General features: G+C 70.7%; 51 protein-coding genes and 1 tRNA gene (2 of these 52 only partly in view). 21 read left to right on the top strand and 31 right to left on the bottom strand.

From position 1 onward, the window contains the following. Positions 1-62 carry the start of a metal-dependent transcriptional regulator gene (locus EDF47_RS06935; protein ID WP_111085212.1) on the bottom strand. 634 nt of this gene lie to the left of the window's left edge, so the window shows 62 of its 696 coding nt (coding positions 1-62); its start codon is at positions 60-62; its stop codon lies off the left edge, out of view. Positions 63-236: 174 nt separating this feature from the next. Between EDF47_RS06935 and serC the strand changes: the two genes are divergently transcribed. Continuing rightward, a complete protein-coding gene (gene serC, locus EDF47_RS06930; RefSeq protein ID WP_133938846.1) occupies positions 237-1,352 on the top strand; it encodes a phosphoserine transaminase in 1,116 nt (371 codons plus the stop codon). Positions 1,353-1,448: 96 nt separating this feature from the next. Here serC and EDF47_RS06925 read toward each other — a convergent pair whose 3' ends face one another. Together EDF47_RS06925 and EDF47_RS06920 are read right to left on the bottom strand one after the other, a co-directional pair. Then, positions 1,449-2,159 (bottom strand): DUF3027 domain-containing protein, encoded by a 711-nt coding sequence (locus tag EDF47_RS06925; RefSeq protein WP_133938844.1) that lies wholly within the window; start codon positions 2,157-2,159, stop codon positions 1,449-1,451. A gap of 4 nt (positions 2,160-2,163) precedes the next feature. Beyond that, the gene (locus tag EDF47_RS06920) at positions 2,164-2,541 is read right to left on the bottom strand and encodes a cold shock domain-containing protein (RefSeq protein WP_111085215.1); all 378 of its coding nucleotides are present in this window, start codon (positions 2,539-2,541) and stop codon (positions 2,164-2,166) included. A gap of 109 nt (positions 2,542-2,650) precedes the next feature. Here EDF47_RS06920 and EDF47_RS06915 point away from each other — a divergent pair, with 109 nt between their 5' ends. The 5 genes from EDF47_RS06915 to EDF47_RS06895 all read left to right on the top strand — a co-directional run bounded on the left by EDF47_RS06915 (position 2,651) and on the right by EDF47_RS06895 (position 8,971). Next, entirely contained in the window at positions 2,651-2,896 is a 246-nt protein-coding gene (locus tag EDF47_RS06915) for a multidrug ABC transporter ATPase (protein WP_111085216.1), read from the top strand. A 28-nt stretch (positions 2,897-2,924) separates the two neighbouring features. Beyond that, entirely contained in the window at positions 2,925-4,688 is a 1,764-nt protein-coding gene (locus EDF47_RS06910) for a helicase-associated domain-containing protein (protein WP_133938842.1), read from the top strand. A 48-nt stretch (positions 4,689-4,736) separates the two neighbouring features. Beyond that, positions 4,737-6,434: a DNA repair helicase XPB gene (locus tag EDF47_RS06905; protein ID WP_133938840.1), complete on the top strand. Its 1,698-nt coding sequence runs from the start codon at positions 4,737-4,739 to the stop codon at positions 6,432-6,434. A gap of 51 nt (positions 6,435-6,485) precedes the next feature. Beyond that, positions 6,486-7,181, top strand: a complete 696-nt coding sequence (locus EDF47_RS06900; protein ID WP_017888045.1) for a response regulator transcription factor — start codon at positions 6,486-6,488, stop codon at positions 7,179-7,181. Between the two features lie 65 nt (positions 7,182-7,246). Beyond that, complete coding sequence (locus EDF47_RS06895) at positions 7,247-8,971, top strand: HAMP domain-containing sensor histidine kinase (RefSeq protein ID WP_123671511.1); 1,725 nt, start codon at positions 7,247-7,249, stop codon at positions 8,969-8,971. A gap of 179 nt (positions 8,972-9,150) precedes the next feature. On the opposite strand, the gene EDF47_RS06890 is transcribed toward EDF47_RS06895, so the two are convergent. The 7 genes from EDF47_RS06890 to EDF47_RS06860 form a co-directional block, all read right to left on the bottom strand. Continuing rightward, complete coding sequence (locus EDF47_RS06890; protein WP_131877459.1) at positions 9,151-10,047, bottom strand: hypothetical protein; 897 nt, start codon at positions 10,045-10,047, stop codon at positions 9,151-9,153. A gap of 314 nt (positions 10,048-10,361) precedes the next feature. Further along, positions 10,362-11,984 carry a chaperonin GroEL gene (groL, locus tag EDF47_RS06885; RefSeq protein ID WP_111085221.1) on the bottom strand — a complete coding sequence of 541 codons (1,623 nt, stop codon included), beginning with the start codon at positions 11,982-11,984 and terminating at the stop codon, positions 10,362-10,364. Between the two features lie 261 nt (positions 11,985-12,245). Then, complete coding sequence (locus EDF47_RS06880) at positions 12,246-12,449, bottom strand: cold-shock protein (protein WP_111085222.1); 204 nt, start codon at positions 12,447-12,449, stop codon at positions 12,246-12,248. Positions 12,450-12,630: 181 nt separating this feature from the next. Continuing rightward, positions 12,631-13,236, bottom strand: coding sequence for a LytR C-terminal domain-containing protein (locus tag EDF47_RS06875; protein ID WP_131877461.1), 606 nt, complete (start codon positions 13,234-13,236; stop codon positions 12,631-12,633). Beyond that, positions 13,233-13,574, bottom strand: a complete 342-nt coding sequence (locus EDF47_RS06870) for a DUF3263 domain-containing protein (protein WP_243834021.1) — start codon at positions 13,572-13,574, stop codon at positions 13,233-13,235. The genes EDF47_RS06875 and EDF47_RS06870 overlap by 4 nt, the downstream gene beginning before the upstream one ends. 96 nt (positions 13,575-13,670) lie before the next feature. Then, positions 13,671-14,750: a DUF2332 family protein gene (locus EDF47_RS06865; RefSeq protein WP_133985699.1), complete on the bottom strand. Its 1,080-nt coding sequence runs from the start codon at positions 14,748-14,750 to the stop codon at positions 13,671-13,673. Then, the gene (locus EDF47_RS06860; RefSeq protein WP_165901127.1) at positions 14,750-15,223 is read right to left on the bottom strand and encodes a GNAT family N-acetyltransferase; all 474 of its coding nucleotides are present in this window, start codon (positions 15,221-15,223) and stop codon (positions 14,750-14,752) included. The genes EDF47_RS06865 and EDF47_RS06860 overlap by 1 nt, the downstream gene beginning before the upstream one ends. A gap of 65 nt (positions 15,224-15,288) precedes the next feature. On the opposite strand from EDF47_RS06860, the gene msrB reads away from it, so the two are divergent. Then, the gene (gene msrB, locus EDF47_RS06855; RefSeq protein WP_123293306.1) at positions 15,289-15,696 is read left to right on the top strand and encodes a peptide-methionine (R)-S-oxide reductase MsrB; all 408 of its coding nucleotides are present in this window, start codon (positions 15,289-15,291) and stop codon (positions 15,694-15,696) included. A 37-nt stretch (positions 15,697-15,733) separates the two neighbouring features. Beyond that, positions 15,734-15,809, top strand: a tRNA-Thr gene (locus EDF47_RS06850). Between the two features lie 104 nt (positions 15,810-15,913). Here the strand turns inward: EDF47_RS06850 and EDF47_RS06845 are convergent. The 3 genes from EDF47_RS06845 to EDF47_RS06835 form a co-directional block, all read right to left on the bottom strand. Continuing rightward, complete coding sequence (locus EDF47_RS06845; protein WP_166673196.1) at positions 15,914-16,621, bottom strand: DUF3800 domain-containing protein; 708 nt, start codon at positions 16,619-16,621, stop codon at positions 15,914-15,916. Between the two features lie 240 nt (positions 16,622-16,861). Next, positions 16,862-17,893 (bottom strand): aldo/keto reductase, encoded by a 1,032-nt coding sequence (locus EDF47_RS06840; protein ID WP_133937214.1) that lies wholly within the window; start codon positions 17,891-17,893, stop codon positions 16,862-16,864. Positions 17,894-17,974: 81 nt separating this feature from the next. Beyond that, positions 17,975-18,754, bottom strand: a complete 780-nt coding sequence (locus tag EDF47_RS06835) for an alpha/beta hydrolase (protein ID WP_111085229.1) — start codon at positions 18,752-18,754, stop codon at positions 17,975-17,977. Between EDF47_RS06835 and EDF47_RS06830 the strand changes: the two genes are divergently transcribed. After that, positions 18,753-19,487 carry an NAD(P)H-hydrate epimerase gene (locus tag EDF47_RS06830; protein ID WP_243834020.1) on the top strand — a complete coding sequence of 245 codons (735 nt, stop codon included), beginning with the start codon at positions 18,753-18,755 and terminating at the stop codon, positions 19,485-19,487. The genes EDF47_RS06835 and EDF47_RS06830 overlap by 2 nt on opposite strands. 26 nt (positions 19,488-19,513) lie before the next feature. Here EDF47_RS06830 and EDF47_RS06825 read toward each other — a convergent pair whose 3' ends face one another. After that, positions 19,514-20,656, bottom strand: coding sequence for a glycerol dehydrogenase (locus EDF47_RS06825; RefSeq protein WP_133937216.1), 1,143 nt, complete (start codon positions 20,654-20,656; stop codon positions 19,514-19,516). 112 nt (positions 20,657-20,768) lie between these two features. Here EDF47_RS06825 and EDF47_RS06820 point away from each other — a divergent pair, with 112 nt between their 5' ends. After that, positions 20,769-21,662: a neutral zinc metallopeptidase gene (locus tag EDF47_RS06820; protein ID WP_133937218.1), complete on the top strand. Its 894-nt coding sequence runs from the start codon at positions 20,769-20,771 to the stop codon at positions 21,660-21,662. Positions 21,663-21,665: 3 nt separating this feature from the next. Here the strand turns inward: EDF47_RS06820 and EDF47_RS06815 are convergent, their stop codons facing one another. Further along, positions 21,666-22,616 carry a thioredoxin domain-containing protein gene (locus tag EDF47_RS06815; RefSeq protein ID WP_133937220.1) on the bottom strand — a complete coding sequence of 317 codons (951 nt, stop codon included), beginning with the start codon at positions 22,614-22,616 and terminating at the stop codon, positions 21,666-21,668. A 264-nt stretch (positions 22,617-22,880) separates the two neighbouring features. Between EDF47_RS06815 and ugpC the strand changes: the two genes are divergently transcribed. Both ugpC and EDF47_RS06805 read left to right on the top strand, forming a co-directional pair. Then, positions 22,881-23,981 carry a sn-glycerol-3-phosphate ABC transporter ATP-binding protein UgpC gene (gene ugpC, locus EDF47_RS06810; protein ID WP_123293301.1) on the top strand — a complete coding sequence of 367 codons (1,101 nt, stop codon included), beginning with the start codon at positions 22,881-22,883 and terminating at the stop codon, positions 23,979-23,981. A gap of 88 nt (positions 23,982-24,069) precedes the next feature. Next, the gene (locus EDF47_RS06805) at positions 24,070-25,380 is read left to right on the top strand and encodes a DUF4032 domain-containing protein (protein ID WP_123671506.1); all 1,311 of its coding nucleotides are present in this window, start codon (positions 24,070-24,072) and stop codon (positions 25,378-25,380) included. Between the two features lie 441 nt (positions 25,381-25,821). On the opposite strand, the gene rlmB is transcribed toward EDF47_RS06805, so the two are convergent. The 4 genes from rlmB to EDF47_RS06785 are packed head-to-tail and all read right to left on the bottom strand — an operon-like array spanning position 25,822 to position 30,003. Further along, positions 25,822-26,832: a 23S rRNA (guanosine(2251)-2'-O)-methyltransferase RlmB gene (gene rlmB / locus EDF47_RS06800; protein WP_123936859.1), complete on the bottom strand. Its 1,011-nt coding sequence runs from the start codon at positions 26,830-26,832 to the stop codon at positions 25,822-25,824. A gap of 28 nt (positions 26,833-26,860) precedes the next feature. Further along, positions 26,861-28,270, bottom strand: coding sequence for a cysteine--tRNA ligase (gene cysS, locus EDF47_RS06795; RefSeq protein ID WP_133937222.1), 1,410 nt, complete (start codon positions 28,268-28,270; stop codon positions 26,861-26,863). 18 nt (positions 28,271-28,288) lie between these two features. Beyond that, the gene (gene ispD, locus EDF47_RS06790) at positions 28,289-29,479 is read right to left on the bottom strand and encodes a 2-C-methyl-D-erythritol 4-phosphate cytidylyltransferase (RefSeq protein ID WP_133937224.1); all 1,191 of its coding nucleotides are present in this window, start codon (positions 29,477-29,479) and stop codon (positions 28,289-28,291) included. 41 nt (positions 29,480-29,520) lie between these two features. Beyond that, positions 29,521-30,003 (bottom strand): CarD family transcriptional regulator, encoded by a 483-nt coding sequence (locus tag EDF47_RS06785; protein WP_017888066.1) that lies wholly within the window; start codon positions 30,001-30,003, stop codon positions 29,521-29,523. A 155-nt stretch (positions 30,004-30,158) separates the two neighbouring features. Between EDF47_RS06785 and EDF47_RS06780 the strand changes: the two genes are divergently transcribed. Next, positions 30,159-30,677, top strand: a complete 519-nt coding sequence (locus EDF47_RS06780; RefSeq protein WP_133937226.1) for a hypothetical protein — start codon at positions 30,159-30,161, stop codon at positions 30,675-30,677. A gap of 84 nt (positions 30,678-30,761) precedes the next feature. Here the strand turns inward: EDF47_RS06780 and EDF47_RS06775 are convergent, their stop codons facing one another. Further along, positions 30,762-31,442, bottom strand: a complete 681-nt coding sequence (locus EDF47_RS06775; RefSeq protein WP_111085241.1) for a response regulator transcription factor — start codon at positions 31,440-31,442, stop codon at positions 30,762-30,764. Next, positions 31,439-32,605, bottom strand: coding sequence for an ATP-binding protein (locus EDF47_RS06770; RefSeq protein WP_133937228.1), 1,167 nt, complete (start codon positions 32,603-32,605; stop codon positions 31,439-31,441). The genes EDF47_RS06775 and EDF47_RS06770 overlap by 4 nt, the downstream gene beginning before the upstream one ends. 146 nt (positions 32,606-32,751) lie before the next feature. Here EDF47_RS06770 and phoU point away from each other — a divergent pair, with 146 nt between their 5' ends. Both phoU and EDF47_RS06760 read left to right on the top strand, forming a co-directional pair. Further along, positions 32,752-33,420, top strand: a complete 669-nt coding sequence (phoU, locus tag EDF47_RS06765) for a phosphate signaling complex protein PhoU (protein ID WP_123293296.1) — start codon at positions 32,752-32,754, stop codon at positions 33,418-33,420. Positions 33,421-33,465: 45 nt separating this feature from the next. Then, positions 33,466-34,014, top strand: coding sequence for an AAA family ATPase (locus EDF47_RS06760; RefSeq protein WP_131921923.1), 549 nt, complete (start codon positions 33,466-33,468; stop codon positions 34,012-34,014). 188 nt (positions 34,015-34,202) lie between these two features. Here EDF47_RS06760 and EDF47_RS06755 read toward each other — a convergent pair whose 3' ends face one another. Beyond that, positions 34,203-34,949: a phosphoglyceromutase gene (locus EDF47_RS06755; RefSeq protein WP_123293294.1), complete on the bottom strand. Its 747-nt coding sequence runs from the start codon at positions 34,947-34,949 to the stop codon at positions 34,203-34,205. A 45-nt stretch (positions 34,950-34,994) separates the two neighbouring features. Here EDF47_RS06755 and EDF47_RS06750 point away from each other — a divergent pair, with 45 nt between their 5' ends. Then, complete coding sequence (locus tag EDF47_RS06750) at positions 34,995-35,768, top strand: class I SAM-dependent methyltransferase (RefSeq protein ID WP_133937230.1); 774 nt, start codon at positions 34,995-34,997, stop codon at positions 35,766-35,768. Positions 35,769-35,975: 207 nt separating this feature from the next. On the opposite strand, the gene EDF47_RS06745 is transcribed toward EDF47_RS06750, so the two are convergent. The 3 genes from EDF47_RS06745 to EDF47_RS06735 all read right to left on the bottom strand — a co-directional run bounded on the left by EDF47_RS06745 (position 35,976) and on the right by EDF47_RS06735 (position 38,091). Further along, positions 35,976-37,070 (bottom strand): folate-binding protein YgfZ, encoded by a 1,095-nt coding sequence (locus EDF47_RS06745; protein WP_133937232.1) that lies wholly within the window; start codon positions 37,068-37,070, stop codon positions 35,976-35,978. Continuing rightward, positions 37,070-37,672 carry an FABP family protein gene (locus tag EDF47_RS06740; RefSeq protein WP_123293291.1) on the bottom strand — a complete coding sequence of 201 codons (603 nt, stop codon included), beginning with the start codon at positions 37,670-37,672 and terminating at the stop codon, positions 37,070-37,072. The genes EDF47_RS06745 and EDF47_RS06740 overlap by 1 nt, the downstream gene beginning before the upstream one ends. Positions 37,673-37,809: 137 nt before the next feature. Then, positions 37,810-38,091, bottom strand: a complete 282-nt coding sequence (locus EDF47_RS06735; RefSeq protein WP_131877491.1) for a hypothetical protein — start codon at positions 38,089-38,091, stop codon at positions 37,810-37,812. Between the two features lie 178 nt (positions 38,092-38,269). On the opposite strand from EDF47_RS06735, the gene EDF47_RS06730 reads away from it, so the two are divergent. Genes EDF47_RS06730 through EDF47_RS06720 form a run of 3 tightly spaced genes read left to right on the top strand, consistent with a single transcriptional unit; the run spans position 38,270 to position 41,852 of the window. Then, positions 38,270-38,953, top strand: a complete 684-nt coding sequence (locus tag EDF47_RS06730) for a response regulator transcription factor (RefSeq protein ID WP_123293289.1) — start codon at positions 38,270-38,272, stop codon at positions 38,951-38,953. Continuing rightward, the gene (mshD, locus tag EDF47_RS06725; RefSeq protein ID WP_133937234.1) at positions 38,953-39,792 is read left to right on the top strand and encodes a mycothiol synthase; all 840 of its coding nucleotides are present in this window, start codon (positions 38,953-38,955) and stop codon (positions 39,790-39,792) included. The genes EDF47_RS06730 and mshD overlap by 1 nt, the downstream gene beginning before the upstream one ends. 56 nt (positions 39,793-39,848) lie before the next feature. Next, positions 39,849-41,852, top strand: a complete 2,004-nt coding sequence (locus tag EDF47_RS06720) for a serine/threonine-protein kinase (RefSeq protein WP_133937236.1) — start codon at positions 39,849-39,851, stop codon at positions 41,850-41,852. An 88-nt stretch (positions 41,853-41,940) separates the two neighbouring features. Here the strand turns inward: EDF47_RS06720 and EDF47_RS06715 are convergent, their stop codons facing one another. Genes EDF47_RS06715 through EDF47_RS06705 form a run of 3 tightly spaced genes read right to left on the bottom strand, consistent with a single transcriptional unit; the run spans position 41,941 to position 50,363 of the window. Further along, on the bottom strand, positions 41,941-46,158 hold the full coding sequence (locus EDF47_RS06715; protein ID WP_133937238.1) for an FtsK/SpoIIIE domain-containing protein: 4,218 nt from the start codon (positions 46,156-46,158) through the stop codon (positions 41,941-41,943). 36 nt (positions 46,159-46,194) lie between these two features. Next, complete coding sequence (locus tag EDF47_RS06710) at positions 46,195-47,607, bottom strand: hypothetical protein (protein WP_133937240.1); 1,413 nt, start codon at positions 47,605-47,607, stop codon at positions 46,195-46,197. Next, entirely contained in the window at positions 47,604-50,363 is a 2,760-nt protein-coding gene (locus EDF47_RS06705) for a hypothetical protein (RefSeq protein WP_131877501.1), read from the bottom strand. The genes EDF47_RS06710 and EDF47_RS06705 overlap by 4 nt, the downstream gene beginning before the upstream one ends. Before the next feature lie 252 nt (positions 50,364-50,615). On the opposite strand from EDF47_RS06705, the gene EDF47_RS06700 reads away from it, so the two are divergent. Beyond that, complete coding sequence (locus tag EDF47_RS06700; protein ID WP_131877503.1) at positions 50,616-51,209, top strand: hypothetical protein; 594 nt, start codon at positions 50,616-50,618, stop codon at positions 51,207-51,209. Between the two features lie 18 nt (positions 51,210-51,227). Here EDF47_RS06700 and EDF47_RS06695 read toward each other — a convergent pair whose 3' ends face one another. Beyond that, the gene (locus tag EDF47_RS06695; RefSeq protein ID WP_131877505.1) at positions 51,228-51,653 is read right to left on the bottom strand and encodes a hypothetical protein; all 426 of its coding nucleotides are present in this window, start codon (positions 51,651-51,653) and stop codon (positions 51,228-51,230) included. A 258-nt stretch (positions 51,654-51,911) separates the two neighbouring features. Between EDF47_RS06695 and EDF47_RS06690 the strand changes: the two genes are divergently transcribed. Beyond that, complete coding sequence (locus EDF47_RS06690) at positions 51,912-52,325, top strand: hypothetical protein (RefSeq protein ID WP_123293281.1); 414 nt, start codon at positions 51,912-51,914, stop codon at positions 52,323-52,325. Positions 52,326-52,391: 66 nt separating this feature from the next. On the opposite strand, the gene EDF47_RS06685 is transcribed toward EDF47_RS06690, so the two are convergent. Then, the gene (locus EDF47_RS06685; protein WP_133937242.1) at positions 52,392-52,760 is read right to left on the bottom strand and encodes a hypothetical protein; all 369 of its coding nucleotides are present in this window, start codon (positions 52,758-52,760) and stop codon (positions 52,392-52,394) included. 20 nt (positions 52,761-52,780) lie between these two features. Then, positions 52,781-57,164, bottom strand: the 3' portion of a protein-coding gene (locus tag EDF47_RS06680; RefSeq protein WP_133937244.1) for a DUF6531 domain-containing protein. It continues 1,010 nt past the right edge of the window; only the last 4,384 of its 5,394 coding nucleotides appear in the window; its start codon lies beyond the right edge, outside the window; its stop codon occupies positions 52,781-52,783.

Raw genomic sequence — 57,164 nt, 5'->3', positions numbered from 1 at the left:
TCCTCCTCCAAGTCGAGGATGGTGCGAAGGTACATCTCCGTGGTGTCGACGAGATCGGTCACGGTCCGCCTCTCATGTCTGGGCCCAGCGGCCACCACCCTACTTGTTCGGACCGACGAACTCCGACCGACACTTGCACGGGGCAAGAAGAGGGCCGTGGCCGCAGCGGTCCAGGCCTCCCCGTCCGGCCGGTACAGGCGCACCAGCACTGGGATCGCGCTCGGTAGGATCGGTGCATGGCAGACATCGTCATCCCCGCCGAACTCCTCCCCACCGACGGCCGCTTCGGCTGCGGACCGTCCAAGATCCGCGGCGCGCAGCTCGAGTCCCTCGTGACGCGCGGGGCCACGATCCTCGGCACGTCCCACCGCCAGAAGCCCGTGAAGGACCTGGTCGGCAGCGTCCGCTCCGGGCTCGCCGACCTGTTCCAGGTCCCCGAGGGCTACGAGGTCGTCCTCGGCAACGGCGGCTCGACCGCGTTCTGGGACGCCGCCGCGTTCGGCCTCATCGAGCGTCGCGCAGAGAACCTGTCCTTCGGCGAGTTCGGGTCGAAGTTCGCCAAGGCCGCCAGCGCCCCCTGGCTCGAGGCACCGCACGTCGTCGAGGCCCCCGGCGGATCGCTCGCCGCGCTCGAGCCCGTCGACGGCGTCGACGTCTACGCCTACCCGCACAACGAGACCTCGACCGGTGTCATGGCCCCGGTCGTCCGCGCCGCCGGTGACGCCGGAGCACTGACGGTCGTCGACGCCACGAGCGCCGCCGGTGGTGCCGCGTTCGACGTGGACGCCACCGACGTCTACTACTTCGCCCCGCAGAAGAACTTCGCCTCCGACGGCGGCCTCTGGCTCGCGCTGTTCTCCCCCGCCGCGATCGAGCGCGTCGAGCGCATCGCAGCGAGCGGTCGGTACATCCCCGAGTTCCTGTCGCTCAAGAACGCCGTCGACAACTCGCGCCTGAACCAGACGCTGAACACCCCGGCGATCTCGACGCTGCTGCTGCTCGACGACCAGGTCCGGTGGATCAACGAGTCGGGCGGCCTGGCCTGGGCGGACACCCGCACGAAGACCTCGTCGTCGACGCTGTACGACTGGGCCGAGTCGGTCGACTACGCGACGCCGTTCGTGACCGACCCCGCAGCCCGCTCGCAGGTCGTCGCCACGATCGACCTCGACGACTCGATCGACGCCAAGGCCGTTGCCGCGACCCTGCGCGCGAACGGCATCGTCGACACCGAGCCGTACCGGAAGCTCGGGCGCAACCAGCTGCGCGTCGCGACGTTCACCGCGATCGACCCGGACGACGTCGCGAAGCTCGTGCAGGCGATCGACTTCACGGTCAACGCCCTGCGCTGACCCGTCCGTCGCGCGGGCCAGCGCCGGCGACGAACACCACGGAAACGACGAAGCACCACGGGATCCCGTGGTGCTTCGTCGTTGTTCGGGTGCGTGTCAGGAGCGGTGGAAGTCCGGGTCGACCTCACCGGCATCGAGCTGGGCGCCGTCGAGGTCGGCGTCCGGGTCGACGGGCTGCACGCGCTGCGCGCGACGACGGCGAGGGGGCTGCGGGGCGTCGTCGACGTCCTCGTCGTCCGCATCAGCGGTGTCGGCGAGCGCGTCGACGTCCACACCATCGATGTCGTCGTCGTCCGGTTCGTCGAGGTCGTCCTCGTCCGCTTCGAACTCGGAGTCCTCGTCGTCCTCGTCGTCATCCGACTCGTCGTCGGCTTCGTCGTCGTCCGAGTCGTCGTAGTCGGCGTCCTCGTCCGACTCGTCATCGAAGTCGTCGTCGTCCTCGTCGTCTGACTCGTCGTCATCGCCCTCGTCGTCGGACTCCTCGTCCGAATCGTGGTCCTGCGCCGCCCGGTACTCGGCCAGTCGCTCGGACCACGGCACCCACTCCGGCGCGACGAGCGAGCCGTCGCCGGGCATCAGCTCGACCTCGAGCACGGTGGGGTCCTCGTCGCCGACCTTCGCGACGCTGACGGTCCAGCGCCAGCCGGGGTAACCCGGCATGCGGTTCGCGAACAGGACGGAGACGGCGCCGTCGCCCTCGTCCACGGTGCCGACGGGCGCGCCGATGCTCGACTCGGGGGTCACCTCGAGCAGCGCGGTGCGCGCCAGGTCGGTGTAGTCCACAGGTACTGCGTCGCTGTCTGTCATGGCGTCACGCCTCCAACTGGTCTGCGACGTGCCGCAGGATGGCGGCGAGTCGATCGCCGTTCTTCGGGTAGCGGCCGTGGCGGAGGTCTCCGCTGATCCGGTCGAGTTCCTTCACCAGGTCCTCGACGATCACGGCCATGTCGTCTGCGGAGCGACGGGTCATCCGGGACAACGACGGCTGCGGGTCGAGGAGCCGCACGGACAGTGCCTGCGACCCCTTCTTCCCCTGCACGACGCCGTACTCGAGCCGGGATCCCGCCTTCACGGTCACGACGCCGTCGGGCAGCGAGGACGCGTGCAGGAACACCTGGTCGCCGTCGTCTCCGGTGATGAAGCCGAAGCCCTTGTCGTCGTCGTAGAACTTGACCTTGCCGGTGGGCATGCGTGGACTCCTCGAGGTCGTGGTACGGCCGTGGTGCGTCGGATATCCTGGGTCGATGGCCAATCCGACCCGATCAACCGGGAACCCGCAGGATTCCGCAGAACCCCCGGTGACGTTCAATCGTACCGAACGCGCTCTGGCGTTCATGATCGGTGGGATCATCATCCTCGGCCTGCTCTGCTTCGTCGCGATGATCATCATGTGGCTCACCGCTCCGGCCGCCCGGGGCACGATGCCGTGGCCGGTGGTCATGGCCATACCGCTCTACGGCTTCCCGATCGCCATGGTCCTGGTCTTCGCCCTCCTCGGCATCACCTGGACGCGCCGCGCACGAGCCAACCGGACGGCTCGCTGACGTCCGCCCCGGACGCTGGCACCGGACGATGACGACCACCGCCGACCTGGCCGCCCGACTCCGGGCGCTGCCGGACGACTCCCTCGAACGACTCGTCGCTGCGCGGAGCCTGCCCCCGGCCGCCCTCGGCGAGACCGGTCCGCAACGAATCACCGACTTCTTCGACCTGGCCGAGGCGCTCCGCACCGACGACGCGGTCGACGCCGCCGTCGAGCACCTGCCCCGCGCCACGATCCTGGCGCTCCGCGACGGCGGGGACGCCGACCGCCTCGGTCCGGCGATCACGCTCGGCCTGGCCGACGAGGACGGCGCCGTCGACGACGCGGTCGCCGCTCGCGTGGCCGCCCACCCCGACCTCGTGGCACTGCGATCGACGGGAGGCCCGGATCGCCCCGACCGCGCCGCCCACGCCGACGACGTGGCCGGCCAGGACCGCGCGCGCACCACCGGCGCGGAGCAGGCGTTCTCGAGCATGACCGTGCTCGCCGAGCTGCTGCGTGCGGTGGACGCCGGCACCGTCCGCGAACTCGTCAAGGGCGGCATCGGCACGCCGCTCGCGAAGACCCTGGCCGAGCGCATCGGCACCGACGCCGACGTCGTGCCCGGCCGCCTCGCACTGCTCGACCGGGTCGGGTTCGCCGACCCGGGCTCCGGCCGGTGGACGGTCACCGACGCCGGACAGGACTGGCTCGTCGCCGACTGGCCGGACCGCTGGGCGACCCTCGTGTCGGCCTGGGCGGACACCCTCGGCCCCGCGGTGCACGAGGTCCTCGCACTCGCCGACGACGACCTGCGCGACCTCGTGGCACTCGGCCGCTGGGCGTACCCGGCGGGCTCCCGCTGGCTCGACGCCGTGCTGCTCGAGGCGGCCGGCACCGCCGCGTCGCTCGGACTCGCGGTCGACGGCACCGTCACGAGCACCGGCCGCGCGTTGCTGGACGGTGACGCCAGGCCTGCAGCGGACGACCTGCCCGGCACCGTCAGCCAGGTGTACCTGCAGCACGACCTGACGGTGATCGCCCCCGGGCCCCTCGCCCCGGTCGACGACGCCGCCCTGCGCACGGTCGCCGTGCTCGAGGCACCCGGTCTGGCCGCCCGCTACCGCATCTCCGAGGACACCCTGCGCACGGCGTTCCGTGCCGGGCACTCCCGTGACGACGTCCTGGCGCTGCTCACCCGGCTGTCGTCGACCGGCGTCCCGCAGCCCCTCGCCTACCTGGTCGACCAGGTCGCCGGACGCGACGGCAGCATCGTCGTCGACCGCGGCGAGGGCGGGGTCGGCACCGTGGTGCGTGGCACCGCGGACCAGCTCGACCTGATCGGTGTCGACGCCGAACTCCGGCAGATGGCGTGGGAGCGCAGCGACCTGACGACGCTCACCACCCGCTACCCAGCGCACGTCGTGCACACCGCGCTCGAGGACCAGCGCTACCCGGCCGTGCTCGCGACCGGCGCCCGCCCCGAGACGCACCACGGGCCTCCCGGTCGGCGCAGCCCCACCGGACGCTCGCCGGAACAGGCGGCGCACGCACTCGTGGAACGGCTCCGCCTGACCACCCAGCGTGGCGATGCGGAACCCGAGCAGGAGTGGCTCGGGCGGCAGATCGACCTGGCCGTGCGCGGTCGCACGCCGATCCGGCTGACGGTGCGGATGCCGGACGGCTCCGAACGGCCGTTCTCGATCATCCCGACCTCGGTCGCCGCCGGACGCGTCCGAGGGCGCGACACCAGCGTCGACGTCGAGCGCACGCTCCCGCTGTCGCTCGTCGTGGCGGTCGAGAGCGACGCCTGAGGTGCACGGTCACCCGAACGCAGGTGACGACGGCTAGGCTGGCAGGTCATGAACGGACCGCTGATCGTGCAGAGCGACCGCACCGTGCTCCTCGAGGTCGCACACCCCGACGCCGAGGACGCACGCCACGAGCTCGCGGCCTTCGCCGAACTCGAACGCGCCCCCGAGCACGTGCACACCTACCGCATCACCCGCCTCGGCCTGTGGAACGCACGGGCCGCCGGACACGACGCCGAGGCGATGATCGCCACCCTCGAGCGCTTCGCCAAGTTCCCGGTACCGCAGAGCGTCACCGTGGACATCCGCGACACGGTGTCCCGCTACGGCCGACTCGTCATCCGGCGTGAGGAACGCGAGGACGCCCCGGTCATCGCGAACTCCCCCACCGAGGAACTCGAGCGCCTGCCCGTCCTGCTCCTGACCGCCGAGGACCCGTCCGTACTGGCCGAGGTCATCCGGTCGAAGCGGATCAAGCCACTGCTCGGCGACATGCGGACACCCTCCGAGGTCGAGCTGCAACCGTGGGCACGCGGGCAGATCAAGCAGGAACTCGTGAAGCTCGGCTGGCCGGCCGAGGACCTGGCGGGCTACACCCCCGGGCAGCCGCACCCGATCGACCTCGACACGGCCGAGTGGCACATGCGCCCGTACCAGGAGCAGGCCGTCGACACCTTCTTCGCGCAGGGGTCCGGAGTCGTCGTGCTGCCCTGTGGCGCCGGCAAGACCCTGGTCGGTGCCGGGGCGATGGCGACCGTCAAGGCGACCACGCTCATCCTCGTGACGAACACCGTGTCCGCACGGCAGTGGCGCAGCGAGCTCCTCAAGCGCACGACCCTGAAGGCCGAGGACATCGGCGAGTACTCGGGCAGCGTCAAGGAGATCCGGCCGGTCACGATCGCGACCTACCAGATCCTGACTGCCCGTCGGAAGGGCGAGTACACGCACCTGTCCCTGCTCGACGCCCTCGACTGGGGCCTCATCGTCTACGACGAGGTCCACCTGCTGCCGGCCCCGGTGTTCAAGCTGACCGCCGACCTGCAGGCCCGCCGACGCCTGGGCCTGACCGCGACGCTCGTGCGCGAGGACGGCCGCGAGGGCGACGTGTTCTCGCTCATCGGCCCGAAGCGCTACGACGCTCCGTGGAAGGAGATCGAGGCCCAGGGCTACATCTCCCCGGCCGAGTGCTACGAGGTGCGCATCGACCTGCCGCACCAGGAACGCCTGGAGTACGCGGCCTCGAGCGACGACGAGCGCTACCGGCTCGCCGCCACGTCACCCGCGAAGACCCCGGTCGTCCGCGAGCTCATCGAGAAGCACCGCGGCGAGCAGATCCTGGTGATCGGGCAGTACATCGACCAGCTCGACGCACTGGCCTCGTCCCTCGACGCCGCCGAGATCACCGGTGCGACGCCCGTCGACGAGCGCGAGCGGCTGTACGACGCGTTCCGTGCCGGCGAGGTGGACGTGCTGGTCGTGTCGAAGGTCGCGAACTTCTCGATCGACCTGCCCGACGCCACCGTCGCGATCCAGGTCTCCGGGTCGTTCGGGTCACGACAAGAAGAAGCGCAGCGCCTCGGTCGACTGCTCCGCCCGAACAAGGACGGCCTGCCGGCGTCGTTCTACACGCTCGTCGCCAGGGACACCGTCGACCAGGACTTCGCACAGAACCGGCAGCGGTTCCTCGCGGAGCAGGGGTACTCCTACACGATCCTGGATGCCGACCAGGTCCAGGCGCCCGTGGGCTGACGTACGCACCGCTCTCAGGAAACCATTAGGGAACGGTCAGAAGATAGGACCATGAGCGATGGCCCCAAGATCCTGATCGTCGACGACGAGCCGAACATCCGCGACCTCCTGACGACCTCGTTGCGCTTCGCCGGGTTCGCCGTCCGTGCCGTCGGCAACGGCGCACAGGCGATCTCGGCCGTGCTCGAGGAAGAACCCGACCTGATCATCCTCGACGTGATGCTCCCCGACATGAACGGCTTCGGCGTCACCAAGCGCCTGCGGTCGTCCGGGTACACCTCGCCGATCCTGTTCCTCACCGCGAAGGACGACACCGAGGACAAGATCACCGGCCTCACCGTCGGCGGCGACGACTACGTCACCAAGCCGTTCTCGCTCGACGAGATCGTCGCTCGCATCAAGGCCATCCTCCGTCGCACCATGAACGACGAGGAAGACGCGATCATCCGCGCCGGCGAGCTCACCATGGACCAGGACACGCACGAGGTCACGATCGGTGACGCGCAGATCGAGCTCTCCCCCACCGAGTTCAAGCTGCTCCGCTACCTGATGCTCAACCCGAACCGCGTGCTGTCGAAGGCGCAGATCCTCGACCACGTCTGGGAGTACGACTTCAACGGCGACGCCGGCATCGTCGAGAGCTACATCTCGTACCTGCGTCGCAAGCTCGACCAGTACTCGGCCGAGCCGATCATCCAGACCAAGCGCGGCTTCGGGTACATGCTCAAGGCGTCCAAGGCCTCGTAGCACCTCCGTTCTTCACGGCGGTCGTCCGGTTTCACCGGGCGGCCGCTGTCTATCGTTGGGGCAGCATGCACACGCGAATGAGCCGCTGGTGGGATGGGATCTCCCTGCGCACCAAGATCACCGGGATCACGGTGCTCCTGGTGGCGCTCGGCCTGCTCGTGGCCGGACTCGGCACGATGACCGTCCTGTCGACGTACCTGATGGCGCAGCTCGACAACAACGTCAAGGGCACCACGGAGCAGCTCGAGGGCCAGAACATCAGCGACGGCGAGCAGTACTGCAAGTTGTCGGTCGTGCTGTCGCAGAGCGCCTACGTGGCCGCGTACGACGCCGACGGCGACCAGATCTGCCAGACGAAGGCATCGAGCCGCCCGGACATCCGCGAACTGGACTTCTCCGCAGCGGCGCAGAACGGTGCGCGCTTCTCGCTCTACGACAGCCAGCACAACCACGAGTGGCGCGCCCAGGTCATCCCGGCGTCACTGCAGAACCAGACGAGCGGCTCCACCGAGACCGGCTTCGTTCTCGTCGCAGTGTCGAGCGCCGACACCGACCAGACCATCGCCCGGTTCACCGTCATCTTCCTGGGCTTCGGCATCTCCGTGATCCTGCTCGGCGCCATGCTCACACGGCTGCTCGTCACCGCCACGTTCGACCCGTTGCGCGACGTCGAGGACACCGCCGCACGCTTCGCCGCCGGTGACTTCAACCAGCGCCTCGAGGCCGACACCCCGAACACCGAAGTCGGGCGACTGAACCGCTCCCTGAACGTCATGCTCGAGCGCATCGACACCGCGTTCGAGGACCGCCAGCGCACCATCGACCAGATGCGCCGGTTCGTCGGCGACGCCTCGCACGAACTCCGCACCCCGCTGGTGTCCCTGCGCGGGTACGCCGAGCTGTACCGGATGGGCGCCCTGCGCAAGGAAGAGGACGTCGCCCAGGCGATGGAACGCATCGAGAAGGAGGCGAAGCGGATGGGCCTGCTCGTGCAGGACCTGCTCCAGCTCGCCCGCATCGACGAGTCCAAGCCGCTCGAGCTCGGCCCGGTCGACCTCGTCGCGATCGCCCGTGACTCGGCGCTCGACACCATGGCGTCCAACCCCGACCGCGAGATCCAGGTCCTGGTCGAGGACGCCATGACGGGCGAGAGCGTGCCGCAGGCCGTGCGGCCGCCCGCGTCGTCGTCCTCGCTCTCGTCGGGGTCGTCGGACTCGTCGGGCTCCTTGTCCGACACGGGCGAGGTCCCCCCGGCATCGCCCACGTCGGCGAACACCACGGGTCCCATCGCGTTCTCGCGGCAAACGATCGCGCGGCTGCGTGCTCGGCGGACCCGGGCGATGGACATCGAGGCCGGTGCCGCTCCCACCGACGAGACCACGCCGCTTCCGACGGTCGTCATGCCCCAGCGTCCCCCGATCGTGCTGGCGGAGGAGAACAAGATCCGCCAGATCGTCACGAACCTGATGGGCAACGCCATGCGGTTCACCGAGCACGACGACCCGATCGAGATCGGCGTGGGGGTGGACGACGACCGTGGCATGGCCCACATCGACGTCATCGACCACGGTGAGGGGATCCCGGCGCAGCTGCGCGACAAGATCTTCCAGCGGTTCTGGCGTGCCGACACCTCGCGTGCGCGGGACACCGGTGGCTCGGGCCTCGGGCTCGCCATCGTGTCGGGCATCGTCGCGGCGCACCACGGCTCGGTCGAGGTCTTCGACACCGAGGGCGGCGGCGCGACCTTCCGCGTCTGGCTGCCGCTGCTGCCGCGCGACTACGCCGCCTGACGCGGGCGCGCGGCGCGGCCGTGGCCCGTGCGGTCGCAACACCCCGTCCGACGCCGCCGAGTGGTCACGGGCCGTCGTCTGCGCCCCCGCTGACCGACAGTTCGTGACCGGTCGGCGCGCAACCGACGGCATGTCGTGACCGCCCGGCGAAGAGATCTTCAGCGTGGCGGTCACGGCCGTCACGCTGACCGCCGACGACTTCCGGCCGCTCGGACCTCGAACGCCTGGCGGAGTCGCTCGAACAACACCGCGGGTCGGTGTGCGTCCGATGCCGTCGCGTGGATCACGAGCCAGTCGTTCACCACGAACCCGTTGTCCCGTCGTTGATCGTGTCGGAAGGTGTCGCGCTCCCGGTGGTGATCGCCGTCGTACTCCAACGCGATGCCGAACTCCGACCACGCCATGTCGACGCGCCCGAGGAACCGCCCCGCACCGTCGTGCACGTCGACGTTCAGCTCCGGCTCGGGGAACCCCGCTTCGACCACGGCCAGGCGGAGCCAGGTCTCCTGCGGCGACTCCGCCCCGGCTCGGACGAGGTCCAGCGCGCGCCGAGCAGCGAGCGCGAAGCGTGTGCCGGGGCGGATCGACGCACGGAGGTCATCCGCCGTCGCCAACCCGGCTGATCCGACGAGATGATCTCCGATCGCGACGAGCGCGTCTTGTCCGAGCACGCCGACACACTCGAACCACATCTGCGCTGGGACACTGACCAGGAACCCGCGGTGTTCGACCGTCCTCGGCCGGTCCAGGCGGTGTGCGACCACGCCGGGCCGACGCATCCGGCTCCCGTCCCTCGTGGTCGAGACGTGCACCGGCCCGACCGAGCGCACCGACAGCGGAAGTGGCGCACCCCAGATCGCGGCGGCGGTCGTGTGGCTGAAGAACTGATCGGGACGCATGACCAGGGCGACGGCGTCGACGAAGTCCACCGAGCCGATCGGGGCACGGACACCGTGGACCGGGGCTGCCAGGTCGGCTCGTCTGACTCGTTCCGGATCGATGCCGTGCCCCACCGCATCGGCCACACGGAAGGTGGATCGGTCGAACGGAGCAGGGAGGCGACGGGCAGCTGGCATGCCGTCATGGTCGTTGCGGGGCACGCGAGCCGACCATGAGCGCTCGAGACCTGTGAAGAACGAGGTGAGCCGGGCCTCCTGTGCGGGAGAGAAGACCCCATATACGCGCAAGCCGCACACACGAGCCGGCCACGACTCCCCGCTCCTGCGCCGGCCAACGGTCACGATGCGTCGACTGGGACGGGCACAACCGACGGCTCGTGACCGCTCGGCGGACCTGAGCGGGGTGTTGTGACCTCCCGACCCACCCCGCCGGCCCCGCACGCGGAAGGGCCCCGCACGCGCAGCGTGCGGGGCCCTTCGAACAGGACTGCTTAGAAGTCCATGCCACCCGTCGGGTCGCCGGCCGGAGCGGCCGCGGCACGCTCAGGCTTGTCGGCGACGACGACCTCGGTCGTCAGGAACAGACCAGCGATCGACGCAGCGTTCTGCAGCGCCGAACGCGTGACCTTGGCCGGGTCGATGATGCCCGCGGCGATGAGGTCGACGTACTCGCCGGTCGCGGCGTTGAGGCCCCAACCTGCTTCGAGCTCGCGGACCTTGGCGGCCACGACACCCGGCTCGAGACCGGCGTTCAGCGCGATCTGCTTGAGCGGTGCGTCGATGGCGACGCGGACGATGTTCGCACCGGTCGCCTCGTCACCCTCGAGGGTGAGTGCGTCGAGCGCGACCTTGCCGGCCTGGATGAGGGCGACGCCACCACCGGCGACGATGCCCTCTTCGACGGCAGCCTTCGCGTTGCGGACGGCGTCCTCGATGCGGTGCTTGCGCTCCTTGAGCTCGACCTCGGTCGCGGCACCCGCCTTGATGACGGCGACGCCACCGGCGAGCTTCGCGAGGCGCTCCTGGAGCTTCTCGCGGTCGTAGTCGGAGTCGGTCGCGTCGATCTCGGCGCGGATCTGACGGACACGGCCGGCGATCTGCTCGGCGTCGCCGGCACCCTCGACGATCGTGGTCTCGTCCTTGGTGATGACGACCTTGCGGGCACGACCGAGCAGGTCGAGCGTCGCGTTCTCGAGCTTGAGGCCGACCTCTTCGGAGATGACCTGGCCACCGGTCAGGATCGCGATGTCCTGCAGCATGGCCTTGCGGCGGTCACCGAAGCCCGGGGCCTTGACGGCGACGGACTTGAAGATGCCGCGGATCTTGTTCACGACGAGCGTGGCCAGGGCCTCGCCGTCGACGTCCTCGGCGATGATCAGGAGCTGCTTGCCCGCCTGGATCACCTTGTCGACGACCGGCAGGAGGTCCTTGATGTTCGAGATCTTCGAGTTGACGATCAGGATGTAGGCGTCCTCGAAGACGGCTTCCTGACGCTCGGGGTCAGTGACGAAGTACTGCGACAGGTAGCCCTTGTCGAAGCGCATGCCCTCGGTCAGCTCGAGCTCGGTGCCGAAGGTGTTCGACTCCTCGACGGTGACGACACCTTCCTTGCCGACCTTGTCGATGGCCTCGGCGATGAGCGCGCCGATGGTCGGGTCTGCAGCCGAGATCGACGCGGTCGCGGCGATCTGGTCCTTGGTCTCGATGTCCTTCGCGTTGGCGAGGAGCTGGTCGGAGACGGCGGAGACGGCCTTCTCGATGCCGCGCTTGAGCGACACGGGGTCGGCGCCAGCGGCGACGTTGCGCAGGCCCTCGCGGACGAGTGCCTGGGCGAGGACGGTCGCGGTGGTCGTACCGTCACCGGCGACGTCGTCGGTCTTCTTGGCGACCTCCTTGACGAGCTCCGCACCGATCTTCTCGTACGGGTCGTCGAGCTCGATCTCCTTGGCGATGGAGACACCGTCGTTCGTGATCGTGGGGGCGCCCCACTTCTTCTCGAGGACGACGTTGCGGCCGCGCGGGCCGAGCGTCACCTTCACGGCGTCGGCCAGCTGGTTCAGGCCGCGCTCGAGGCCACGGCGGGCCTCCTCGTCGAAAGCAATGATCTTAGCCATGTGAGTTCTCGTCCCTCCCGGACGTCGTGGGGTCGTGCTGGCACTCAACGTGAGCGAGTGCCAACGCCGATTCTGGCACTCGCCCGGTGCGAGTGCAACACGATCGGGAGGCTCGTCACGTCTTCCCAGGACACGCCCCGCCAACAGCGCACCCCGACCACCGCCGCGGACCGCCCGCCACGCACGTCATGCAGCGCGGGCCACGCACGACGAACGCGCCGCCCCTGACGGGACGGCGCGTTCGCGATGAGTGTCGTGCGTTCAGGCCGGTCGGACTGCCTCCGCCTGCGGGCCCTTCGACCCGGTGCCGACGTCGAACACCACTGCCTGGCCCTCCTCGAGGACCTTGTAACCCGACATGTCGATGGCCGAGTAGTGCACGAACACGTCCTGGCCTCCTCCATCGACGGTGATGAAGCCGAAGCCCTTTTCAGCGTTGAACCACTTCACGGTTCCGTTGGCCATGATCTCTTGCTCCCTGGTACTGCCGTGCGAACGACGTGTTCGCCGTCTGCAAGGGACTCTGCTCGAAGCGCGCCGATCAGGCAAGAGGTGTGACGTTGTTTCACGTCGATTCCGTCAGAAATCAACGTGCCCGAAACACGACCGTCACAAATGCGGGTGGAAAGCGCCCGCGGAATGCGGATCAGCCGGTGTAGTCGGCCCCGAGCACGACGCTCACGTCGGCGTTCGGGAACGCTGCCGACTGCTGCACGGCTGTGACCCCGAGCTGCTTCGCGATGCCCTGCGCGACCGCCGCCTGTGCGGCCTGCTGGTAGTACACGACGGTCGAGGTCGACCCGGTCGTGCCGGCGTCCCCGGTCGAGGCGACCTGCCAGCCGGCACCGGTCAGCGTGGCGCTGGCGCGGGCGGCGAGACCGGTGGTCGTCGTGCCGTTCAGGACGACGACGGTGGTCGTGCCCTGCTGTGCCGGCGTCGCGGCAGCGGCTCCGGAGTCGGCACCCGACCCGGCCGACGACGACGCCGAGGGCTTCGAGGTGGCGGACGCGGACGGCTTCGACGTGGCCGACGAGCTCGACGACGCCGAGGGCGAGTCCGAGCCGCTGAACGAGTAGCTGCCGTTCAGGAGCGCGAGGACGAGCACGCCGATGCCGACGAGCACACCGGTGGCGAGTGCCGCCCAGGCGAACGCGATCCAGCCACGGCCGCGGCGCTGGGCACCGCGGTGTGCGCCGACCCGGGGGCCGTCGGCGACGTCGTCGAACCGGTCACGGGGGAATCTGGTGCTCATCGTTCCTCTTCACGTCCTTCGGGAGCGGCACCGGGCGCGACGAAGCTGCGCGTCGCCCGGGCGCTGGTGCGCGCGTGCCGGAGCCGCTGCAGCCTGGTGACGAGCTGCGGGTCGTACGCGAGTGCCGCGGGCGAGTCGATCACGCGGTTCAGCACCTGGTAGTAGCGCGCCGCCGACATCTCGAACTCGACCCGGATCTCCGCTTCCTTCGTGCGGTCGTGCCGTGCCCGGTCGTGCTCGAACGACAGCACACGCTGCGCGAGCTCGCTGAGCTGGTCAGCGCGGCGCTCGTCAGCGCGGCGCTCGTCAGCGCGGTGCTCGTCGGTGGAGCTGGTCACGGCGGTTCCGATCACGGTCGGGTAACGGGTCTCGCACATCGTAGGGGCGGAGAGCATCCGGACCCTGGCACGGCGCTGGACTGTCGCGAACACCGGTCACAGGTTCAGGTCGCGGAACCAGCGCACACGCGTGCCGAACGGGTCCGAGACGGCGACCGCGGTGCCGTCGATCGAGGCCGTGGCGAAGGCGTCCGGATCCGCCGCGTCGACGTCGTCGGGCGGCGTCGCCGCCACACCGCGCAGGATCCCGGTGCGTTCGAGCGCGATCCAGTGCACGCCGCGTTCGCGGACGCGGTCCACGAACCGCTGGCGCTCGGCACCCGGCACGTAGACCAGGGTGCCGGTGGTCAGCACGACCGGCTCCACGTCGTCCGGCAGGGCGTCCAGTGCGCGGTCGAGGTCGCCCGGCAGCGTGCCCCGGATCCGCACGGGAGGCACGGCGAGCGTCGCGCGCGCCGCCTCGCGCATCAGGGCGGTCCGGTCCAGGGCCTCTGGTGGGACCGCTTCGACCAGACGGTCGAACGCGCCCGGTACGGCGAGGTCGATCGGGTTCGGGTCGAGCAGCACCCGCGCACCGACGCGGATCGGCGCGCGGGCCGGAGCCGGCACCGTCCCCGAGGCCTCGACGACGAGACGGACCGCGGGTTCGTCGACCGCCGTGTGCATCCGGACGAGCTCGGTGCGCACCCCGCTGTGGTCGTCGCGCCCCGAGGAGTCGGGGCGCGACGACAGCACCGGGGCGCGATCCGCCGGCACCCGGGACTCCGACTTCCGGTGGTCGAGCGTGACCCGGTCCGGGATCGAACAGAGCCCGGCGGCGCCCCCTGCGTCCACCAACCCGAGCGGCCGCGAGGCCCGCTCGGCGAGCGCCGCGAACAGCGGGACGACGGGACCGAGCCGCCGCGGGTCGTTGGCCTGCACCGTGGCGGAGGCGAGGGCCGTGACCAGGGCGGGGCGGGCCTCCCGACCGATCGCGCGCAGCGCACCGGGGTCCGACGGATCCGCGCCGAGCCGCCGCGCGACCGCGAAGAAGAGTTCCGGCTGCCGCTGCTGCTCGGCGACCTCGTCGAGGAGCGCGACCAGCGAGTGGTCCAGCGACCGCGCCCAGGCGGCGTAGGACGGCGACACGGCCTCGATGCGGTCGGCGTAGGCGGCGTACCGGCCGAGGGTGTCCATCAGCGCCCCGGGCGGTGCATGCCGACGTGCCGGATGCCGGCTTCGTCGTAGGGCGTCCCGAACCGGACGAAGCCGTGGCGTTCGTAGAGCGCAGCGACGTACTCCTGGGCGTGCAGGACGACGGGTTCGTGCCCGTGGGCCGCGAGCACGGCGGCGACGAGCCGGCCAGCGATGCCCTGCCCACGGTGGTCGGGGTGCGTCGCGACCCGGCCGATCACCCAGGACGGCGGCGGTGCGTCCGCCGGGTGTTCCTCGTCGGCAGCCGGTCGGATCAGGCGCAGGTACCCAACCGCTTCGGTGTCCGTACCGAACCACCAGTGCTCGGTCTCGGGCTCGCGGTCACGGCCGTCGAAGTCCTCGGCCGTCACCCGTTGTTCGAGTGCGAAGACGCGGTTCCGGAGCACCACGATGCCGTACAGTTCGTCCGTCGTCAGTCGGGTCCAGCGGGCGTGGTGCACGGAATGCTCGGACATCGTCGCGAGTTTACTGAAGTGGTCGGGAGTGCCCGGAAGAACCCGACCGGAAGCAGGAGGAAACAATGGCATACAACGTCGACAAGTCCGACGCCCAGTGGCGCGAGGACCTCTCCCCGGACCAGTACGCCGTCCTGCGTCAGGCGGGGACCGAACGGCCGTGGACCGGTGAACTCCTCGACGAGGAGCGTGCCGGCGTCTACACCTGTGCGGCCTGCAACGCAGAACTGTTCAAGAGCGGCACGAAGTTCGACTCCGGCTGCGGCTGGCCGTCGTTCTACGAGTCGGTGAACCCCGACGCCGTGCAGCTGATCGACGACAAGTCGCTCGGCATGGTGCGCACCGAGGTCCGTTGCGCGAACTGCGGTTCGCACCTGGGCCACGTGTTCCCCGACGGCTTCGGCACCCCCACCGGCGACCGGTACTGCATGAACTCGATCTCGCTGAACTTCGCGGAGAAGCCGGCCGAGTGAGACCTCGACGCCCTCACCGGTAAGATGAGCGGCGTCAGCCGGCATGGCGCAATTGGTAGCGCACCGTACTTGTAATACGGGGGTTGCGGGTTCAAGTCCCGCTGCCGGCCCCATATACTGGATTCGCAGGCCGCGACCTCTTCGCCGCCCGCACCGCCTTCAGCCCCGCCGCGAGCGGGGCTGTCGTGCGTCCGGGGCTTCTCCCACTCCGCACTCGTCAGGGCCAGACCCCCGCGCTGTACGCGCAGCTCTCGATGTCCGAGACGAGTGCAGAGAGGACCCGCGCCTGACGATGATCCCGTTCGTCGACGGTCTGGGACCGCAACCAGACGAACGCGACGAGATCAGCGACCTGCAGCATCCTCGAGTAGTGGCTCGGCGCGAAGTGCACCGTGTCGAGAAGCCGTTCAAGCCGGGTTTGCATGTACGTTCCCGGGGTCCCGTAGGCCTGGTACACCGCGAAGCGCTCACGATGACGGTCCCGATCCGACCGTTCATCCGCGATGACCAGGGCATGCATCTCCAGGTCGCCGGCCCTCCTGTCCACCCGTTGCAGCAGGTGCTGGAAGGCAACCTGCTCCGGAGTGTGCCGATCGCGGAACCCACGCGTGTCCTGGTAACGGCGGAGTTGCTCCAGCCGAGCGCCGCGGAGCAACACGGTCGCGCCGGAGGCAACAACGGCTTCGACGACGTCGAGGAACACCTTCACGCGCACGCGCGGAGGCACCCCGCTCCATGCTCCCTTTCCGTGGAAGATCGGATGGGCGTGGAGCTCCGTCTGCGGCTCGACGCCGTACTCCTGGAGCGCGGCGACGATCTCGTGCATGCGTTGCGTGAGCCAGCGGGTCTGCGAGGCATCCGCCATCACGGCGCCGAACCCGTAGAGGTCCGGTTTGAACGATTCGTCGACGAAACAGAGCAGCACGCTGGAATACTGCCGTACACGATGCGCGGCGGGGATCGCGACGCACTGCCGAGCACGGAACGATGCCCCGGGTGATCACTCATCCGGGGCATCGGCGCGTGTGGAACACGGATCAGGGAGTGTTCCGGGCGCTGGACACGGTAACCAGCCGGTCGTGCGAAGAGGATGACACCTCACCGAACCGTGCGTCCACACTCGGAGCCCACATCAGCGCGAATCCGCACGAACGTGCACGGATCTTCAGCGCCCGCCGGTGATCTTGCGCCCCCGCTGTGCGACGCCCGCGGTGCCGTACGGGTAGTCGTCGATGCGCGGCGCGCTGGCGTCGGTGAGCTGCGCGAGCTCCGCGTCGGTCAGCACGAGGTCGGCCGCACCGAGGTTGTCCTCGAGCTGGGACACGGTCCGGGCGCCGAGGATCACGCTCGTCACCGCCGGCCGGGCGAGCAGCCAAGCGAGGGCGACCTGCGACCGCGAAGCGCCGTGCGCGTCTGCAACCGCGGACACCGCGTCGAGGACGGCCCAGGTGCGCTCGTCACCGTTCCGTGCTTCCCAAGCCTCCATGCCGCGCGACGGGTTCTCGCCGAGGCGGGTGGAGCCGGTGGGCGCTTCGTCGCGCTGGTACTTGCCGGACAGCCAGCCGCCGGCCAGGGGCGACCAGGGCAGCAGGCCGATCCCGGCGTCGAGGCTGGCGGGGACGATCTCGTGCTCGATGTCGCGGACGAGCAGGTTGTACTGCGGCTGCAGGGTGACCGGCGGGGCCCACCCGTGCGCCTTCGCCTCGTACACGGCCTTCGTGATCTGGTAGCCGAGGTAGTTCGAGAACCCGTACGAGCCGATCTTGCCGGCGGAGACCGCGTCGTCGAGGAACCGGAGCGTCTCCTCGATCGGCGTCAGGGCGTCCCAGGCGTGCATCTGGTACAGGTCGATGTGGTCGACGCCGAGGCGCTCGAGCGAGGCGTCGAGCGCGACCCGGAGGTGCCGGCGCGACAGGCCGACGTCGTTCGGACCGTCACCCTGCGGGAAGCGGCCCTTGGTGGCGAGGACGACCTGCTGCGCCTCGGTGGGGTGCGCCGCGAGCCAGCGGCCGATGATCCGCTCGGACTCGTTGCCCGAGTAGACGTCGGCCGTGTCGATCAGGGTGCCGCCGGCCGCGACGAACGTGTCGATGATGGTGTGGGAGGTGGGTTCGTCGGCTTCGCTGCCGAACGTCATGGTGCCGAGGGTCAGCGTCGACACCGATGTCCCGCTGTTGCCGAGGAGTCTGTAGTCCATGGCGGGGACGGTACGCGCGGTGTCCGGCGACAGCGAGGACCTACGAGTACCCCTCAGCGCGGGGCGGACAACGCGCCGCGGTCAGGAACGCAGGAACGCCAGCGCGGCTTCGCGGAACGCCCGTGACGTCGGTGCGTTGAAGTGGTTGCGCCCCGGGATCTCGAAGAACGACGCGTCCGGGGCCGCCTGCGCCAACCGCACGGCGCTGTCGCGGATGCCGTCCTCGCTGCCGGCGGCCATCAGGATCGGCTGCGCGGGGGCGTTGTCGGGCGTCGGCTCGATGCTGTTCCGCATCCCCTCGACCATCGCCACGAGCGCCGCGAGGTCGTTCCCCTCGACGTTCCCCGCCATGGTCAGGTAGCCGTTCGTCACGCGGTCCTCGATCGGTGTGCCGTCCGCCAGGTACGCCTTCGCCTGGTCGACCCGCACGCGGCGCATCGGGTCGGCGTCGGGGATCCCGCCGAACACCGCGCGGGTGATGCGGTCCGGCAGCCGCTCGGCGGTGTGCCACCCGACGCGTGCACCGAGCGAGTACCCGAGGAACGCCACCTCGTCGAGCAGGTACGTGTCGATCACGGTGGTGACGTCCGCCACGAGCAGGTCCATCGAGTACGCACCGGGGTCGCGCGGCTTCGCGCTCGCGCCGTGCCCGCGCTGGTCGAACGCCAGCACGCGGTACCCGGCGCGGACGAGGTCGCGGGTCCAACCGGAGGCGTGCCAGTTCAGCACCGCACCGGAGGCGAACCCGTGCACCGCGACGACCGCAGGGGCGTCGGGATCGCCGAAGTCGTAGGTCGCGATCCGGAGGCCGTCGGGCGACATCACGATGCGGGGACGGGGCGCTTCGGGGACGAGTGACATGTCCCCTCCAGGGTACCGGGGCACTGTGGTCGCCATGGACGGCTACGGCGGTGACCAGATCCGGGCGGCAGAGCGGCCACACCTCGACGCGGGTGAAGCCCTCATGCAACGAGCGGCCGACGGGCTGGCCCGCATCGTCGGCGACCTGCTCGACGACCCGGCCGTCCGGCCGGGCGACGGACCGGGGTCCGTCCTGCTGCTGGTGGGCAGCGGCGACAACGGTGGAGACGCCCTGTTCGCGGGTGCGCGGCTGGCGACGGCCGGGAGGCACGTGGCAGTCCTGCGCGTCGGCTCACGCGTGCACGAGGCGGGCCTGGCAGCGGCGCTGGACGCCGGGGCGCGCTTCCTGGACGACCCGGCCGGACCCGAGGCTGCGGTGACGGACGCGGCACTCGACGCCGACCTGGTGCTCGACGCGATCCTCGGGATCGGGGTGCGGGGGCCTGCGGCCCTCCGCTCCCCCGCCCGCGAGGTCGTCGACGCCGTCCGTGAACTCGCCCGCGACCAGCGTGCACCGTTCGTCGTCGCCGTCGACGTGCCGAGCGGCATCGACGTCGACACCGGCGGGATCGCGGACGACCACGTCCTGCACGCCGACGTCACGGTCACGTTCGGCGGGGTGAAGGCCGGGCTGCTGACGGGGCCCGCCGCCACCCTCGCGGGACGGATCGAGCTGGTGGACGTCGGGATCGGTGCGGACCTGGCGACGATGGAGCCGCTGGTCCGCACCTGACCCCGATCCGTCAGCGCAGCAGTCCCTCAGTGGTGCTGGTACAGGACCGGCTCCGGCAGACCGTGCTCGGCGCGGATGCTCCGCGCGATGCCCTCGACGGCGATGAGCGCGTCCACCACGAGTTCCGGCGTGACCGGGAACGGCATGTTGTGGATGGTCTCGCCCTCGACGGTCGCGGCCTCGGCCACGGCGCGGAGTTCCGTCGTGTCGTCGACGGTCAGGCCGATCTCGGTCAGGGTGTTCGGCAGGCCGACCTTCGTGGTGAAGACGACGAAGTCCTCGATCTCCTCGGCCGGTGCACCCTCGAGCACGAGCTGCGCGATTGTGCCGATGTTGACCTTCTGCCCGTGCGCCAGACCGTGCGCCTGCGGAGCGGCGGTCAGGCCGTTGTGGATCGCGTGCGCTGCCGCCAGTCCGCCGGACTCGAACCCGAGGCCCGACAGCAGGGTGTTCGCCTCGACGACCTTCTCGAGCGCGGGCGTCACGACCCCGGCCTTCACGGCCTCGATGGCCTGCAGGGCGTTCTCGTGCAGCAGCTTCCAGGACAGCTCGGCGAGCGCGACGCCGGCCTCGGTCTGCAGCCCGCCGGCCATGGTGTCGGCGTTCGCACGCTTGGCGGCACGGGCCTCGACCCAGGTGGCCAGGGCGTCGCCGATGCCCGCGACCAGGAACTGGACGGGAGCGTTCGCGACGAGCTTCGTGTCGATGAGGACGAGGTCGGGGTTGTGCGGGAAGAACCGGTACTCGATGAACTCCCCTTCCTCGGAGTAGATCACCGCGAGCGCCGAGGTCGGGGCGTCGGTGCTCGCCGCCGTCGGGACGCTCGCCCAGCGGATGCCGGCCAGGTGCCCGGAGGCCTTGGCCGCGTCGATCGCCGAACCGCCGCCGAGCCCGACGATGACGTCCGCCTCGGTCGACCGGATCTGCTCGACGAGGTCGTCGACCGCCTTCGGCGTCGCGAAGCGACCGAAGCCGACCCGCTCGACCCGCAGGTCGGCCGCCTGGAAGCTCTTCGTCACCGCGGCCTCGACGATGCCCCACACGACGTCGTCGGCGACGATCAGGGGGCGCTTGCCGATGGGGGCAATGAACTCGCCGACGCGGGTGATCGCGTCCTTGCCCTGCACGTAGCGGGCGGGGCTCATCACGGTGCTGATGGGAGTGGCCATGGTTGCGGTTCCTTCCGGTTGTACGACACGTGTCGGGGTCGCCGACGTCCCAGACGGTACGCGCGGGGCATGCGTGCGGCGTGCGAGTCCCGTGGGCCGTACATTCGGGGGCATGACGTTCAACGACGATTCGCAGCTCAAGGGCGGCAGGGTGAAGCGCCGGGGTCGGACGGCCGCGGTCGGCGGCGGTGCCGTCGGCGTCACGGCGATCGTCGTCTTCCTGATCGCGCAGTTCACGGGCGTCGACCTCAGCGGGTTCGTCGGCGGCGGCAGCGGCACGACGCAGATCCAGCAGCAGGACCAGCCGGTCGACGCCGCCCCGGAGTGCCGCACCGGCCGTGACGCCAACCTCAAGGTCGAGTGCCGGATGGAGGGCGCCGCCGAGTCACTCGACGGCTACTGGACGGCCGAGGCCCGGAAGCTCGGGATCTCGTACACGGCGCCGGACTTCTTCCTGTTCGACGGCTCGACCGACACGTCGTGCGGTCAGGCGTCCGCCGCCACCGGGCCCTTCTACTGCCCGCCGGATCGCGCGATCTACCTCGACACCGCGTTCTACGACGACCTGCAGTCGAAGTACGGGTCGTCGGGCGGGCCGCTCGCGCAGATGTACGTCGTCGCGCACGAGTGGGGCCACCACATCCAGCAGCTGCAGGGTGCCTTCGCGAGCACGGACCGCTCAGGCACCGGGGCGTCGTCCGGCAGTGTCCGCGTCGAGCTGCAGGCCGACTGCTACGCCGGCGCCTGGGTCGGCGACGCGGCGAACACCGAGGACGCGAACGGCGAGACCTTCTTCGAGCCGATCAGCCGGTCCGAGATCGCCGACGCCCTGTCCGCCGCGAGCGCCGTGGGCGACGACAGCATCCAGGAGCGCTCGAGCGGCCGGGTCGACCCCGACTCGTTCACGCACGGCTCGAGTGAGCAGCGCCAGAAGTGGTTCGTCCGCGGCTACCAGCAGGGCGCGACGAGCTGCGACACGTTCAGCGTCCCCGGTTCGTCGCTGTAGCGATCAGCCCTTCGTCGGTGTGGGCGTCGGGGTCGCGCTCCGCGTGCGGGACGGCGTCGCGCTCGGCGTGGGGGTCGGGGTGAGCGTCGCCTCGGTGGCACCGGCCGCGGTGACCACGAAGGTGCGGAAGTCGTCGTTCGTGATCGGCGACGTGAGCTCGTACTGCTGCCCGTTGACGAGCACCAGCGGCGTGCCGGGGAAGTCGCTCAGGGTCGACCCGGGGATGTCGCCGCCGGACACCGTGGTTGTCTGCTCGTCGACCCACTTGCTGTAGTCCTGGTCGGCGATGCAGCTCGTGACGGCCCGGCGGTCCTGCAGGCCGGCGACCCCGGTGACGACCTTGGTGAGCTGCGCGTCGGTCAGGCCGGGGGTGCCCTCTTCCGGCTGCTCGGCGTAGAGCGCCTTGTTGACCGCGTAGAACTGGTCCGGCGAGTGCTCGGCGACGCAGGCCGCGGCGTTCGCGGCGCGCAGTGAGTACTTGGTGCCCTGCGACCGGTTCGACAGGACCGCGAGCGGGTGGATGTCGACGGTGGCGGCGCCGGAGTCGACGAGGCTCTCGATGTAGTCGCCGTTGGCCTGTTCGAACTCGCCGCAGGTCGGGCAGAGGTAGTCGACGTACAGCGTGATGCGCACCGTGCCCGCACCAGCGGTCGCCGAGGCGCTCGGCGACGCACTGCTCGACGCGGTCACGGGCTTGAGCCCCTCGCCGAGGGTGATGCCGCCCTGAGACATGGTCGAGGGCCCGGGGCCTGCTGGCTTCACGGAGTCGACCAGGACGAGCGTGACGACGGCGGCCGCTGCGAGCAGGACGACACCGAGTCCGATCTGGAGTCCGAGCCGGGTTCCGCGCTGGCGGCGCTTCTGCTGTGTCCTGTGGCGCTGCGCTCGCTGTCGGGCGGCTTCGCGGCGCTCGTTCCGCGCGGCGCGGGCGTCACCCTCGGGGCGGTTGGTCATCGGTGCGTCGTCCTCCTGATCGGCGTCCGCACGACCTACCCCCGCTCGGCGGACGGACCCGGCGATTGTAGTGGGCCGCTCTGGGAACCACCCAACCACGCTCTGGGAACCGACCGACCAGGGGGAAAACACTGGCGCACCCGCGAGAACTCGTGTTGTATGAACCTCGATGGTCGACGACGACCATCCGGGGCCCTCGCGGGCTGACCGCTTCACTCGGATCGTCCGGCACGTACCTGCCGGTGAAGAAAGGACCGAACGCTCATGGCGTCCGTCACCTATGACAAGGCAACCCGTCTCTACCCCGGAGGCAACCGTCCCGCGGTCGACTCCCTCGACCTGGACGTCGCCGACGGCGAGTTCCTCGTCCTCGTCGGCCCCTCGGGTTGTGGCAAGTCCACCTCGCTCCGCATGCTGGCCGGCCTCGAAGAGGTCAACTCCGGTCAGATCCGCATCGGCGACCGCGACGTCACGGACGTCCCGCCGAAGGACCGCGACATCGCGATGGTGTTCCAGAACTACGCTCTGTACCCGCACATGACCGTCGCCGAGAACATGGGCTTCGCGCTCAAGATCGCCGGTGTCGGCAAGGACGAGCGCGCCACCCGCGTGCAGGAAGCCGCGAAGCTCCTCGACCTCGAGGACTACCTCGGCCGCAAGCCGAAGGCGCTCTCCGGTGGTCAGCGTCAGCGCGTCGCGATGGGCCGTGCGATCGTCCGTCAGCCGCAGGTGTTCCTCATGGACGAGCCACTGTCGAACCTCGACGCCAAGCTCCGCGTCCAGACCCGTACGCAGATCGCGTCGCTCCAGCGTCGTCTCGGCGTCACCACGGTCTACGTCACGCACGACCAGACCGAGGCACTGACCATGGGTGACCGCATCGCGGTGCTCAAGGACGGCATCCTGCAGCAGGTCGGCACGCCGCGCGACCTGTACGAGAAGCCGAACAACGTCTTCGTCGCGGGCTTCATCGGCTCGCCGGCGATGAACCTGCTGCCGGCCGACGTCGTCGAGGGCGGCATCAAGTTCGGCACGCTCAACCACGCGATCGACCGCGACACGCTCTCCAACGCGCGTTCCGCCCAGATCACCGTGGGCATCCGCCCCGAGGACGTCGTCGTGGCGCAGTCGGGCGAGGGCCTGCCGGTGACGGTCGACGTGGTCGAGGAACTCGGCGCCGACGGCTACCTCTACGGTCACGCCGACGTCAAGGGCACGCGCGTCGACATCGTCGCCCGCGTGGACGGCCGTTCGCACCCGTCGATCGGTGACACCATCGTGGTGACGCCGAAGTCGGGCCACGTGCACGCCTTCGACACCGAGTCGGGCGAGCGCCTGGACGACAAGGCCGTCGTCAGCGCGTAACCGAAGCGCACTCCCCGAGAGCCCGCGCCGCCTCACAAGGGCGGGTCGCGGGCTCTCGGCTGTCCCCCACGACACCGAAGGATCCACCGTGCCCGACTCGATGTCCATCACTGCAGCCACCGTCGACCCCGGCCTGCTCGACCTGCCGTGGGACCTGCCGCTGGCGGACTGGCCGGACGAGACCATCGTGGCGCTGCCGAAGGGCATCTCACGGCACCTGGTGCGCTTCGTGCACCTGAGTGGGTACGTCGCCGCCGTGAAGGAGACCGGCGAGGAGATCGCGCGCTCCGAGTACGAGATGCTCCGCACGCTGCAGCGCATGGACGTGCCGTGCGTCGACCCAGTCGCCGTCATCACCGGTCGGGTCGACGCGGACGGTGAGCAGCTGCACCCCGTGCTCGTGACGCGGCACCTGCGCTTCTCGCTGCCGTACCGCGCGCTGTACTCGCAGACCCTGCGCCCGGAGACCGCGACCCGTCTCGTCGATGCCCTCGCGCTGCTGCTCGTCCGGCTGCACGTCATCGGCTTCTACTGGGGCGACGTGTCGCTCTCGAACACGCTGTTCCGTCGCGACGCGGGCTCGTTCGCCGCGTACCTGGTCGACGCCGAGACCGGCAAGCTCTACCCCGGCGGGCTGTCGAACGGGCAGCGCGAGAACGACCTCGAGGTCGCGCGCGTGAACATCGCCGGCGAGCTCCTCGACCTCGAGGCCGGCGGGCGTCTCGACGAGAACGCCGACCCGGTGGACGTCTCCAACCGGATCGTCGCGCAGTACCGGACGCTCTGGACCGAGCTCACGGGCACCGAGCAGTTCGACATCAAGGAGCGCTGGCGCATCAACGACCGCGTCGAGCGGCTCAACGAGCTCGGCTTCGACATCGAGGAGCTCTCGATCCACACGACCGAGGGCGGTTCGCAGGTGCGGATCCAGCCGAAGGTCGTCGACGCCGGACACCACCAGCGACGCCTGCTGCGGCTGACCGGCCTGGACGCCGGCGAGAACCAGGCCCGACGCCTGCTCAACGACCTCGACTCGTACCGCGCACGCAACGGCCGCGACGAACTCGACGAGGAGATGGTGGCGCACGAGTGGGTCTCGCGGGTCTTCGAACCCGTGGTCCGCTCGATCCCCCGTGACCTGCGCGGTCGCCTCGAACCCGCGGAGGTCTTCCACGAACTGCTCGAGCACCGCTGGTTCATGTCGCAGGAAGAGGAGCGGTCGGTCTCGCTGCCCGAGGCCACCACGGCGTACATCAACGACGTGCTGCGCCACCGCCGCGACGAGCGCCTGCTCATCAACCCGCCGACGTCGTCGATGACGCTGCCGATCCCCGTGGTCGACGACGCCGACCCCGCAGACGACGACGCCGACGTCCAGGACTGGCGCACCACCGTCTGACCCGCCCGGGCCCGGTCGGTCACGACACCCCGCCGGGTGGGTGCCGACTGGTCACAGACCGTCGCCGGCGGCGTCGCGCAGCGACGACTCGCGACCACCCGGAGGACACCGGCCGACATGTCGTGACCGTTCGGGGTCCGTGAACGCGACCGCCTGGAGGCCCGGCGTGCGTCCCGGAGACCGGCGCCGCGCCTCCAGACCGTCACGCCTGCACCGCCGGTGATGCCGTTGGACGTCGAGCGGTCACGACACCCCGCCAGGTGCACGTCGGCCGGCCACGGACCGTCGCCTACGGCGTCGCGCAGCGACGACTCGTGACCACACGGCGGGCATCATCCGACGTGTCCTGACCCGTCGGGCCTGACCCGGCCGGCACCGCACGCAGGAACGGCCGCCTCCCACGAGGGGAGGCGACCGTTCCTGCGGACGAAGCGCCGGGGCTTACTCGGCGCGACGGCGCCGGGCGACCTCCCACAGGGTGACGCTCGCGGCGATGCCGGCGTTGAGGGACTCGGTCGCACTCGAGATCGGGATCGACACGATGGCGTCGCAGGTCTCGGTGACCAGGCGCGACAGGCCCTTGCCCTCGGAACCGACGACGATCACGATCGGGCGGTCGGCGAGCGCGAGGCCGTCGAGCTCCACGTCGCCGTCGCCGTCCAGACCGAGGACGAACAGGCCCATCGACTTGAGGGACTTCAGCGTCTGGGTGAGGTTCGGGGCCATCGCGACGGGCGTGCGGGCCGCGGCGCCGGCGGAGGTCTTCCACGCCGACGCGGTGACGCCGACCGAACGACGCTGCGGCACGATGACGCCGTGTCCGCCGAACGCGGCGGTCGAGCGGATGATCGCACCGAGGTTGCGGGGGTCGGTGATGCCGTCGAGCGCGACGAGCAGCGGGACCTGGTCGCGCGAGAAGGCCTGCTCGACGATGTCCTCGGACACGGCGTACTGGTACGCCGGCACCTTGAGCGCGACGCCCTGGTGCACGCTGTCGTGGCCGGTGATGCGGTCGAGCTCGGGGCGCATGAGCTCGATGATCGGCACGCTGCGGTGGTTCGCGAGCGTCAGGATCTCCTTGACGCGGTCGTCGACCTCGATGCGCGACGCGATGTAGAGCGTCGTCGACGGGGTCTTCGTGCGCAGCGCCTCGAGCACGGAGTTGCGTCCGGTCACGAGCTCGGAGTCATCGGTCTTCCGGGCCGGCGGGCGACCGGTGCGGCCCTGCGGGGTGCTCGAGGAACCGTGACGGCCCTTGGCTGCCTCGAAGCGGTCCTTCGCCGCCTTGCGCTTGCCGGCGGGGTGGTACGGCCGGTCCTCGGCCTTCGGGGTCGGCTTGCGACCCTCGAGCGCCTGGGCACCCTGACCACCGGAACCGACCTGCTTGTTGCCCTTGCGACCGGTGCGGACGGCGCCGGGCCGACCCTTCTTGCTTCCCGAGACGTTCTTCATGCGTAGCTCCTGTTCGGCACTGCCGTGTTCAGGCGATGCTCCAGCGTGTTCCGGACGGCGTGTCCTCGATCGTGATGCCCGCGGCGGCGAGGTCGTCGCGCACGCGGTCGGCCGCAGCGAAGTCCCGTGCTGCCCTGGCGTCCGCGCGCTCCTGCACGAGGCGTTCGACGAGAGCGGCGAGCGGGCCTGCCGAGGTGTCCTGACCGCCCCCCGACCAGTGGGCGGCTCGCGGGTCGATGCCGAGGACCTCTACCATGGCGGCCACCTGATGGTACGCGACCCCGAGCGTTTCCGCATCGTCGGCGTCCAGGGCAGCGTTGCCGGTGCGCACGGTCTCGTGCAGGACGGCCAGCGCCTGGGGCACTGCGAGGTCGTCGTCCATCGCGGCAGCGAAGGCGTCCGGCACGGCGGGGGCGTCGGCGAGGTGCACGCCTTCGAGCCGCACCTCGGCCCGCTGCAGGAACCCGTCGATGCGGTCGTAGGCCGCCTCGGCCTCGGCCAACGAGCCGTCGTGGTGGTCGATCGAGGAGCGGTAGTGCGCGGCGCCCAGGAAGTACCGCACCACGGCCGGACGGGCAGCGGCCAGGAAGTCGGCGGCGAAGATCGAGTTGCCGAGCGACTTGGACATCTTCTGGCCCTCGACCGTGACGAGCCCGTTGTGCAACCAGTACGACGCGAACGGGTCGCCCGCCGCGGTGGACTGCGCGAGCTCGTTCTCGTGGTGCGGGAACCGCAGGTCGAGTCCGCCGCCGTGGATGTCGAACGCCGGACCGAGGTACCGCCGCGACATGGCGGAGCACTCGATGTGCCAGCCCGGACGACCGGGGCCCCACGGGGAGTCCCACGACGCGGTCGACGGCTCGCCGGGCTTCGCACCCTTCCAGAGCGCGAAGTCGCGGGCGTCGAGCTTGCCACGGGGGTCGGCGTCGGCGGCCTCGACCATGTCCTCGCGACGCTGCCGGGTGAGTGCCCCGTAGGACTCCCAGCTGCCGGTGTCGAAGTAGACGTCGCCCGAGTCGTCGGCGGCGACGTAGGCGTGACCGCGGTCGATGAGCTTCGTGATGATGTCGTGCATCTGCGGCACGCTCGCTGTTGCCCGCGGCTCGTAAGTCGGGGGCAGGATGCCGAGGGCGTTGTACGCGGCGGTGAACTCGAGCTCGACGCGGTAGGCGCGGGCGAACCACGCTTCGTCGGTGCCGGCGGCCAGGTCGAGCACCTTGTCGTCGATGTCGGTGACGTTCCGCACGAGGGTGACGCGCAGACCGCGGTACGTCAGCCAGCGGCGCCAGATGTCGTAGACCAGGGCCGAGCGCAGGTGTCCGATGTGCGGCGACGACTGCACCGTCGGACCACAGACGTAGACGCTGACCTGTCCGTCGACCAGGGGGACGAGGTCGACGACGGCTGCGGCGCGGGAGTCGTAGAGGCGAACGGTCACGATCCCAAGCCTAGGACGTCAGGCCGGTCGGGTGACGGCCGTGGCGATCGCGGCGAGCCCCTCGCCCCGGCCGGTGAACCCGAGGCCGTCGGTCGTCGTGCCGGACACCGCGACGGGGGCACCGACGACGGCGGACAGGGCGTCCTGCATCTCCGCACGACGGGCCCCGATGCGCGGCCGGTTCCCGATGACCTGCACCGTGACCGACACGGGGACGAGGCCGGCGTCGGCGAGCAGCCCGACGGCACCGCGGATGAAGACGTCCCCCGCGGCACCGGCGTAGGCGGGGTCGGCGGTGCCGAACGTCCCGCCGATGTCTCCGAGGCCACCGGCGGAGAGCAGGGCGTCGCACACCGCGTGTGCCACGGCGTCACCGTCGCTGTGCCCGGAGAGGCCGGGTTCGCCGGGGAAGTCGAGCAGGCCGACGCGGCACGGCGACTCGACGTCGAACGCGTGCACGTCGACGCCCAGCCCGAGCCGGACCGCCGAGGCACCGGGGTCGCCCGGGGCCGTGGCGCGCGACCGGACGATCGACTCTGCCCGTCCGAGGTCCCACGGCGTCGTGATCTTGAAGGCATCGGCGTCGCCCGGCACGAAGCGCACCGTGCCACCGGCCGCCTGGAACACGCCGGCGTCGTCGGTCTCGGACTGCGTCGACACCGCGTACGCCCGTCGGAGTGCGTCGAGCGGGAAGCCCTGCGGCGTCTGGACCCCGACGAGCGCGGACCGGTCGACGGTCTCGACGACCACGTCGCCGGACACCCGCTTGACCGTGTCGGTGACGGGGAGCGCGGGGACGACGCCGTCACCGGTGCCGGTCGCGACCGAACCCTCGACCGCGTCGAACACCCGGTCGAACTGCGCGGCCGGCGTGAGGCACCGCGCCGCATCGTGCACCAGCACCGCGGTGACGGAGTCCGGCAGCACGCCCAGGCCGGCCTGGACCGAACCATGGCGATCCGTGCCTCCCGGAACCACCGCCGTGTACGCGACCGCGGCGCCCGCGACCGAGGCGACCACCTGACGGCAGTCCTCGAGCAGGGTCGACGGCGCGACCACGACGACCAGCGTCGGAGCCGACAACGTGAACAGCGGCTCGAGCGCCCGCGCGAGCATGAGCTGCCCCGCGATGGGCACGAACGCCTTCGCGGTGCCGATGCCGAGCCGGGTTCCGGACCCGGCTGCAACGACGACGACCGCCCGGTCCACCCCTTCGGGGAACCGTGCGGTCGTCGTGGTGTGCAGTGCGCTCAGGACGCGAGGACTTCGTCGAGGACGGTCGATGCCTTGTCCTCGTCGGTCTTCTCGGCCAGGGCCAACTCGGAGATCAGGATCTGCCGCGCCTTGGCCAGCATCCGCTTCTCGCCCGCGGACAGGCCGCGGTCCTGATCGCGTCGCCAGAGGTCGCGGACGACCTCGGAGACCTTGATGACGTCCCCGGAAGCGAGCTTCTCGAGGTTCGCCTTGTACCGGCGCGACCAGTTGGTGGGTTCTTCGGTGAACGGCGCCCGGAGGACCTCGAACACCTTGTCGAGCCCTTCCTTGCCGATCACGTCGCGGACTCCGACCAGGTCGACGTTGTCCGCCGGTACCTCGATCGTCAGGTCACCCTGCGTGACCCGCAGTTTCAGGTAGACCTTTTCCTCGCCCTTGATGACGCGCGTCTTGACTTCAGAGATGGTTGCCGCCCCGTGGTGGGGGTAGACGACGGTCTCGCCGACCTCGAATTGCATGTATCAGGCTCCGTTCCCAGACTTCCAGTTTACCACAAGGGGTGTTCGGGTAAGGGGACCCTCAGCACTGGGCCTTCCCGGTGATCGCTAAGATGGAGCGGGACCGTCTGGTCCTCATCGACTTACGGAGGAATCTCTTGCGAGCTCGGGTACTCGTGTCCGTCGCCGTTGCGGCAACCATCGCGCTGGGCGCCACCGGGTGCGAGTTCATGTCGCCCGCGCACACCGTCGACATCAAGCAGATCACCGACGGCGTCAACGTCTCGACCGGCAAGGTCAACGTGCGGAACGCCATCCTCATCTCGGACGACGGCGAGGGTGCGCGGTTCATCGGCACGCTGGTGAACAACTCCGACACCGACGGCATCACCGTGTCGGTCGAGATCGGTGGCGACACCGAGACCGTGCTGGTGCCGGCGAACTCGCACGTCGACCTGGCGAACGACTCGCAGCACGACACCCTCGACTTCGACAGCGCGGACGCGAAGCCCGGTTCGCTCGTCAAGGTGTACTTCTCCTACCCCGACGCCGAGGGCGTCTCGGCCAACGTGCCGGTGCTGACCACCTCGCAAGAGGAGTACGCAACCCTCGCGCCGACCTCGACCCCCGAGCCGTCCAGCCAGATCACGCTGCCGGTCGAGACCCCGTCGGCCACGCCGACGGACGGCGAGTAGCCGCTCCGCGCAAGCGCCACCGTGTCAGACAGGAGGCCCGGTGCGAGTCCCAGGGACTCGCACCGGGCCTCCTGTCCGTCCGTCTCAGGCCTCGATGCGGTACCCGAGACCGCGGACCGTCACCAGGATCTCCGGGGTGGACGGCACGCGCTCGATCTTCGAGCGGATGCGCTTGATGTGCACGTCGAGCGTCTTGGTGTCGCCGAAGTAGTCGGAGCCCCACACCCGGTCGATGAGCTGCCCACGGGTGAGCACCCGGCCGGCGTTCCGGAGCAGCAACTCGAGCAGCTCGAACTCCTTGAGCGGCATCGCCGTCTCCGACCCGTCCACCGACACCGTGTGCCGCTCGACGTCCATCCGGATGCCGCCGACCTGCAGGATCCCGCTGTCCGCCGGGTCGTCCTCGGTGCGGCGGCGCAGGACGGCACGGATGCGGGCCAGCAGCTCACGCGTCGAGTACGGCTTCGTCACGTAGTCGTCCGCGCCGAGCTCGAGCCCGACGACGATGTCGACCTCGGAGTCCTTCGCCGTCAGCATGATGATCGGCGCGTTCGACCGGGTCCGGATCTGGCGGCAGACCTCGGTGCCGGAGAGCCCCGGCAGCATGAGGTCGAGGAGCACCAGGTCCGGGTTCTCCGAGTCGAACTTCGACAGCGCGGTCACGCCGTCGGCCGCGACGGAGGTCTCGTACCCCTCACGCTGCAGCAGGAACTCCAGGGGCTCGCTCAGGGCCGGCTCGTCGTCGACGATGAGGATCTTGGTCACGATGGCTGCTCTTCCAGTTGCTCTTCGAGTGCGGTGGTCAGTTCGGTGTCCGCCTCGGGCAGGCGGATGGTGAAGGTCGAGCCCTTGCCGGGCTGCGACCAGACACGGACGTCGCCGCCGTGGTTGCCGACGACGTGCTTGACGATGGCGAGCCCCAGGCCGGTGCCGCCGGTGGCCCGTGACCGTGCCGGGTCGACACGGTAGAACCGCTCGAACACGCGGTCCAGGTCGGCCTCGGGGATGCCGACGCCCTGGTCGGTGATCGCGATCTCGACGAAGCCCTTCGCGGACCGGACGCCCACGCCGACGCGGGTGCCGTCGGGCGAGTACTTCACCGCGTTGGCGATGAGGTTCGAGACGGCGACCTGCAGCAGGCCCGGGTCGCCCATCACCCGGAGCTTCGACTTCTTCGCCCGGATGATCTCGATCGAGCGGGCGCGCGCGACGACCTCGTTCGCGTCGATCGCTGCCTGCACGATCTTGTCGACACCGGTCTCCTCGCTGTTCTCCAACGCGTCGACCGACTGCAGCCGGGACAGCTCGATGATGTCCTTCGTCAGGGCGCCGAGCCGCTCGGACTCGGTGATGAGCTGCGCCGCGAACTTCTTGACGTGCTCCGGGTCGTCGGCCGCGATCACGAGGGTCTCGGACAGCAGGCCGATGGCGCCGATCGGGGTCTTCAGCTCGTGCGAGATGTTGGCGACGAAGTCACGGCGGACCTCTTCGATGCGCCGGCTCTCGGTCAGGTCGTCGGCCGTGATGAGGACGTACCGGTTGCCGAGCTGCGCGGCCCGGAAGCTGAGGTAGCCGATGAGCTCCCCGTGCCGTCCGCGCGGGAGCTCGAGGTCCTCCGCCCCCATCTCGCCGCTCTTGCGCACCCGGTCGACCAGGTCGAGGAGTTCCTGGTGCACGAGCCGGCGCCGCACGACGAGCCCGACGGTCAGCGCCTGGGGCGATGCGGCCACGACCGTGTTCGACGGGTCGATGACCACCGCCGGGTTGTGCATCGTCGCGATCACCGCTGCGACACCGTCCGGCAGGGTGCGTTCCGCCACGTCTGCTGCACGAGCCGTGCGCTCGGCGGTGATGATCAGCACCACGACGCCCGCGCCGAAGACCCCGCCGAGGAGCATCGACAGTGGCACGAGCCACGCGTTGTCCATGCCGCCAGTGTAGGGATGGTCATGCGGGGTTCCGGTACCGTTCACCCGTCCCGGAAGGCCGGATCGCGAAGCGTTCAGCCCCACGTCACCGTTCGTTCACCTGGGCTGACGACACTCGTCCGGTACGCAGAGAGAGGTACTCCCCCATGCGCGAAGTCTTCCAGCAGGAACTCCAGGACGTCCAGGAGCGACTGACCGAGATCGCAGGACTCGTCGAGTCCGCCATCACCCGGGCCACCCAGGCCTTCAGCGACTCCGACGTCGCCCTCGCCGAGGAGGTGATCGCGGACGACCAGAAGATCGACGAGGCCGCCAACAGCCTCGACGAGATCGCCATCGACATCCTGGCCCGCCAGGCTCCGGTCGCCCGCGACCTGCGCGTCGTCGTCACCGCCCTGCGCGTGAGCTCCTCGCTCGAGCGCATGGGCGACATGGCCGAGCACATCGCGCAGCTCGCCCGCCAGCGCTTCCCCGAGAAGGTCGTGCCGAAGGGACTCCGCGGCACCTTCAAGGAGATGGGCAAGCACGACGTCGCGATGTCGCAGAAGCTCACGCGGCTGCTCGCGACCGAGGACATCGCGCTGGCCGCGGAGATCCGCGACGAGGACGACGCCGTCGACGAACTGCACGCGAGCGTGTTCGACTTCGTGCTCGGCGAGGCGTGGAAGGGCGGGCCGATCGACACCGTCGACGCCACCCTGGCCTCCCGCTACCACGAGCGCTTCGCGGACCACGCGGTATCGATCGCCAAGAAGGTCGAGTACCTGGCGACCGGCGACTGGACCGGCGCCTCGAGTTCGACCGCCGCGGTCTGAGCGCCGTGGTCTGACCGCGGTTGCGCGGTCTGCGAGGATCGAGGCATGGCTCAGGTCGCGATCATCGTCAACGGCATGCCCGGTTCCGGCAAGAGCACGATCGGCGCTGCGCTGGCCGAGGTGCTCGGCTGCCCGTTCCTGTCGAAGGACCGGATCAAGGAGCCCCTCGCCGACATCGTCGGGCCGATGATCGCGTCGCGTCCGCTCGGTGGCATCGCGATGGAGACCATGTGGTCGATGACGCGGGCCGTGGAGAACGGGGTCGTCCTCGACGCCGTCTGGCTCCCGTCACGCGATCGCGACCTCCTGGAGGCTGGGCTCGCGTCCGCCGGGTCGCCTCGCGCCGTCGAGGTGTGGTGCGACACGGACCGCGCCGCCGCCGAAGATCGGCTGCACGACCGGTACGACCCGGGCACCGTCCCGGTGCGGCACGAGGTGCACGGGGACCTGGCCGGCGTGCTGGCCTTCTGGGACGAGCACGGCGACGACGCGCAGCCGGTCGGGCTGCCGGGCGTCCCGGTAGTCCGCGTCGACACGACGAAGCCCTACGACGTCGGTGCCCTCGTGCAGGAGATCGCGTCGCACTTCGTCTGACCAGCCGATGCTCGAGGAGCCGACCGCCCCGCCGAAGCGACACGTCGTCGGCGCGGTGATCCGTTCCTCCCGGCAGAGCGACAGGAGTCGGCGGAACGTTCGCGGCACACTGTCGCTTTCGCGGCCACACCAGGCAGAACGACGAACGCCCCGCCCGGAGACCGGACGGGGCGTTCATGCGTGCGGTGCTACTTCTTGGCGCCCTGGGCAGCCACGGCGGCAGCGCCGGCGGCAGCGGCCTCGGGGTCGAGGTAGTACGCCGGCTTCGTCGGACGGAAGTCGTCGTCGAGCTCGTACACCAGTGGGATGCCCGTCGGGATGTTCAGGCCGGCGATGTCGTCGTCGGAGATGTCGTCGAGGTGCTTGACGAGCGCGCGGAGCGAGTTGCCGTGCGCGGTGACCAGCACGGTCTTGCCCTCGCCCAGGTCCTTCGTGATGTCCGACTCCCAGTACGGCAGCAGCCGGTCGATCACGAGCTTGAGCGACTCGGTGCGCGGCAGCTGGTCGCCGAGGTCGGCGTAGCGGCGGTCACCGGCCTGCGACCACTCGGCGCCGTCGGCGATGGGGGGCGGCGGGACGTCGAACGACCGGCGCCACTCCATGAACTGCTGCTCGCCGTACTCGGCCAGCGTCTGGGCCTTGTCCTTGCCCTGCAGGTCGCCGTAGTGACGTTCGTTGAGGCGCCAGTCCCGCTTGACCGGCAGCCAGGCGAGGTCGGCCTGGAGCAGCGCGATGTCGGCCGTCTGGATCGCGCGGGTGAGGAGCGAGGTGTACAGGACGTCGGGGACGATGCCCGATTCGGCGATGAGGTCGCCGGCGCGCTTCGCCTCCTTCTCGCCCAGCTCGCTGAGCCGGACGTCGACCCAACCGGTGAACAGGTTCTTCTGGTTCCAGTCACTGTTTCCGTGACGGAGCAGGACGAGCGTGGAGGTCATGCTCCCGAGTCTACCGAGCGTCGGCAGGCCCGTACCCTTGACGTCATGCCCATCGGGAACGTGACGCGCGGGACGACCGGGTACAACCGGCTCCGCCGTGTCGACCGGTGGATCGCGTCGCTGCCGGCACTCCGCAAGGCCGACGACCCGCTGGTCGCCGACGTCGGGTACGGGGCCTCGCCGACGACGACGCTCGAGCTGCGCGACCGTCTCGCCCTGGTGCGTCCGGACGTCGAGGTCACCGGCATCGAGATCGAACCGGCACGCGTGGCGTTCGCGAACGCGGGCACCCGCGACGGTGTGACGTTCCGGCTCGGCGGCTTCGAGACACCCACGCCCGGGCAGCGCCGACCGGCCGTGATCCGGGCGTTCAACGTGCTGCGGCAGTACGACGAGTCCGCCGTGGTGGGGTCGTGGCGGATCATGCAGGACCGGCTGCAGCCCGGCGGCGCGCTGGTCGAGGGGACGTGCAACGAGGTCGGGCGGGTGGCCTCGTGGGTGACGCTCGACGAGCACGCGCCGGTGTCGTTCACGGTGTCGCTGCGGCTCGCCGGACTCGACGTGCCGTCGATCGTCGCCGAACGGCTACCGAAGGCGCTCATCCACCGGAACGTGCCGGGTGAGCGGGTGCACGCGTTCCTGCGCGACCTCGACCTGTCGTGGGCGGTCGCGGCGCCGCTCGGCACGTACGGGCCCCGGCAGCGGTGGATCGCCACGGCGCGGGGCATGCGCGACCGCGGGTGGCCGGTGCTGCACGGGCCGACGAGGTGGCGGCTCGGCGAGCTCAGTGTGCCGTGGGACGTGGTCGCGCCCGCCTGACGGTCGCGGCGGCGGCGCGGCGGCGGGACTGCGCCACGGCGGCGGCGGCGAATTCGCGACGATCCACGAGTCGATCACCGCGTGCACTGTCGGAAGATGCACACGCACAGGATGCGTGCGCATCACCCGACGGAACACCAGTCGATCAACTCGTGGACTGTCGGAAACCTGCGCACACACCAGGCGACCGACGACCGGCGGCGAACGCTAGGAGCGCTTGACGGCTCCGAGCCGGGGGAGCCGCGGGACGTTCGCCGTGGCGCCGGCCTCCGGCGGGACGATGGTCTCCTGCGCCGCCGTCACCACGACGTCGTCGGCGATGAGCGTCAGCGTCGCGGTCGGGTCGAGGGAACGCTTGACCACGGCCAGCCCGATCGGGCCGAGCTCGTGGTGGACCGCCGAGGCCGACAGTCGCCCGACTTCCTTGTCGCCGAGCATCACGGGCGTGCCCGGAGCTGGCAGCACGGCGTCGGAGCCGTCGAGGTGCAGCTGCACGACCCGACGCGGCGGGTGGCCCAGGTTGTGCACCTTCGCGACGGTCTCCTGCCCGCGGTAGCAGCCCTTCGTCAGGTGCACGGCGGAGCGGAGCCAGTCGAGCTCGTGCGGGATGGTGCGCTCGTCGGCATCGGACAGCGTCGGACGCCAGGCGGCGATCCGCAGTGCCTCGTACGCGAGCAGCCCCGCGACGGGTTCGTCCGACGCAGCGATCGCGGCCGAGGTGCCGGGCGTGACCACGGCGACGCGGAGGGTCCAGTCGGAGCCGGGATGGGCCTCCTGGGCGGCGTAGCTCCACCCACCGGGCGTGACGGCCGCCCACGGGTCGACCCACTCGACGACGGGCGGGTCCGGCAGGACGGTCGACGCGAACGGGGCGGCCTCGCCGAACCAGCCGAGGGTCGCGAAGTCGGCCGAACGGTCGGCGACCTCGACCCGGAGCATGAAGCGCATCGAGTCGAGCCAGGCGGCGAGCGGTGCTGCGTCCTGCGACTCGGTGAGGAGCCACACGACCGCACCGTCGTCGACCACGCGGGCGGCGTGCTCGACCCGGCCGGACTGGTCGAGCACGAGGGTCTCGGTGCTGACGCCGGTCGGCAGGCCGGTCAGCTGCTGCGAGGTGATCGAGTTGAGCCACGACAGGCGGTCCGGGCCGGAGACGGTGACCATGCCGAGACCGAGCTCGACGACCGCGCGGCCACGGGCCAGCAGCCGTTGCTCGCCCAGGGGGTTGCCGAAGTGGGCTGCGGGCGCGCCGGGCGCGTCAGATGCCGCGACGAACCCGTCGCGCACCGCGAACGCCGACATCAGTCGACCTTCGCGAGCTGCCCCGAGGCGTGCGAGGTGAGTTCACGACCGAGCGCGGCGATGTCCCACGCCCAGAACAACTTGCCCTCGACCAGGCCGTACAGGCGGGTCGCGGCGGAGTAGTCCTTCGCGTTCGGCGAGCGCATCACGGCGTCGGTGGCCAGGTCGATCCGGCCCTTGAGGACGCGGCCGACGTAGAGCTCGTTGACGCCCGTCGGGTGCACGATCGCGGCCTCGACGTCGAAGCCGTCGGTGGTGTTGCGCAGCGCCTCGACGCTCTCGACGGTGGTGAACGGCGTCGGTCCCTCACCCAGGAGCATCGCGGGGCCGCGGTCGCCGGGCTCGGTCGGACGGTCGATCCGCCAGTAGCCCATCTCGGCGGCGAGCGGGGTGTGGTCGTCGTCGAGCAGCCACGTCGTGGACGAGTAGTTGAGGTACGGCAGGCCGTCGTGACTGAAGCTCACGCGCTGGCCGAACTCGTAGGTGCGTGGTGCCTCTTCGTCACCGACGGGGTACTCCACGACGCCGGTGCCCTCCCAGACGCCGACGAGCCACGACAACGGGACCAGTTCGGGCGCCAGGCCCTCGGGGAGCTCGATCAACGCTGACCCTTGAACAGCTTCACGACGACGACGACCGAGATGAACGCGATCGCGAGCGACGCCAGGCCGAGGAGGCCCACGTAGAACAGCTCGAGCGCAAGCAGCGAATCCATGCCCTGGAGTCTACGCGGCTCGGCTCAACGCGCCAGGAGCACCACCGCGGTGACGAGGACCACGACGAAGGCACCGGACGACGCGATGCTGATCCGTTCGACCAGCCCGTCCTTCGTCGCGGTGATGAGCTGGAGCACGAAGCTCACCATCACGCAGGCGACGAACACGAGCAGCAGCCAGGCGAAGGCGTCGCGCTCGGCGAGCGTCAGGACGAGCACCGCCCCGGCGACGCTGAGGATCCAGACCGGCAGGACGGACGTCAGCTTGAGGCGCCGCTGGTCGGTGGGCTGCACTGGCTGGGTCACGCGTTCCATCATGACAGGGGTGACGCCCGGCGCGCAGGCGCAGCGACTGCGCGCCCGGCGCGCGGGCGCAGCCCCGCGCCCGGCGCTTGCGGCTTCACGCGCAAACCGTCCGGCCGGATGAGGACTTCCCGAGCATCACTAGGATGTGTCCACGACGTCATCCACCTGCGGAGGTCCTGTGGCACAGCTCCTGGTACTCACCTCGACCGCGCCCGGCGACGTCCTGCCGAGCCTCGGTCTCCTGAGCCACAGGATCCGTCACGTGCCGGCCGAGGCCGCACAGCTGGTCAACGCGCCGCAGAGCGACCTGATGTTCGTGGACGCCCGCACCGACCTGGTCAGCGCGAAGGCCCTGTGCAAGATCCTCGCCTCGTCCGGCTCGACGACGCCCATCGTGCTCGTCGTGACCGAGGGTGGCCTGACCGCCGTCAACAGCGAGTGGAACGTCGACGACGTGGTGCTCGAGAGCGCGGGCCCGGCCGAGATCGACGCCCGCATCCGGTTGTCCGCGGGCCGTGCGGCCAAGGGGCAGTCCAGCTCGAAGATCCAGGCATCGGGTGTCGTCATCGACGAGGCCAGCTACTCGGCGAAGGTCCGCGGCCGACCGCTCGACCTGACGTTCAAGGAGTTCGAGCTCCTCCGGTTCTTCGCCACGCACCCGTCCCGGGTCTTCACGCGCGAGCAGCTGCTCAGCGAGGTTTGGGGCTACGACTACTTCGGCGGCACCCGCACGGTCGACGTGCACGTCCGACGTCTCCGCGCCAAGCTCGGCGACCTCGAGTCGCTCATCGGCACGGTCCGCAACGTCGGGTACCGCTTCAACGTCTACGACGACGAGGCCGAGCGCCTGATGGGCCAGTAGTGCCGGACCTCGCACGGTTCGTGGTGCCCGGTGAGGCGCCGCCGTTCTCCGACCAGACCCTGGTCGACGTCCGCGCGGGGCGCGCGACGGTCCTCGAGACCGACGACGGGGTCGCCGTGGTCCGTGACGGCGAGCTGGAACTCGTGGTCGACCGGGAGGCCCGTGGCCGCGGCACCGGCACCGCCCTCGTCACGCAGGCGCTCGCGCTGGGCGGCGGGGCCGCTCCGGTGCTCGCCTGGGCACACGGGGACCACCCCGCAGCACGGGCCCTGGCCGATCGGTTCGGCTGGCGCGCGGTCCGCACCCTGCTGCAGCTCCGGGCGCCGATCGACGGTGGCGCGCCGTCTTCGGACGCGGCTCCCGTCGACGTGCCGGCTGGGTACAGCCTGTCCGCGTTCCGACCCGGCACCGAGGACGAGGCCGACTGGCTCGCCCTCAACGCCGCGGCCTTCGCACACCACCCCGAGCAGGGCCGCATGACACTCGACGACCTGCACGCCCGCGAATCGGACGCCTGGTTCTCCGGCGAGGACCTGCTGCTGCTCCGCGACGCCTCCGGGCAGCTCGCCGGTTCGTGCTGGCTCAAGGTCGAGGACGGCATCGGCGAGTTCTACGCCGTCGCCGTCCGGCCCGACCTGCAGGGACAGCGGCTCGGCGGGGTGCTCATGCGCGCGGGGACCGGTCGACTCAGCGGCCGCGGCTTGACCGCCGCTGCACTGTACGTCGAGGGCGACAACGAGCCCGCGCTGGCGCTCTACCGGCGATCCGGGTTCGAGCAGTACGCGATCGACGTGCAGTACGCCGCGCCGGAGCAGGCGGAGGCGCCGACCGGCCGGTAACATTGCGTGGTCGGCGAGGGGTCGGCCACCGGGGGAATCGGGAAGTCGGGGACGCAGTGGCGCAGTACGGTCAGGGTGAGCCGCTCGGCGCGTCGTACCGATTGGTCGAGCTGCTCGGGACCGGTGCCACCGGCGAGGTCTGGCGCACCGAGCACACCGCGACCGGCGAGCACGTCGCCGCGAAGCTGCTCCGTGCCGAGCTCGCCGCCGACCCGCAGATCGTCGAACGCTTCGTCCGCGAGCGTTCGGTGCTCCTCGCACTGCAGCACCCCTCGATCGTGGGGGTGCGGGACCTGGTCGTCGAGGGCGACCGGCTCGCGATCGTCATGGACCTGGTGCCGGGTGGGTCCGCGCGCGATCTGCTCGCATCGAACGGTCCGCTGACCCCGCGGGACGCCCTGACGATCACCGCCGAGGCGCTCGACGCCCTCGCCGCGGCACACGAACGCGACGTGACCCACCGCGACGTCAAGCCCGACAACGTGCTGCTCCAGACCGCCTGGGTCCCCGGTGCGACGGGCGACGTCCGGGTCACCGACTTCGGCATCGCGTCGGTCGTCGCCGAACGCGAGCGCACGACCACCGGGCTCCTCGGCACACCGCAGTACATGGCCCCCGAGTCGATCAGCCACGGCCGCGCCGGTCCCGCTGCGGACGTCTACGGCGCCGGGGTCATGCTCTACGAGCTGTTGTCCGGCCGAACGCCCTTCGCCGGGCCCGGCACGGACTTCGCCGTGGCGTACCGGCACGTCACCTCGAACCCACCGCCGCTCGACGTGCCCGATGCGCTGTGGTCCGCGGTGTCCGCCCTGCTGACGAAGGACCCGAACAGCCGCCCGGCAGCAGCGGACGCCGCGGCGACCCTGCGGCGACTCGCCCGGTCCCTCGCCTCGGCCCCTGCGCTGGCCGCGACGAGCGATCCAGACGCGTTCGACGAGGTCGAGCGGCCGGCCACCGTGGTCCGCGGGGTCCGTCCGGAGCGCGATGCTGATCGGGATGACACCGGGGTACCAGAGGACGAAGCCCTGGCCGGGCCGGCCCCGGAACTCGGCCCCGCCGGGTCGCAGACCGTCATCCGGCCGATGGCACGACAGCCGCTGCCCACCGCCCCCGCCGCCGAGCCGGTACCGACGCGTCGGTTCGCCCGGCCCGAGTGGCTGACGAACCGTGCGCTCCTGTTCGGCGGCATCGGCGTGGTGCTCGTGGCCGCGCTCGTCGTCGGCGGGGTCGTCTGGCTGCCCGGTGCCGTGCGGAAGACGCCCGGTACCGGCACCGCGACCGCACAGGCCGCCAACGCCTACCAGCAGGACCGCCCACTGCCCACCGGCCTCGCGACCACCCGCCGCGCGACCATCGACCCGGCGAAGGGAACCGTCGACCTGCGCGTCACGTACGCGGCGCAGGCATCGGCCCTGACCGGTCCGTTCCTCGAGGTCGTCCCCGGAGCCCGCTCGGGTGCCTCGTGCCCCGCCGTCACCTGGACCGGCGAGGGCATCTCGGCGAAGCGCAACCAGCCCTCACTGACGGGTGTCGACACCGCGTGCGCCTGGGCCCTGTCCGGCGTCGAGGTCCCCGCTGGCGGCGACGTCACGGTCGAGGCCTCGGTGCCGCTCGCCTCCGTCACGGACGGCGCGGCGTTGCAGACGTGGCTCGACGGCGTCGGCGAGGCGACCACAGCTGCCGTCACCGACGACTCGGTGCGCGGGACCGCCTACCCGGTGCAGCGGTTGCAGGGCATCGAGGTCCGGACGCCCGACCGCACGGTCAGTCAGACGGCCCTGCCGGTCACCCTGGTACCGGTGTGGCCGAACGGTGCCGACGAGCTCAACCCGCTCTACCGCAGTCCCGCCACGGGACGCCCGTCGCAGATGCTCGTCGACGTGGCCGGCGGGGAGTCCGGCGTGCGGTTCGCCGACGGCTGCTCGGGGGCACTGGCGGTGTCGTCCGACGGGCTGGTCGTCACGGCCCTGTCGGTCGCGCCGTCGTGCACGGTGCGGGCGACGGTGGGGAACTTCACGAACCTCGAGAGCTCGCCCTTCGGGATCACGACGCGCGACTGAGCGCGCTCTGGTCGTGACTGCGGGTCGCGCCTGCCGTCCGTGGCGGACGCGGCCACGGGCCTCCAGGCCGACGGTCTCGGCGTCTCGGTCAGCTGCCGGCGGACGCGGTCTGCACGAGACGGACGGCACCGCCTGAAGCGGCGTAGCCGCGGCCGACGGTCAACGCGACCGGTGCGCGACGTGGCAGCGTGACGCCGAGGAGCTCGCCGTCGTAGTCGACGTCCGGCTGCAGCAGGACGCCACACCGGGACTTCCGGACCGCACGGGTCCAGTGGCTGTACAGCGACCGGAGGTCAGCGGACCGGCCGGCCGCCACGACGCACAGTCCGGGGCGCTCGGTCGTGAGGAGCGTCGCGATGGCCTGGTCGCCGTCCTCGAACCGCTCCGCGTCGTCGATCAACAGCAGCACCGGTCCACGCTCGAGCCGCAGCCCGGCCAACAGGGCCGGGACCTCGTCCGGGCCGACGGCGATGCGGTCGAACGAACCGGCAGCAAGCGGGGAACGGCGGTCACAGATCGCCCACACGGCTGGACGCACGCCCTCGGCTGTCCGCGCGAGTTCGGCGACGGCGAGGAGCACGCTCGACTTGCCGGACCGTGCCGGGCCGGCGACGAGCACGTGTTCGCCGTCGTAGACCTCGACGGACGCGGGCTGCAGGTCGTCCTCGGCGATGCCGATCGGGATCCGCCAGGGCTCGCCCGCGAACACCGCGCCGGTGCCGAGTTCGTCCACGAGCACGGCGTCTGGGAGCCGGCCGACCGCACTCGCCTTCTTCGTAGCGTCCGACCGGGTCTCCGCGATCCGTGCGACGGCCTGCGCGAGCGGGACGTCCGGCGTCGCGACGTGCGACTGCAGCCGCATGGTCGAGTCGATGAAACGGCCGGGCACCGGCGGCGGGACGTCCTTGGGGCGGACCCCGATGGACGCGTAGTCGTAGGGGTCGGCGAGGCGGAACATCCACTTCTGCGTGGTGACCTCGTCCATCGCCGACGGCACGGCCTTCGCGCGGGTCGTGGAGACCGCGAAGGAGATGCCGAGCGCCGGACCCTCGGCGTACACCCGGTAGAGCGCGTCGAGCAGCTGCTGGCCCTCGAAGTCCTGGTACTCGTCGCGCAATGCGGCGAGGCCGTCGATGAGCACCACGGCACGGCGCCCACCGGGTGCCGCACGGCGACGCTCGAGCTCGACGCGGAGGTGCCGCAGGAACCGCGTCTGCAGCTCCCCCGCACCGGCACCCGAGCCGACGTAGGCCGTCGTGTGCGGCAGCTGCGCGAGTGGAGCGAGGTCCCCCGGACCCATGTCGAGCACGAGGAGGTCGAGCTCGTCAGGGCTCGACGCGGCGGCGAGCTGGAGCGCGATAGTGGCGAGGGCGGTGCTCGTCCCGCTGCCGGGGATGCCCATGAGCATGAGGTTGCCCTCGTCGAGGTCCCATCCGGTGGTGATCTGGCGCTGGTGGTCCGGGTCGTCGGCGAGGGCGACGGGCACCGACGCGGGGCGCGGGTCGATCAGGGCGGCGAGCTCGACGCGGTCGCCGAGCGCCTCGGGCCAGATCGGGCGCGGCGGGGTGTACCCGGCAGCCTCGTTCGCCTGCCCGATCGACTCGATGAGCTGGTCGAGGTCGGTCACGTCGGACGCCGTCGGAGCCGGGGCAGGCACCGGCGCGGGAACGCCGAAGACGTCCGTCGGTCGGACGGACACCGGCTGCTCGGCACGCTCGTCACGGGCACGGCCGGTGACCAGGGCGGTCTGCACCGGGGTGATGTCGTCCTGCCCGAGCTTCACGTAGGCGCGGCCGGTCTGCTGTCGACCGATCCCGGCTGCGGCGGGGACACCGATGACGTTCGTCGAGTCCTCGCGGCTCTGCACCCGCAGGGCGACCCGCATGTTCGTGTTCGCGAGGATGTCCTCGCTCACCACACCGGCCGGCCGCTGGGTGGCGAGGATCATGTGGACGCCGAGCGTTCGGCCGACGGCCGCGATGCTGACGAGCGACGTCAGGACGTCCGGGAAGTCCTTCGCGAGCATCGCGAACTCGTCCACGACGAGGAGCAGGCGCGGCATCGGCTCGTTCGGCTTCGTCGCCAGGTAGGCGTCGAGATTGTCGATGTCCGCCCCGGCCGCGGCGAACACGCGCTGCCGTCGCTCGAGCTCGGCCTCGAGTGCCCGGATCGCACGGTCGGCGAGCTGTTCGTCGAGGTTGCTGATCGTGCCGATGGTGTGCGGGAGGCGCTCACACGCTGCGAAGGCCGCACCACCCTTGAAGTCGACGAGCAGGAAGTTCAGGCGCGTCGGGTCGTTCCGCGCGGCGAGCCCGGCCACGAGGGACCGGAGGAACTCGCTCTTGCCCGAACCCGTCGTGCCGCCGACCAGGCCGTGCGGGCCGTCGCGCACGAGGTCGATCTCGAGCACACCGCTCTCGGACGAGCCGATCGGGGTCGAGAAGCCCGTGCGCGTGTCCCACGCCGTGCGGATCCCGTCGCCCGACAACAGCTCCGGCAGGCGGACGAGCGCGGGCAAGGACGCCCCCGGCACCAGCAGTTCGGGATCGTCGAAGTGCGCCACGCTGCGGGCGCTGCGCTCGGCGGTCTCGACGCTGAGGCCGGCGAGCACGACGTCCTCGACACGGGTCCGGTCTTCCGGCCGGTAGACCGTGGCGGCGGCATCGGCACCGACCGTGATGATCGACGTGCAGGCGGCGGGGAGCTGCTGCTCGTTCGTCGCGATGACGATGCCGCTCACCCGGCGCGGTCGCTCCCCCGGGCGCAGGGACTGCCCGGGCACCGTGCGGCCCTGGCCGAGCAGGTTGCGGGCAGGGGCATCCCGTCCCTCGGTGAGCACCTCGGAGTCGACCACGACGAGCAGGTTCGGCGTCGGCAGCTCGTCGAGCGACTCCCGCAGGCCACGGAGCATCGCCGCGCTCTGGTCGCGCTGCGCCGACATCCAGCGGGCGCCGGTGCTGCTCCCCGCCACACGCGCGTGCGGCAGCCAGGAGGCCCACCCCCAGTCGTCCGCGCGGCCCGCGTCGCAGAAGACGCCCACCGTCAGGTCCGCTGGACCGCAGTGCACGGTGGCCTGCGTGAGCAGGCTGCGCGCCAGGGCGAGGGCGCCCTGACGGTCGCCGACGATCCCGACGACGCCGGCGTCGGACAGGTCGGCAACCACCGGCGCGGCCGTCAGACGGCTGTCCGCGATGGCGGCCTTCGCCTCGTCCTCGAGCTTCGCGGACGCTGCACGCTGGTCGACCTCGGGCCGCCAGGGAGCGTCTCCGGTGCCGGCGTGCAGGCTCAGGAAGTCCTCGTCGTCCGATCGACGCTGCCACAGCAGGGTGGTCGGCAGTTCGGCTCGCCGCACCACGGTCGCTGGGTCGGGCACGAGCTCCTGGCGGCGGGCGGCCTCGACGGCCGCGGCCTCGGAGATCTCACCGCGGAAGGACTCCACAGCCTCGGCGAAGCGGGTGTCCTCTTCTTTGAGGTTCTTCGCGCGGCGGTGCTTCTGCTCGAACCACATGCCGATCGCGGTGACCGGGGAGAGCAGGGCGAAGAGCGCGAACCGTGCGTCGCCGAGCAGGAGCACCATCGCCCCGGCGAGCACCAGGGGCGCGGCGACGGTGATCCAGCTGAACTTCGACGCCGGTGGCACGTCCTTGCGTCCGGGTGGCACGACCGTCTCGGCGTCGGAGGTCCGTCCGGCGCGCGGTGGACGGTTGAACGGCGCCGTCGCCGCCGGGGTCAGGTTCGCCATCGAGCCGGCCGCGGGCACGGGGACCTCGTCGAGCGCCGGCCGGACGAGCAGCACAGCCCCGCCCCCGATGACGCTCGTCGTCCCGGTGAGCAGGACGCCCTCGGCGTCGATGCGCTCCCCGGCGATGACGGTGCCGTTCGTCGATCCCGCATCACGCACCCGCACACCGTCGTCCTCGCGCTCGACGGTGCAGTGCTCCCACGACGCGCTCTCGGTGGGGAGCACGACGTCGGCCTGCGGCGCCCGGCCGACCACGAGCTTCCGCCCGCGCGGGACCGGCACCACGAGGCCGGCTTCGAGCCCGCCGGCGAGCGTGACGGTCCAGCCGTCGGTGCCGAGCGGCCGTTCCTCGGGGGTTCGTCCGATGCGCGATCCCTCGAGCAGCACCAGGTCACGGAGCGGGGTGTCGACGCTGGTGCGGTGCCCGTCGACCGCCAGGGTGGTGCCGGGTTCGAGCGTGAGGCCGATGGCCGCGGACACGAGGTCCCCGAGCGAGGATGCGCCGGACCACCCGTCGACCTCGACCGCATCACGTCGGTCGTCGAGCTCGATCAACAGGCGCATGCTCGCGTTCCTCTTCCGGGTCGGTGCGTGGGTGGGTCAGTCCGTGCTGGAGTCGTCGAACCAGACGAGCGACGCCGTCCGGGCAGCGTCGGTTCCGCTCCCGGTGCCGTCGCCGGACGCGGTGCTGGCCGGACGGAGACCGAGCTGCTGTGCCGACGCCGCGAGCACCGTCGCGTGTGCGCCGAGTGCCTGCTGCCGCGTGAAGTCGAGTGCCGGACCGGCGATGCCCGCATCGGCGTCGAGGTCGAGCGTGGCGAGGGCATCGGTGACGTCCGCCGGCTCGACGCTCCGCGCCGAACCGACGGCGCGGACCAGGGCGATGACGGCGTCGTGGCTGCGCGAGTCCGCTGCGCCCGCGACCGCCGAGAACGGCTGGTCACCGGTCAGGTTCTCGGCGTCCTGGTCACCGGCGAGCACCCGGACACCGCCGAGGAAGGCGGACATCGCGCGGCCCCCGGCATCGGAGGCCAGCGCTCGGGCGTCGTCGGTGGCGACACCCACGGTGCGGAAGGCGCCGCTGAGGCTGCCGCCGGCTTCGACGAGCGCTGCGCCGAACGCCGGGCTCGTCGCATCCGGGGTGAGGACGACCGGCACCGTGACGTTCTCGGCTTGGAGCGCGGCGACGAAGGCACCCTGGCGCTGCGCGGAGCCACTGACGACGACCGCGTCGGAGTCCGGCGTCACCGTCTTCGCGTCGGCATCGGCATCGGCATCGGCGTCTTCCTCGTTGCTCGTCGCGCCGGTGCGTTCGGCGACGGTCGTGGCCAGCGCTGCAGCGTCCGCGGTGTCGTCCCCGTCCAGGACGTGCGCGACCCGCAGACCCGCCGGAGCACCGCCGCCCAGGTCGACCAACAGTGGCGCGTCGGCGTCGCCGAGTGCCGTGGTCATCGCCGTGCTGATCGAGCCTGCCGCCGGCGCCGTCGACCAGGAGTCCTTCTCCGCCGGGGCGTAGGGCAGGACGACCGGGATGCCCTTCGCCGCAGCAGCAGTGAGGGCGCCGGACACGTGGCTGCCCGACGAGGCGACGACGATGCCCGCTACCCCGCTCTTCGCGAGGGACTCGACCGCGGCCTTGCCCCCGGCAGCGGTCCCGCCGTCGTTCTTCGTGACGAGCTCGACGTCGGTGCCGCCGAGTGCGAGCCGACGCTCCGCCACCAGCGCACCCTGCGCCGCTTCGTTCCACTCGGATCCCTCGCCGTCGCCGAGGGTGACGATGACGCCGATCGTCGTCTTCGCCGGGACGTGCGCCACCGTGATCTCCACCGGCACGGTCGCCGAGACCGCTTCGGCCGGGGTGCTGCTGCCGAACGCCCGGAACGTCAGGACGGCGGCGACCACCGCGGCCACCAGGAGCACCGCGATGCCGACGAAGAGCAGCGGACGGCGGCTGCGCGGACGCGTTCCGTCGGCGCTCTCGGTCGCCGTGGCTTCGGTCGTCTGGTCGCTCATCGGTCCGCCCCGATCCGGAAGGTGTACAGCGTGGTCGACGTCGCGCTGGCGGGGACCTTCAACTGGAACGCCGGCAGCGTCGTCGCCGCATCGAGCGATGCGCGGAACTGCTCCTGCTGGAGCAGGATGCCGGCGACGTCCTCGGCCCGGACGTTCGCGTAGCCCGCGGCGTTCTGCGACGCCAGGGCGAGCTGGTAGTCGGCGGAGTCGGACTTCGCCGCGCTCGTGGCCATGGCGCCGAGGATGCCGGAGCCGTTGACCTTGCGGTCGCCCAGGTCGAGCATCACGCGGTTGAGGTCGCCGGTCAGCAGCGTCGAGGCACCCTGCACGTCGCGCGTCGAGGCGCTCGTGCTGGCCGCGATGCGCTCGAGGCTGGACGCCGTCTGCCGGTCGACCGCGGAGGAGAGCTCCGAACCCTCTTGCTCGAGCGTGCTCTTCTGCTCGTCGATCGTGCCCTTCGAGTCCTTCGTGACCTCGCCCGAGGTGGACCGGAGGCCGGCGATCGACTTGTCGAAGGCCGAGATGACGGCGTCACGACTGCCCTTCGCCGTCTCGCTGACCTGCCGCACCTGCTGGTCGATGATCTCCTGGACGTCCTTCTCGGACTGCGTGGACGCGTCTGCGAAGGCCTTGCGGACGGCGTCCTGCAGCTCGGTCTGCTGGGCGCTGATCGCGGTCAGCTGGGTGCCGACCACATCGCTCGACTTCGTTGCCTGCTCGACGAGTTCCTCGAGCTGGCGGGCTGCGCCGTCGACCGAACCCCCGTCATTGCGCACCGCTCGACGCACCTCCTCGATGCCGTCGTCGAGTGCATCGACGTCGTCGGACAGCGTCGTGATCGCGGCACCGATGCCGGTCGCGGAACGGAGATCGGTTGCCGCGATCACCGCGTCCCACTGCTTCGCCTGGTCCGTGAGGCGTTCATCCATCGGGGTGCTGAACCGTCCACCGGGCTTCAGCGTCGTGCCCTCTTCGGCGCCGGGGCAGGGGGTCGCGGTCAGGTAGCCCCGCAGCGCATCCGCCTGTTCCGCGTCGAGCTGGTCGGTTGCCGCGAGGGCGCAGAGCTGGTCGGCGACCTCACGGTTCTGCGCCTGCATCGAGGTGCTGAACAGACCATCGCCGGCGTTGCCCACGAGCCCGCTCGCTGCGATTGCCTGCCGGTTCACCGTCGTGACGGCGTCGCGCACGGGGCCGAGGTCGTCGGCGGTCTGGTCACGCAGGTCCTGCAAAGCCTGCAGGGTGCGAGCAACCTCGCCGGTGCCGTCGCTTCCGAGGGCCTGGACCGCGGTGTCGATCTCGCCGAGCTTGGCGCGCAGGGCGTTCGACTGCTCGATCGCCGTGTCCGCGAGCTTGGGGTCGAGCTGGTCGGCGAGCTGCTGCCCGGTGCTGACCAGACCGATCAACGAGGTGCTCACCGCACGCGACGATTCCCAGAGCGCGCAGGTCAACGATCCACGGGCCTCCTGAGGGGCGCACGTCGCTGCGTCCGGTGACGCCGGGCCGACGGATCCCGCCAACTGCGCACTGACCTGCTGCTTGCACGCCTCGCTCGCGTCGGCGTAGCCCTCGAGCTGCGACGAGACGCGGAGCAGGTTGCCGTAGACGCTGCCGCCCGCGGTCGAGGTCTTCGGCGTCGCCGCGCACCCGTTGCCGTCGAGCACCGTGGCCGGTGCCGTCGCCGAGGTGTCGCCGAGCAGGCTGTCGAGACTCGTCGTGGTCTGCTGGAGCTGCTGCAGCACGGTGGACTGTGTCGCCTTCACGGTCGCGCCGAGGTCGCCGTTCAGGGAACCGAGCTCGCCGGACAGGGACCGCATGGTGCCCGCCAAGGACGAGCTGCTCTCCTTGAGCCGCTCGGCCGTGCTGACGCCGAGGGTCTTCGACGTGGTCTCGAGGTTGGACCGGACCTCGGTGATCGTGCCGCCCGCTCGTGCGAGCACCTCGTTCACCTGCGAGATGAGGTCGATGGTGCGGCGCTGGAGCGCGAGTTCGGAGTCACTGTCGGACCCGAACGCCGCGTTCACCACGCCGGTCGAGGACAGGTCCGTGGACAGCCCGGGCTGCGCGGCGACGTCGAACGTCGGTGCCGTGAAGTCCTTGACGTCGGCGACGAGGTGCAGCGTGCTGCTCGCGCCGGATGTCGGCGGTGCCAGCAGGCGACCCCACTGGACGACCGCGTCCCCGTCCTCGTTCGTGCTGACGACGCCGTCCGTGGACGAACCGGAGTCAGCGGCATCGGTGACGATGCGGTCGGCCGCGGTGCCGGTGAGGACGGTCGAGGCCGCGACGCTGAACGGTGCACCCACGAGCGCCGGCGTCGAGCGGGAGGTCCCGGCGACGTCGTAGGTCAGGTTCTTCGACGTGACCGTGAGGTTCTCGATCGTCAGGTCGATCGCGATACGACCCGAGTACCCGTCGAGGTCGGCAAGGTCGGTACCGGTCTTCTTCGACGTCGAGTACTGCGTCGTGATGCGGAGCGGGAGGTCACCAGCCGCCTTCGCGGGGTCGTGGTCGGTCGTCGCTGACGAGGAGTCCTTGCCCGCGACGGAGATCGCGGTGTCGGAGATCGAAGTGATCGAGCCGTCCGCGGCCAGACGCGTGTCGACCGTCTGCAAGATCCGTGACGGGTCAGCCACCGGCTTGTCGTCGGACGTGCACCCGGCGAGCACCAGAGCGGCGATGCCGGTGACGGCGACCGCCCCCACGAGCCGGCGAGTGGTGCTTCGTGCTCCGGTGTTCCCGGCACGCTGGTTGATCACGGTCTTCCCCCCAAGAGAATCGTCGAGCACATCGATGCTAGTTGCTCGATGGCGTCGGGTCCGCGTCGATCGGCCGCCCTGGCCGCCCCCGTTCGGGCCACACGCCCCGACTGGAATACAACGTATCGCATCCGGCGAGTTGCGCGTTCGCCTTCCACAACCGCGCTGATACTCTGCACGCATGATCCAGGGGGACCAGGGCTTCGGGCCCATCGAACGACGACGTCCGCACGCACGACCGGGGGCAGATCGGTGACACTCAACCTCTCGCCGGTCCTCATCGCGCTGCTCGCGATGATCGCGATCCCGGCCGCCGTCAGCGCGCTCGTCCGCCGCAGCGATCGCAAGCGACCACCGTCCACCGTCGTCGGCGACGAGGCCTACGGCGTGCTCTTCACCGTCCGCGCACGCCGGTGGAACTACCTGCTGCTCCGGATCATCGGGATCGTGTTCATCGTCGTCGGCGGGTTCTTCTTCCTGGCCACGCTCAGCATGCTCGACGACCCCGACGCGATCGGGATGCTCATTGCCGGCGTCGGCATGGTGCTGTTCGGGCTGTTGTTCGTCTACCTCGGCGTCGGGCAGAAGCGCCGTCGCGTCGAGGCGTACGACTCGCAGCTGGTGGTCACCCCGATGTTCCGCGCCCCGCGGACCGTCGACCCGGCGGCGATCAAGCACATCCGGCCCACCACCAACCGGTTCGGTGGACTCGACATCAAGGTGAACGGGCAGCGCGGCGTCATCAGCGTCGTCTCCATCGATGCGGCCTACCAGGAACTGTGCGCATGGCTCGAGCAGCGTGCGCCGACGCAGTGGAACGAATTCGTCCGGGTCTTCGGGCACTGACGAGCGCCTCAGCCGCCCTCAGGCCAGCTCGAAGCTGTTGACGTAGACGGCTTGTCGAATCGTGTTGAGGAAGCTCCGCATGGCGAAGGAGGCCGCGCCGACGTCGAACTCATAGCGCTCGCCCGGGACGATGCTCTCGGCGAGGTCGTCCTCGTTGTCGCGGGTGACGCCCCGCTGCAGAACGAGTGTTCCGCAGTCCGAAGTCTCGAACACGATCTGCGCCGTCGACGAACCGATCCCCTTCAGCGAGTGGGACGATCCGGCGCTGCTGTGGGCAGAGGTGACGGTACAGACTGCATGCACCCGGTGTCCTGCGTCGTACACCTTCAACGTGATCGGCCCGACGAAGAAGCCCAGCAGGGGCACGAGGACAACGACAGCGAGGACGATCGATGCCGCGACCCTGTCCCGCCGCACGCGCCGTTCAGCGCCGGTGTCAGTCAACCGTGACTCCGACGCCCGTCGTGCCGACAATCTGGCCAGCCGGCAGGCAGTCCACCGTCCCAGGATGGCCTGCGAGATCAGGTCTGAGGCGGGTCAGTCCGCCCGCGCCGTCGTCGGCTTCAAGGGGACGGCCGTCGGCGCCGAGGGTGATGGAGCCGTCTCCGTTGGACGTCGATCTGACCGGTTTCATCGGGGTCTGCGAGGGCCTTCCTGCTCGCGGGCGGCCCGCCCACCAGCACACGTCAGTAGCATTTCGGCATGTTCGAAAAGCGTGCCTCCAGGGCGGGAGCGATCCAGATGCCGTCACCGTCGACGTGGGATTCCGGCGGTCTTCGGATCACAGCTTCCGCCGAACCCCGCGGCTTGACCCGTCGCCTCCAGCTCATCGTGACAATGGAGATTGCGAGCGTCGTCGCCGTCTTTCGTGGCGAAGAGCTCTCGAGCCTTGTCAACCGTCGGGTGCAACAGATCGAGTCTGATTCGACTCCGACCGCATTCCTGTTCTTCGGCGGAGAACAGGACACGGGAGCACCCATCGATGCGGCGCGACAAAACGTGCCGGGCGACGCAATCGCTCTCGTCATCACGCCGAACGTCGAGGCCGTCGCGCACACGCTCACGGCGGTCGAAGTTGAGCGACTGCATTCTTGGCTACGAGAATGTGCGCGCTGACCCACTGCCCCGTCGACTCCGCAACGGACACCGCTTGTCTGTACCAAGCAGCTCACACAGGATTGGTCAGCGCTGGATCCTCGGTTGCGCAGTTCCCCGGAGCCGTACGCTCACGCGATCGCCGACCGCTGCGCCACTGATCAGACCGGCAAAGGCGGTGAGAAGCCACAACCATTGAAGACCCGCAATCGGCCGAGCAGCGCCGACGAGGCCGATGAAGACCAAGATCACAACCACCATCAGCGCGGCCAGTACCACCGGGCGACGATCGTTCAGCTTCGACCAGCATCCGACGGCGCTCCCGTAGCCGAGAGCAACGGCACCGACAATGATCGCCGCGGGGACGTTGATGTCCTCGGGACCACTCCGCAAGCGCCACCAGGCGATTGCCAGGCAAGCGAGGGCTGCAACGGCATCGACGAACCAAGGTCGCATTCGACGGCTTGATCGACTCGTCATCCGAAAAGACCTCCCACGACCGAACCGCCGACGGCCGATCCCCACAAGGTGCTCGTGTTCTTCTGCAAGAAGTTGAACGCGCCGGAGGGGGTTCGCGGGTGGAAGTAGGGCATCTGCGCAAGGGTATCCACTCCGTGCTGACCCGGGAGGATCCTCCCGCTGACGTACGTGCCCGCCATACCCGTGGCTCCGTTCTGCGCCACAGTGCCGAGATCCACTCCGTCCCCGCTGATCACCTGACTAACTGCCGTCCCGGCCGCCGTTGATGCGCCGCTCAGCACCAGGGACGTCCCCTGAGCGAGCGCTCCGGACGCTGAGTACCCGATTTCCTTAGCGATCGTGCCCCCGGCCGGACCAGCCATTCCTCCGGCAGCACCGGACACACCACCGCCGACGACGTCCCCCGCAAACTCCCACCCGTTGCGGATCTGCCAGCCGTTCTTCTGAAGGTTGGTCACACCACCACTCACAGCACCGACCCCTCCGTTGACACCCATGTTGACCGCGACGGCTCGCGCCGCTTGGCCTGCAGGTGCGCCTGCCATGGCAGCCTTGCCGAACATCATTGCTCCGCCACCGGCTGCACCGAGCACGCCGCCCACAGCAGTGTCGACTCCGACTCTGCCCCAATCTACTTTTCCGGTCTGTGCTTTCTGCGACGCCACCGAGACGCCCCCGCTGAGCAACGCCCCAGACGCAGCCATGAGCGCGATTCCAGCAGGGCCGCCGACCCCGGTGCACATGAGCGCGATGCCGCCAGCGATCGCAACCCCCGCGACCACGTACTCCCAGTTGTCGTCCCACCAGCTCCCGACAGCAGCGATCGCCCCCTGGTTCGCATCCCGGTACGCCTGCAGGTCTTTGTCCGTCGCCGGCCGGAGCCCGAGCGGGTCGACGGCCTGCAACGGATCGTTGCCGGCGTACGAGTAGGGGTTCCCCGACCACGCCGCACCCAGGATCGGCGCGAGCGGGTCGACCGACAGGAAGCCCCGCGCCGCCGGGTCGTACACACGGGCGCCGAGCCACTCCAGCCCGGCGATGGACACCCCGCCGGAACCGGTCAGTGCCACCCCCGCGGGCAGTCCGACGTCGGTGACGGCAGCGAGCGCGGCCCACGGATCCGCAGCATCGGTGGCGCGAGCACTGCGCCACGCGGGCCGCGTGACGACATCGCCGATCGCGGTGACACCCCCCGGCAGGTCGAGCAGCGACGTGTCGGCGATGCTGATGAGTGACGGCACGACCGCGGCGGAGTCCCACCACGCCGCGACCCCGGCCACCTCGGCGAGTTCACCCAGGGCATCGACCCAGACGTCGAGCCGACCGGTCTCGGCGTACGCGGCGTCGCGGTCGACGACGGCAGCGAGGTACCCCAGGTCGGACCACGCGTACTCGGTGGTCGAACCGTCGGCGGTGGTCCGCCGGATGCGTCGGCCGAGACCGTCGTGGACGTACTCGGTCCGGCCGGCCTCGGTGATCGTCGCGATGATCTGTCCGGCGGCGTCGTACTCGTGGCGCGTCTCGACACCGCCGACGGTCTCGGCGACGAGTCGCCCACCGTCGTCGTAGGTCCACGTCGAGTCCCCGGCGCGGACGAGCTGCCCGGCGGCGTCGTACTCGAACGACACCGCTCCGGACGGTCCGTCGATCGCGGTGATGCGCGCGTCGGCATCGCGCTCGATGCGCGTGGTGGTGGCACCGTCGAGCGTCGTCGAGGTGTGCGCGACGAGTGCGCCACCCTCGTACGACCACGACTGCACCAGTTCGCCCGTGGCCGCCTGGACGATCCGACCCGAGGCGTCGTACGAGAACGTGCCGGCAGGGGCGCCCTCCCGTTCCACCCCGACGACGCGGCCGACGGCATCGCGACGGTAGGTGGTGCGGGTGCCGTTCGGGTCGACCCGAGCGGTGCGGTTGCCGTCGGCGTCGTACTCCCACGCGACGGACTGGTCGCCTCGGGCACGGCGGACGAGCAGGCCACGGCGGTCGTGCTGGAGCTCGTGCTCGATCGTCCGACCGGCACCACGGGTGTGGTCCGCCACGACGACAGTGCGGTGGACGGCGTCGCGGGAGATCTCCGACTGCACCGCACCGTCGACGAGCACGGCCCGCTGTCGGCCAGCCGCGTCGTGGGTCCACTCCGTCGTGCGGCCGTCGGGATCGGTCTGGCGGATCTGGCGCCCGGCCGGGTCGTAGGCCGCGGTGGTGGTACGGCCGAGCGCGTCGGTGACGGCGACCACACGGTCGGCGGCGTCGTACTCGCGTCGCGTGGTCCCGCCGGCAGGGTCGGTGATCGTCACCAGCCTTCCCCGGTCGTCGTACTCGAACGAGGTGCCCCCGTCGAGACCGTTGACGACCTGGATCAGCTGCCCCGCGGGGTCGTAGCGGAACCGACGACGGCCGAAGCGTGCGTCGTGGCTGGAGACGAGCCTCCCGGCTTCGTCGTACCGGAACCGCGCGGTGCCGGAACCCGGAGTCGTCTGCGTGACCACACGTCCGACGGCGTCGTACGTGACTTCCTCGACCTCGCCGGTGGGCAGGGTCCGGGCCACGACGCGGGAGTCCGCGTCGTAGGCGAGCGTCGTCCGCGCCCCGGCGGCGTCGGTCGCCGCGGTGGGTCGACCGCAGGCGTCGTACTCGTAGGTCGAGCGCGCTCCCGAGGGGGCGACCAAGGCGACGACACGGCCGGCGAGGTCGCGCTCGAGTCGGGTCAGGCCGCCTTCGCCGTCGACGAGTTCGACGGGTCGGCCGGCAGCGTCGTAGGTGACGAGTTCGGAACCGGTCTCGTCAGACGTGGACTCGACGGGTCGGCCGTACTCGTCGAACCGGACGGTCGCGGTGTCGAAGGCGTCACGCAGGGTCGCGACGCCGGTCGCGACGTCGTCCGAGAACTCCTGGCGGACGCCCGTCGGGTCGACGGTCGCCGTCAGCTCGCCGACGACGTCGTACTCACGACGCCAGGTGGCGCCGGCGGGGTCGGTGATGGCCTGGAGGCGCGACAAGGCGTCGTGCGCGAACGTCCAGACCGCGCCGCCCGGCATTGCGAGCTCCGCCAGGTTCCCCTGGTCGTCGAACGTCCGCGAGACACGCCGACCCAGCGGGTCGGTGGTCGTCGCGAGCTCGCCGTTCGGGGCGTAGTCGAACGTGGTGCGTGCTCCGAGCGGGTCCACGACCGCTGCGATGCGTGAGCCGGCGCCGTACTCGAATCGCCAGACGGCTCCGTCGGCGTCACGTCGTTCGACGAGGAGCCCAGCTGCGTCGTAGCGGTACTCGCTCCGTGCGCCGGAGGGGCTGACCGCGGCGACCGGGCGACCGGCCGGATCGCGCTCGATCCGCGCGGTGTCGCCGACGGCGTTCGTGGTCGCGGCGAGCTCGCCGAACGCGTCGTGGGAAAGCGTCAGGACCACGCCCGCCGGGTCGACGACGCGGGTGAGGGCGCCGTCCTGCCAGGTCAGCTCCGTCCGGCCGCCGACCGGGTCGGTGATCACCGACGGGTCGCGGTCGTCGCCCACGTACTCGTAGCTGACCACGGCGCCGGCCTCGGTGACGACGGTCGCGACGCGGTCCTGCTCGTCGTACCCGTAGGTCAGGTCACCGCCGGACGGCGTGACGGTGCGGGTCTTCCGGCCGCGCTCGTCGTACGCGTGCACGGTGACGGACCCGTTCCGCTCGGTCGCCGACACGAGGTTGCCGTACCGGTCGTAGCTCATCGACTGGCGTCGGTCGTCGGAGTCGATGACCCCGACCAGGCGCCCCTTGGCGTCGGCGATGTACGAGTTGGACCGGGAGCCGTCGTGGTCGGACACCACCGTGACACGACCGGGCAGGTACGCGAACCGCACCGTGCGGCCGTGCGGGCTGACCTGCTCGACGACGCGACGCTGGTCGTCGTAGGTGTTGTCGACCTCGACGACACCGGCCGCGCTCGTGACCGTCGTGATCAGGTCGTCGTCGTTCCAGCCGTAGATCCGGGTGCCGACGGCATCGGTCGCCGAGACGAGTCGGCCGCGATCGTCGTACCCGTACTCGACCCGGCGGCCGTCGGAGGCGCGGAGCACCGCCACCCGGCCGTCGACGTGGTCGACGTCGATCGAGCGACCGCGCTCGTGCACCAGGCGCACGACGACGTCGGCGGCGTCCCGCTCGACGCGGACCGCGGTGCCGGCCCCACCACGCTGTCCGAGCCACAGCCCGGACGGCGAGAAGTCGATGCGCCCACCCTGGTTGTCGCGGACGACGAGCCGGTCGCCCTCGGCCGCGAGCCAGCGGTTCTCGCCGACGCCGCGGGCCCACCCCTCGCCGTCGCGCGGGAAGCGCACCTGGCGACCGTCGGCGCCGACGAACGACGCGCCTTCGTCGTCGATGAGCAGCCGGGTCTCG

This window comes from Curtobacterium sp. PhB190 (assembly GCF_004365385.1).
Lineage (GTDB): Bacteria > Actinomycetota > Actinomycetes > Actinomycetales > Microbacteriaceae > Curtobacterium.
The sequence above is the reverse complement of the archived record's forward strand: the minus strand, read 5'-3'. Positions and strand labels throughout refer to the sequence as shown.

Coding starts and splice junctions, on each gene's coding strand:
- serC (WP_133938846.1), top strand. CDS start 237: ATGGCAGACATCGTCATCCCCGCCGAACTCCTCCCCACCGACGGCCGC.
- EDF47_RS06925 (WP_133938844.1), bottom strand. CDS start 2,159: ATGACAGACAGCGACGCAGTACCTGTGGACTACACCGACCTGGCGCGC.
- EDF47_RS06920 (WP_111085215.1), bottom strand. CDS start 2,541: ATGCCCACCGGCAAGGTCAAGTTCTACGACGACGACAAGGGCTTCGGC.
- EDF47_RS06910 (WP_133938842.1), top strand. CDS start 2,925: ATGACGACCACCGCCGACCTGGCCGCCCGACTCCGGGCGCTGCCGGAC.
- EDF47_RS06905 (WP_133938840.1), top strand. CDS start 4,737: ATGAACGGACCGCTGATCGTGCAGAGCGACCGCACCGTGCTCCTCGAG.
- EDF47_RS06900 (WP_017888045.1), top strand. CDS start 6,486: ATGAGCGATGGCCCCAAGATCCTGATCGTCGACGACGAGCCGAACATC.
- EDF47_RS06895 (WP_123671511.1), top strand. CDS start 7,247: ATGCACACGCGAATGAGCCGCTGGTGGGATGGGATCTCCCTGCGCACC.
- EDF47_RS06890 (WP_131877459.1), bottom strand. CDS start 10,047: ATGCCAGCTGCCCGTCGCCTCCCTGCTCCGTTCGACCGATCCACCTTC.
- groL (WP_111085221.1), bottom strand. CDS start 11,984: ATGGCTAAGATCATTGCTTTCGACGAGGAGGCCCGCCGTGGCCTCGAG.
- EDF47_RS06880 (WP_111085222.1), bottom strand. CDS start 12,449: ATGGCCAACGGAACCGTGAAGTGGTTCAACGCTGAAAAGGGCTTCGGC.
- EDF47_RS06875 (WP_131877461.1), bottom strand. CDS start 13,236: ATGAGCACCAGATTCCCCCGTGACCGGTTCGACGACGTCGCCGACGGC.
- EDF47_RS06865 (WP_133985699.1), bottom strand. CDS start 14,750: ATGGACACCCTCGGCCGGTACGCCGCCTACGCCGACCGCATCGAGGCC.
- EDF47_RS06860 (WP_165901127.1), bottom strand. CDS start 15,223: ATGTCCGAGCATTCCGTGCACCACGCCCGCTGGACCCGACTGACGACG.
- msrB (WP_123293306.1), top strand. CDS start 15,289: ATGGCATACAACGTCGACAAGTCCGACGCCCAGTGGCGCGAGGACCTC.
- EDF47_RS06840 (WP_133937214.1), bottom strand. CDS start 17,893: ATGGACTACAGACTCCTCGGCAACAGCGGGACATCGGTGTCGACGCTG.
- EDF47_RS06830 (WP_243834020.1), top strand. CDS start 18,753: ATGTCCCCTCCAGGGTACCGGGGCACTGTGGTCGCCATGGACGGCTAC.
- EDF47_RS06835 (WP_111085229.1), bottom strand. CDS start 18,754: ATGTCACTCGTCCCCGAAGCGCCCCGTCCCCGCATCGTGATGTCGCCC.
- EDF47_RS06825 (WP_133937216.1), bottom strand. CDS start 20,656: ATGGCCACTCCCATCAGCACCGTGATGAGCCCCGCCCGCTACGTGCAG.
- EDF47_RS06820 (WP_133937218.1), top strand. CDS start 20,769: ATGACGTTCAACGACGATTCGCAGCTCAAGGGCGGCAGGGTGAAGCGC.
- EDF47_RS06815 (WP_133937220.1), bottom strand. CDS start 22,616: ATGACCAACCGCCCCGAGGGTGACGCCCGCGCCGCGCGGAACGAGCGC.
- ugpC (WP_123293301.1), top strand. CDS start 22,881: ATGGCGTCCGTCACCTATGACAAGGCAACCCGTCTCTACCCCGGAGGC.
- rlmB (WP_123936859.1), bottom strand. CDS start 26,832: ATGAAGAACGTCTCGGGAAGCAAGAAGGGTCGGCCCGGCGCCGTCCGC.
- EDF47_RS06785 (WP_017888066.1), bottom strand. CDS start 30,003: ATGCAATTCGAGGTCGGCGAGACCGTCGTCTACCCCCACCACGGGGCG.
- EDF47_RS06770 (WP_133937228.1), bottom strand. CDS start 32,605: ATGGACAACGCGTGGCTCGTGCCACTGTCGATGCTCCTCGGCGGGGTC.
- phoU (WP_123293296.1), top strand. CDS start 32,752: ATGCGCGAAGTCTTCCAGCAGGAACTCCAGGACGTCCAGGAGCGACTG.
- EDF47_RS06760 (WP_131921923.1), top strand. CDS start 33,466: ATGGCTCAGGTCGCGATCATCGTCAACGGCATGCCCGGTTCCGGCAAG.
- EDF47_RS06755 (WP_123293294.1), bottom strand. CDS start 34,949: ATGACCTCCACGCTCGTCCTGCTCCGTCACGGAAACAGTGACTGGAAC.
- EDF47_RS06750 (WP_133937230.1), top strand. CDS start 34,995: ATGCCCATCGGGAACGTGACGCGCGGGACGACCGGGTACAACCGGCTC.
- EDF47_RS06745 (WP_133937232.1), bottom strand. CDS start 37,070: ATGTCGGCGTTCGCGGTGCGCGACGGGTTCGTCGCGGCATCTGACGCG.
- EDF47_RS06715 (WP_133937238.1), bottom strand. CDS start 46,158: ATGCGCCTGTTGATCGAGCTCGACGACCGACGTGATGCGGTCGAGGTC.
- EDF47_RS06710 (WP_133937240.1), bottom strand. CDS start 47,607: ATGAGCGACCAGACGACCGAAGCCACGGCGACCGAGAGCGCCGACGGA.
- EDF47_RS06690 (WP_123293281.1), top strand. CDS start 51,912: ATGTTCGAAAAGCGTGCCTCCAGGGCGGGAGCGATCCAGATGCCGTCA.
- EDF47_RS06685 (WP_133937242.1), bottom strand. CDS start 52,760: ATGCGACCTTGGTTCGTCGATGCCGTTGCAGCCCTCGCTTGCCTGGCA.